A 47,472-nucleotide genomic window follows, 5' to 3' on the forward strand; every position below is an offset into this window, starting at 1 on the left:
ATGATCGGGTGCGTAAAATAATGAAACTATTTGCCCACAACGAAAATGCCATTTTAAATATTGTAGAACAAGCAAAAGCTAATAATGCGGTGCAATCATTACAAAAGCGTTATCAAGCGGTGATTGAAGCGTTTGATGAATACATTGAACCGATGCTTGAAATGGTTGATATTCGTGGCGATTTTCATGCTTGTTTTAATACCATCGAAACACAAATCAGTACGCAAATTGAATATATTGAACGCAGCGGTAAAGCTTATCAAGATAAACGCATGCTTGAACGATTACGTACCCGAATTTTAGAAATGCATTTAGTTGGTCGCGAAAGCCTGCGTAAAAGTGCCGATATGCTAATGCCACTGCGTGAAGAGTTGCGCCGTAATAATATGATCACTCGTCAAGCAGCTAAAGTACTTGGTTTAGTACGTAAAAATGGCGTTGATAATATGCTCAGCGCCGTACAACCACATTTTGTCTCTGACACGCAGCGATTCTCATTGGGGCAACAGCGCCATATGGTCGCTTATATGGCTGCACTTGTTGAGTTTGAACACAGTGAATACGAACTTCCTGATCAACAAGATGTGCCTGCTTTTGTTACGCCAAATATTCCAGATTACAATAATGTTAAAGCAAACTTTAAAAAACGCTTCAATGCTAAACGTAAAAAGCCACAACCATTATTGACCTTTTTAGAGCAAAGCTACCCAGACCTTGAAGCCGACGAAATGCTGTTTTTATATCAAAAGCTGGTAAGTGACACCGATATTGAAATCAATCAAAGTGATGAAAAAATGCGCGTAAAAATTGCCGGGCAACATTTTTCTCTTTTCCCTTTTAATTCTAAGCCTGTTGACCCTCAGCAAACACCAACAGTGGATGAGTAACCGTTATGACACAGATAAATTTAGATGAACTTAGTCATCTACAAGCAATTAATAAAAAATTAGTCACCGGCTATCACATTAGCGAACAAGACACCGTAATGTGGCAAGAGCTTGATCAACAAATTGATCATTACCGCGCATTATTCAGCGCCCTTGGCCACGATTTACAACATGACAGCCGTGGTTTTTATTACTTTGCCAGTGATGAAAGTACACCCAATATGGGGAAAATTTCCCGCGCGATTGCCTTAACCATTTATATCTTAATTGAGCACTATGCAAACTCAGGTAAAGACCCAATGCGTGCCTTATTTGATGAAGTGAATGATTTAGAACTGATGCAAACTTTAGTGCAAATGAACAAGCACTTATTTGATCAACTCGAAATTTTTTCAGGATCAGACCTACGTAAAGACGTGTACTTACGCATGATACGACTTGGCCTTGCCCGTGAAGTAGAAGGCGGCTTTATGCTGCAAGCACCTATCTACCGTTATATTGATGCCTTAATGGAAGTAAACGAAGAAACCTATATTGGAGAGGACGAATAATGAAAAACCTATACGGCCTCAGTAAGCTGGCATTATTAAACACCGCCGGTTATGCCAAATGTGTGATCCCGCTTGATAAAAGCAGCTCAATTTGTGCACCAAATAACACCGGTAAAAGCTCGGTGATCAATGCTCTGCAATTTCCGCTTATTAATGATTTACGCCTAACAGAATGGGACGGTCATGATTTAGACGAAACCCGTAAATTTTATTTTTCGTCAGATCAATCCTATATTTTACTCGAAGCCGACCTACCCCATGGCCCGGTGGTGATTGGTGTAGCTGGGCTTGGTAAAATTGCCGGTTACGCGCATCAGTTTTTTTGTTACCAAGGCAAGCTTGATCTTGAGCAGTATACTCAAGGTAAAACCATCATTAAGTTCACTAAACTGTTTAATCATTTAAAAGAGCAAGGCTTTAACCCTATCGAGCTTAAAGCGCAAGAGCTCAACGCACTATTAACGGGTGGTGCCACGCCATTTGATGGCGACATTAACTTAAAGATGATCCCGCTTAACAACGTGCAAGATTCGGCAATTTATAAAGAAATTTTCCGCCGTATTTTGAACCTGCATAAATTAGGCGCTGCCGACGTAAAGCGCTTTATGTTACGCGTATTTGAACGCCACATGTCAAACTCAAAGGTCGATTTTTATGAAGTATGGCGTCGCTCCTTTGATAAAGTAAACCGCGCAAAACGTGAGCTAAAAGCACTCGAGTCGATGCAAGAACCTATCAGCGCCCTTGAATCTATGCTTGAAAACCAAACCGTACTCAAAGGTAAATTAGCCGCATACGCCCCCAAAATTGACCAAGCATTAATCGATTTTGATAGCTACCAAGAGGCGCAATTGAGCGAGCTTAATGTTGCCCTTGAAGACATTGAACACGAAAAGCACGAGTTTGAACAAAAACAACAACTTTATGTACAACAATCGCGCGATATTGAACGCAGGCAAACACAAATAGAGCAATGGTTTTTAGACTTTGGTGCTCTAAAATCTGAATTTGAATTGGTTAACATGGCAACCTTAAAAGTAAGCCTTGGTCAATTAAAGCAAGATTACGAGTCACTATCGCATTCTATCAACAGTGCGCAAGGGCAAAGCCTGCATACTCTTGATTACCGTATTAGTGAAACACAAAAGCAGATCAAAAGCTTAAAGCTGCAACTTAAAAATCTTGAGTTTAATTTATTTACCCGTATGCGCGAGGATTTATCACTTAAAGAAGTTGAAGAGATCTCGCGTATTCTAAACCCTGACATTCTGTCATTTGCCACCACCAGTAATGGTGATATAGATATCACTGACGAAGATGCCTTTGGTGCATTTTTAGAGCAATTATCAGATAACGTGAAAGGCGGCGTGCTCACCCTGCCAGGCGCGACCATCAAGCTGAAAAAACTCTCACCGGTGCAGATGCAAAGCGGTGAAAATAAAGAGCAACTTACTGCGCAACTCAACGCCCTTGAACAGTCACTCAATGAATTTAAGCAACAGCGTGATGTGGCCGCAAATGTGGCCGACAAACAAAAAGAAAAAGATGCCTTATACGATGAACTCATGGCAGCAGAAAGCGCACTTAAACGCTTTGAACAATTCCAGGTTATGCTGCAATCTATTGATGCACAAACACTCTTAAAAGAGCAATTATTGGCTGAACGCGAGCAAGTTGATAGCTACTTACAAGATATTCAAAATAACAGCGGTTCAATTAGTGATCGACGCTCGATTATTAAATCGAAAAAAGATTTAATTTCACGCCAAGCCGAGCGCCTACGCCAAGTGAAATCTGAACGAATTGACCACACGCTGGATTTATATAGCGGTAAAGTCACCCCGTATATGATTGATGTGCAAATTGATTTCGATAATCTCAGTGACTTAGTTCATCACTTTAATAAAGATTGCCAAGAGCTGCGTAATTTTGATATCAACGTTCGTAATACCTATTTGCATATTTACAATGCTGGTATTACCAAATTTGATAACGAAAACGACGAGTTTAGTAAATACCAGAAATTGATTGGCGCGTTCCATAATATTGATAACGAACGTGATGCGGTTGAACGCCAAGCCCGGGTTGCACTCACAGAAGTAGCCGCGACGATTAAGGGACTGCGTGAAGATTTAGACAGACTGCGCCGTGAAATGAACAGCTTCAATAAAGGCATTAGTCAGCATCGTATTTCAAACTTGCAAGCATTTAAAATTAACGTGATACCACGCAAAATGTTGGTTGATAGTATTGATACCATCATCAGTACCTCAAATCAGTTTGAACAAGGTGATACGCTGGATTTACTCAGCCAAGAACCCTACAGTGAAAGTGCTGTCAACGAAGCAAAAGATCACTTAATTAAACTTGCCTCTGATAAAGCCGGTTTAACCCTTACTGACTTATTTGATATTCGCTTTGAAGTAGTAAACCGTGCAGGCGAAACCGAGCATTTTGAAAAAATTGATTCGGCTGGCTCAAACGGTACGCGTATCACCATAAAATTATTATGCGGCATGTTGTTTATCCGCTACTTATTAAGCGACCAAGAGCAAAACTTATACCGCATCCCGATTTATATTGATGAAGCGGCCGATATCGATCCGCAAAATCAAAAAGCAATTATAGAAACCGCCCTGAGTTTTGGCTTTGTGCCAATATTTGCCTCGGTGAAACCACAAATTAGCTGTGATTATATTGTGCCAATTCGCTCCGTTAAAGACGGCGCCCAGAACTGGGTAGATGAAAAGGATTGGATAGAAGTAGAGCATGAATAAGACAATAGCCACGTTTGTGTAAATTAATGCATCATTCAGTCAAGGACGACTAGACTGATCAACATCTACTTTGTACACAAATTACAGGTAAAAAATAACATTTCCTTGAATTAATTCTATGTTATGTTATCAAACGAATAGTAATTAAATTTGCCAAGGAGCAAACTCCATGAAAAATATACTAATTGCAGCTGCTGTATTACTACTAGCAGCGTGTGCAAAAACGCCTGATATTGACTACGACAAATCTGTGGACTTTGGTAACTACAAAACATTTGCTTGGTTTCCACAAGCGACCTTGGCTGACGCTGGTAACTATCAAATCAGTCCATTGATGGAAAAACGTGTGCGTGAAGCGGTAAATGCACAATTACAAGCAAACGGTATGACACCTGCGGATGAAGCATCAGCAGATGTATTAATTAACTATCATGCCTCTGTTGATACTAAAGTTGACGTTGATACATTTAATGTAGGTTACGGTGCACGTTGGAACTACTGGGGCATGGGTTATAACACGCAAACAACAACCCATGAATATGATGTGGGCACTTTAGTGATTGATGTTGTTGACCGTGCCTCTAACCAGCTTGTTTGGCGTGGTGCTCGTGAAGGTCGCCTTCAGAAGAAACAAACACCTGAAGAGCGTAACAAAGCAGTACAAGAAGCCGTTGCAACAATTTTAAGTGGTTTTCCACCAGAAAAACTAAAATAGAGCTAAATTATTAAGGGCGTATAGAACTTTCAGAATTAAAATTTGTTCAATCTAGGGGCTATTTAATCGCGGCGCGAGATTTGTAATCGAGCGGGATCGATAACTGCTCCTAGGTTATTCAACTAGCTTACATCCATGTAAGAATAAGTAAAAATCGAGCAAGGTTACGGCGTCTTGCTCACGCCCTTTACTTACATCAATGTAAGTGACAAAGAGTCAATTCCCCCTTGTCAAAATCTTTCATGCAGAGCGTATTTGGCCTTTATGCTGCGTAATCGCCTATTCATTGGAACAACCACACTACATAGCCTTTGCCTTGCCTAAATACCAAACATACTGCAGCAAAATCAACCACGAAAGGTCTACACGCCCTAGTCTTTTTTATATTTATGCAGTAAATCTAGCGGTATATGGCAGTAATCATCTGGATGATTAGTTAGTCGGTCTTGGTGCTCAGCATCACTGGGGACATAATTTGTTAGCGGTTTAACCTGTACAGCTATTTTGTCGGCATCATCTCGTTGGCTGATATAATCGCTTGCTAACGTTAAGTGACTTTGCTCTTCACTATAAATAGCCGTGCGGTATTTTTCACCCACATCATCACCTTGCTTATTAATACTGTATGGGTCAATAATTTCAAAGAAATAATCAATTAGTTTATTAACCGTGACAGCATCAGTATCAAAAATGACTTTGACACACTCTGCATAACCATCGTACTCACTTTGTGTATTATCACTTGTACCATTAGCCCGCCCTGCTTCTGTAATAACTACTCCGGGTAAGTGCTTCATAAACTCTTGCACGCCCCACAAACACCCTCCCGCAAAATAAATAGTTTGCTGGCGAGCATAAAAGTTAGCTGGTTGTTTTTCATTCATAGAGGGACCTAATATATTTAACAAGCAAAGACAGTGTAATGCTTTCATTTTAAGAATGATTATCAAATGCAGTTTTTTCGAATTAATGTACAATAGCGCCAAAAATCGTGACTGTTTAATTTTGCTATTTTATCACGCTATAAAAAAGTGTTACGACTTTAATTTATAGCGCAATCGCACATAAAGAATATGAGAAAAACAACATGAACCGTACCTCGCACCTTATCATACCCTTAGTACTTGCCAGCATATCAAATGTTGCTTATGCGGCAGATGACTCTGAAGAATCGACAACCATTGAGCAAATAACAATCGAGGCATCCCCTACAGCAAATACGTTACCAGTAGGTACCTTTGACTCACCTATATCAAATTTAGAGTATGACCCTCGTGTTGATTTGCAATCGCGTAACATGGCAGAAGCACAAGCTGATGTTACTATTCGTGGCGGTATCTTTGAAAACACCGGTTTTAGAGTCGGCAGTGCTACTTTACTCGATCCGCAATCAGGCCATTATTTTGCAGAAATTCCTATTGCACCACAAATGCTCACTGGCGCAAGTGTATTGACCGGTGCTGATAATGCACTTTACGGTGTAAATAGCTCAGTAGGTACTGTGTCGTTTGGTTGGAAGCCAATTACCACTGGTGGCAGTGTATCTGTAGGTGTCGGCACTAACGACTTTAATTTACAGAGTGTTCATGCTGGTAAAAGTATCCCTTTAGATACAATCGCCGATTGGCGCCTAGGTTTTGAAGGGGAATATTCTCATTCACAAAGCGATGGCTCAATTGATTTTGGCGATCATGATTTTAATCGCGCTACAGCTCGTGTGCAATTAACGAGTGCAGATTCACAAACTGATTTATTTTTTGGCTCACAAGAGAAATTTTTTGGCTGGCCGAACCTCTATACCCCATTTGGCGTGAATGAAACAGAAGACTTAGAAACGCAACTGTTAATGCTTAACCATAAACAAAGTTATGCAACAAACAGTGAGTTTGAAGTATCAGCTTATTATCGAAAAAATAACGACCATTATATTTACTCTCGTGAAAACCCAAGCGCGTTTCAAGCTTTTCACGAAACAGAAGTTAAATCATTCGCCATCTCTGGGCGACATGCTCAAAACGATGTGTTCTCACTAAACTACTCAGCACAATTTATTGAAGATTCCATTGAATCAACCACGCTTGAGAATAACTTTACTTCGCGTAACTATTATAAAATCAGTGTATTGCCAGAATACACTATGGCTCTTGAGAACAATCAGCAGCTAACAGTGCGTTTAGGCGCAGCCTTCGATGATACCAACCGCGATGACTCACAATTGTCGCTGATAGGTGATATCACATTCAATACAATTAATAGTAACGCCACTGAGCGGACATTTTATTTATCCTACGCTGAGGCCAGTCAAGTTGCAGGTTATACTGCTATTGGTGGCAATGACTCTGGTGGATTGTTTAGAAGTAATTATAGCCTTGAGCATGAAACCACCAAAAACTTAGAACTGGGTTTATTACTAGAACAACAAAGTTGGCAGCTTAATTCGGCTATTTTTTACCGCCAAGATAATAACTTAACTGACTGGACATTTAGCTTTGATTCAACCTCAGCGCGTTTTGCAGAACCGGTTGATATTGATACCGCTGGCCTTGAATTTTTAGCCACTAAGCAATTTGAAAATACTGAAATTATAGCCAGTTACACCTACCTCCATAAATCAGAAACCTATGGCTCGCCAGACGTCGATGCAAGCTTTTATGCCTTAAACTTCCCTGATCACCGTTTAACTCTTGGTGCTGTATGGAGCCCGACGGATATATTAGAGTTTCGGATTGATAATGAATGGCGTAAACAGCATAAAAATGCGCTGCGACGCTCTGATGATGAAGCCTTGTTTACTCAGCTGACGTTAAAAGTAACGCCACCGATACTGCAAAACTTCTTTATTACTTTAGCAGCAGATAACCTTTGGGATGAATCGTTTGAGGAAATTCCAGGCACACCTGGGCGCGGTGAGCAATACACACTAACTGCAACTTATAGCTGGTAAATAAAAAATATGTATAAAAACCGCATTTTTAAGATGCGGTTTTTTTATGTCATTTGTTCAAGCTCGGTAATTAATTGCAGCGCTTGCGCATTCGTTGTTCCACACACATCAATCGTCGCACTAAAATCACTGCATACTTTTGGCCGCCTTTCATCACCAAATAACTTACATAAATTGTTGTTATCTAACTGAATGCAGCGCTCTCCTGCTTTTTTGCCATTAGGCATCCCCGGAATCGGTGAGCTAATACTTGGTGCGATACAACAAGCCCCACACCCGAGTCGACACGCCATTGGTGATGTATTCATCTTTGCCCCTTTTGTAATCTATTTCGCTAATTTGTTAACTGTGTAATGACTTGTTACATCTTAATACGCCTTGTAAACACTTTATTCATTATAATTGCTGTGTCACCTAATTATGAGGAAAGCCCTGTGGCTACTAAAAAACAAATAATTCTACCTATTGCCGTATTAGTCGCCGGTGTAGGTCTTGCGGTTGCGTTTTCAGCAATGAAACAACCGCCAGAAGAAAAGCCAGCACAAGATACACGCCCTCTGGTATCAGTTAGCGCAGTTCACCTTGATGCAATTACGCTAGACGTAAAATCGTATGGTGTAGTAAAAGCAAAAGATCACACCCCACTGGTTGCGCAAGTAAGCGGTCAAGTGGTATTTGTCTCTGAGCAATTTGTGCAAGGTGGATTTGTCAAACAAGGCGATATTCTAGCACGAATAGATCCAAATGATTATGAAGCTGCGTTAATTGAAGCCCAAGCAGGCATGGCGCAAGCCAGCTCTGATCTAGAAATTGAGCGAGCGCAAGCTCATGTAGCACAGGCAGAGTGGGATCGAATAAAAGACGATTCAAATCAAATGATCCCATCTCAATTATATTTACGCAAACCACAATTAGCCGAAAAACTAGCGCGTTACCGTGCAGCACAGGCATCTGAAAAACGCGCAAAACGTAATTTAGAGCGCACATACATAAAAGCGCCTTATGATGCGATTATTTCTGAACGTGCAATTAGTTTAGGCAGCGTAGTTAATCCTGGAAGCCAATTTGGCGCTCTCAGTTCAACCTTAGTGGCTGAAATTCGCCTTCCTGTGGCAGATAAAGAATTACAATACCTAATCGATAGCGGTATCGGCGCGAATGTAACACTCAGTGCAGACTATGCTGGTAAGCCAACTACTTGGCAGGCAAAAATTGTCCGCAGCGAAGGTGTTATTGATCAAAAAAGTCGTATGAGCTATTTAGTGGCGCAAGTAAATACACCTTATGCCAGTGAGCAACCGCTGCGCTTTGGCTCTTATATCAATGCGACCATTTCTGGCCGCGAGCTTGATAATGCGATTATCGTTCCTCATCACTTAGTGAAAAACGGTAAAATAGTGGTAATGAATGATGATTTAACTCTTTCGTTCAAACCTCTTAATATTATTAGAGAGCAAAATGGCATGGTCATCGCTTCACAAGGCTTAAATGATGGTGAGCAATTGATCACCTCGGCTTTAGATTTCCCAACCGAAGGCATGCAAGTAAAGCTAAATGACTCTGATAAACCTGCAGCTGCAACTCAACTTGCACTGAAAGAGGAATAGAGCATGACCATCCATAGCGAAAAAGGCTTAATTGCCTGGTTTGCTCGCAACCCTGTTGCAGCAAACCTATTAATGATTTTTATTTTAGTGGGTGGTATTTTAACCGCGTTTTCTATTCGCAAACAAATGTTCCCACAATTTGAAAATAACTGGATCAGCGTCCAAGCTGTCTACCCAGGTGCTGCCCCACAAGAAGTAGAAGAAGGCATCACCATCAAGGTAGAAGAAGCTCTCGAAGGCCTAGAGGGTATTAAACGGAAGATTACTTATTCAAACCGCGGTTATTCTCAAGCGTGGATCGAAATTGAAGAAAAATATGATACTAAAGAAGTGCTCGATGAAGTAAAAATGCAGGTTGATGCAATCAACACCTTCCCTGCAGACATGGAGCGTCCTATTGTGCGCCATGATAAGTTTGAGCAAGAAGTAATGATCCTCGCCTTATACGGTGACATGAGCAATTATCAGCTCAAAGAACTTGGCAACAATATCAAAGACGAACTGCAAGCACTGCCACAAATTAACTTAGTTGAATTTAATGGTGGCCTTGATTATGAAATTGGTATTGAAGTTAGCCCTGATAAACTTCGTGAGTATGGTTTAACTTTTAGAGACATTGCGAATGCAGTGCGTGCTTTTTCAGCCAATATGTCTGCAGGTCAGATTCGCTCTGAAAACGGCTATATTTCGATGCGGGTTGAAAAACAAGCTTACCGAGGTGATGAATTTGCCAAACTGCCATTGATATTACTGCCTGATGGTGCACAAGTGTATTTAGGCGATGTAGCAACCATTAACGATGGCTTTGCAGAAGGCTTACAATACTCTAAATACAATGGTAAAAATTCCTTGTCGTTTGAAGTAAATGCCTCAAAAGATCAAGATATTACCAAAGTTGCAAAAGTTCTTAAGCAGTACCTTAATGATAAAGCAGGTCAACTTCCAGCGGGTGTTAAACTCACGCCGATTGTCGATTTAACCTACTACCTAGAGGGTCGATTAGACATGATGATCGACAATATGGTGTGGGGTGGTCTATTGGTTATGGTAGTACTTGCGCTATTTTTACCCCTACGCTTAGCATTTTGGGTGATGATGGGTTTACCTGTGTCATTCCTTGGCGCATTTTTAATGATGCCGATGGGCTTTTTAGATGTCACCATCAACTTAGCATCACTATTTGCCTTTATATTAGTGCTAGGTATTGTGGTTGATGACGCCATCGTCGTAGGTGAATCAGCCAGTGCTGAAATTGAAAAGCATGGCCACTCTCTTGATAACGTAGTACGTGGTGTTAAACGCGTCGCAATGCCTGCCACCTTCGGTGTATTAACTACCATCGCCGCTTTTTTACCGCAAACTTTAGCAAGTGGCCCTGGTGCTGCGTTTTCAAAAGCCATTGGCGGGGTTATTATTCTGTGTTTGATTTTCTCTCTGATTGAATCAAAACTTATTTTACCAGCCCACATAGCAGCAATGAAACACCGAGAACCAAATCCGAAAAACCCATTACATCGCCTCCGTAAAGTGATGGATGGCGGTTTAAAACGGTTTGTTGATAACTATTACACGCCATTTATTGGCCATTGTATTCATTATCGTTATACCGTAATTATTGGTTTTATTTGTGTATTAATTGTCAGTGCTGGGATGTTTGCCGGTGGTTTAGTGAAGTTTGTAGCGAACCCTAAAATTCCTCATGACTTTCCACGTATTTCAGTTGAAATGAACTTAGCATCGTCTGAACAAGCAACCCTAGAAACTGCGCAAAAAATAGAGCAAGTTATTATCAATGTTGATAAACAACTTAAAGAGCAATATGGCACAGCTATGGTACGCGATCTTTCAGTTAGCTTACGCGGACGTACCAATGCCAGTATCATGGCAGTATTAATTGATCCTGAGTTACGCCCTATCGATACCTTTGCATTGAGCGCACTATGGCGTGAACAAATGCCTCCTTTACCGGGCGTGAAAACACTAACCATTCAAGACAGTATTATGAATGGTGGTCGAGACGACGGTGATGTGAGCTTCCGCCTAGAAGGAAAGGATGCCAAACAACTAAAAGAAGTAGCAGCAAAACTTAAAGAAAAACTCAACACCATGGAAGGTGTGGGTGATGTAAATGACTCAATGCAAAGCGCTACAGATGAAGTACAGCTTGACTTAAAACCACTGGCGTACAGCATGGGTTTAACCCTTGCCGATGTTGCCTCACAAGTCAGCTTTAGTTACTACGGCCTTGAAGCACAGCGTATTCTACGTGACGGCGAAGAAGTGAAAGTAATGATCCGCTACCCTGAAGAAGCTCGTAACTCGATCAGCGATATCGCCAGTGCTCGTATCATTACACCTAGTGGCGCAGAAGTACCTTTGGCTGAAATTGCCGATGTAAAACTGGTTGATGGTGTAAACCGTATTCGCCGCGAAAACTCAAAGCGTACTGTTAACGTATGGGCTGCGGTTGATACCGACCAAGTTGAACCTTTTGCCATTGCTGAAGAAATACGTGATGAGTACTTACCGGCACTACTGAAGAACTACCCAGGTGTACAAAGTAGTGTTGCTGGACGTATTCAAGAAGAAATGGATAGCGTTGCTGAGCAAGTGCGTGATTTTGCACTTTCAATGATGATTATCTTCGCGTTATTGGCAATCCCACTACGCTCATACTCACAACCATTGATTATTATGTCAGTGATCCCATTTGGGGTTATTGGTGCCATGTTTGGCCATATGATTTTAGGCATGACAATGAGTGGCTTATCAATTTTCGGGATCATTGCTGTAGCCGGTGTTGTTGTGAACGATTCATTAGTAATGGTGGACTTTGTTAATAAAGCACGTGCTGATGGCGTAGCAATAAAAGACGCAGTAATGCAAGCTGGTGCACGTCGTTTTAGAGCGATTATGCTCACCTCAATCACTACCTTTATTGGCGTGTTACCGATTATTATGGAAACCAGCTTACAAGCTAAAATTGTCATCCCAATGGCAGTATCATTGGCCTTTGGTGTGTTATTTGCCACGGTGATCACGCTGATCCTGATCCCATGTCAATATGTCGCACTAGAAGATGCTAAACGATTAATTCGTAAATGGCGTGGAAAAGAAGCGCTGGTAGATGGTGAATCAATTCATAGCAAAGTGAATACTATAATAAACCGCTCACCTTTATAAAATTTGATATCCCAACCAACTAGCCCGAGCTGTATACAGTTCGGGCTTTTTTATGCTTATAATAACAATGAAATATAATTTATTCACATAAAATCAACACGATAATAATTTACTTTGTATTTTATCCACGGTAAAAGTAGTACATAAAACAAACTAAAAAACCAAGGAAGCTCATGAAACTCACCTCGAATATGTTTTATCACACTATTTTTATCACAGCTCTACTACTGCTCTCACACACTGCAATTGCAGGCGAACACGCGAAAGAAATGGATGCATTTATTGAACAATTTCATGGTTTCAAACAATTCAATGGCAACGTACTGGTCGCCAAGCAAGGTAAGGTTATTTTTGAAAAAAGTTATGGCTACGCCAATTTTGAATGGGACATCAAAAATACTGCCGAGACTAAATTTCGAATAGGCTCAATTACCAAGCAATTCACTGCGTTGCTTATTTTACAGTTAGCGCAGCAGAATAAAATACAGCTTGATGCTCCCCTTGCTACTTACCTACCCGACTATCGCCAAGATATAGGTAATAAAATCACCATTAGGCAGATACTTAATCATACATCAGGACTTAGTAATTATACTCAAACGAAGACCTTCAGAAGTGAATACAGTCGCAACCCTTACAGTGTAGATGAATTTATAAAATTACTGTGTACTGATGATTTATTGTTTGAGCCTGGCACGCAATTTCGCTATAGCAATTCAGGCTACTTTATTTTGGGCGCCGTGATTGAAAAAGTCACTCAACAACGTTACCAAGATGTACTGCAAGAAAATATTTTTAAACCACTCAATATGCATAACACCGGTTACGATTCGCATGCAAAAATAATCAACCAACGTGCATCTGGTTATAGCAATAACTTAGACGGTTACACTAATGCTGATTACCTAGATATGTCGATCCCTTATGCTGCGGGGTCAATATACTCAACCGCACGCGATCTCGTTAAGTGGGACCAAGCGCTGTACACAAATAAGCTAATAAATAAAGAACTAAAAAAACAAATGTACACCGTATCTGAACAGCGTAATTACGCACTTGGCTGGGAAGTTAATCAGCTAGATGCTGATAAATATGGTAAACCATTGACACAAGTACAACATGGCGGTGGTATCGAAGGGTTTAATGCATTTATTAGCCGTATTATTGAAGATCAGCTACTGGTGATAATTTTAAATAACACTGGCGGTGCACCAATGACACCTATGACTAAAGGATTAACCAATATTTTTTATGGTAAGCCCTATGACGGTGCAACTGAAAATGTGGATAGCCAACTTTATCATGCCTTGCAAAATGGCGGTATTGCACAGCTTAAAAGCAAATATAATCAATTGGATGAGCAAAAAGTTCCGCTGCGAGAAAGAAGCATAAATTACTTTGGTTATGAATTAATAGCAATGAAAAAACTCGATGCCGCAATCGCAGTATTTGAACTAAATGCTGCTAAATACCCCGATTCTGCTAATACTCACGATAGTCTGGGTGAAGCGTATTTAACTGCTAATAAACCCGTACTTGCATTAAAAAGTTACCAGCGCGCCCTTGAATTAAACCCCGACAGTGAAAGCGCAAAGCAAGCAATTATAAAACTACAATACTAAATCAAAGAAGCCACCTTTGTTAGAATAAAAGATCGCTTGCTTTTTACTGTCGCTCGCTTTGAGTAATAGCTCATACTTGACCTGACAATTATCCGACTTTAATCAGTGCCTGACAGTTTGGCTGTGATAATTAATTTATTTAAGGTAGCAATTAATTTCAAAGGCACAATAGGCTTACTTAAATAAACAAGCCCACTACTATTAATTAATGAAATACGATCTGCACTTGTATCACCAGTTAAAATAACGGCTGGCACTATATTTCCTAAAATAGTTCTTATGTTTTTAACTGCTCGTATTCCATTCATATCATCCTCAAGATTGTAATCAGACAGTATAATGTCAGGTATAAATTGTAACCTATGTAACTCACCTATTGCCTCAGCCTCACTATGCACTGAAACAAATTCACATCCCCATTTTTCAAGCCAAAATGAAATGCCTGTTAAAATTTCTTTACTATCATCAATAATGAGCAGTTTTAGACCTTTAATAAGCGAGAAAGGTTTAGATATATCTGTTTCTCTGGTAAGTTTAGCGTTGCCTAATGGTAATTTAATCGAAAATACACTGCCCTCACCAAGAGTTGACTCAACCTGTAATGGCCAACTTTGAAGCTTACACAATTTCTTTACAATTGATAATCCTAACCCAATACCTTTTTTTCTATCTCCACAGGGATTAGCTACCTGATAAAATTCTTGAAAAATAATCTCTTTTTTGTCACTTTCAATACCGATCCCTGTGTCACTTACACTAATTTTTATAGTATCTACCTCTTGAGTAGCAGAAAGTATTATTTCTCCTTTATAAGTATAACGAAACGCGTTATTTAAAAAATTACTCAGAACTTGCTTTAATAAGGTTCGGTCTATATAACTAATAAGAGAGTTAGCATCAAATCTAAAGTGAATTTTTTGTTTTTCAGCTAAAGGCAAAAACTCTTTTGCTAACTGCTCAAAAATAGGAGTTAAATAGGTATGTTGTGGATTAGGTATAACTTGTTTTGCATCTAGCTTAGATATATCTAATAAACTATTAAGTAAATCAGACATACTTAACGCACTACTTTCCATATGTGTAAGCATGGAAATTAACTCAACCTGTTTGTTTTTATGTTTTAATGCATCAATAAAGAAAAACAAGGCCTGCAACGGTTGACGAATATCATGACTAGCAGCAGCAATGAACTGAGATTTCTGCTTATCAGCAGCTTCTGCTTGAGCCCGAGCAGCATTTTGCTCTTGTTTAAACATAAGTGCCGAAATTAATTGTTTGTTAATAACAAAAGAGAATAAAAATGAAGATATCCATAAAAAAATTATAACGAAAAGTGAAAGTGCTAAATCTTCAGGTGCAAGTAATATGATTTTAACTGCCAATGAAATCATTGGTAGACTCAAAAAAATAGTGTGCCTCATATGATAATAACAAAGTGCGTATGCAGTAGTACCTGTTAATGAAATCAATACCACAGTCATCATGTATATGGGGAGTTTAGAATTTTCATCTAGGAATATCCAAGGGGCAATAACTAAGGAAAATATAAACACTAACAAGGGAATTAGACTGAAAAGCGATCGTATCTTTAGATTTACATTCACAAACCTTAACTTAAAAAGGTACAAAAAAAACACACATACTAACAATAATACATTTAAGCTAAACCATAAGTAGGTTTCACCTTTTGAAGCGCTAGCCCTAAACAAATAAAAAATAAAGGGGAGCGCGGTAAAAATCCCTCCAACATAATGGGGCCACATTGCATGCTCATACGCATTGAATAGTATGTTATCAAATCTTGAGTTATTTATATGTGTTTTAATAATTATCCACCTAATCAATTTTCTTAGTGTTTAGAACCTAAGTTGCTAATAATAAATATTATATAAAACGTATTAAAATTGAGATTAGCTTAAAGGATAATGAAAAAAGCGGAAAGGGTAAACTTTCCGCTAATAGTTTTACTTATTGAGCTGATACTGGGCCTGTTTGGTCTGTTTGATTAAAAATCAACACATACCCCGAATAATTATCAGCGGATCTTGCTGAGAATGCATAAAAGCCTGAAGAGCCAGCGGTTAAAAAGTAGCTTTTAAAAGAGTCACTAGTAATTCCACTGGCTAGAACCTTTTGAAGTGCACCTGTATTTCCATTATACAGCCTCGCTTCGCCAGCGTTCGCAATTCCGTTTATTTCTGCAAATTTTGATACAACTAAAAAACTACCGTTATCTAATGCATTAATGTCTGTTGCAAATAAACCATTCTCTAAACCAGTCGTAATAGTAGTCCCTACTTGTGAACCATCACTCCCGTTAAACAAAATAGCGCTGCCAGCGTCAGCTACGCCATCAACATCATCATTTTGACTAGCAACAACATAGTTACCATTACTTAATCCAATAATTCCCGAAGAACCTATTTGGTCTCCTTCGTTATCACCTTTGAAACGATTTAACTCACTACCAGATTGACCATCTACCAAAACAACTAAACCAGCATTATGTACATCGTTAACTTGTGAACTAGCAATGGACCTTTCCATTTGATCCTCAACGGTTGATATTACAAAGTTATTATTGTTCAAAGTAGTTACACCATAACTACCAAAACGTTGAAAGTCCTTATCGCCTTCTAATGGTGACCCAATCAATTCACCAGTATCACCATTACGCAACTCCACTCGGCCGTTCCATCTTAGGTTATTGCTACTATAACTTGGTGATACAATGATATAATTACCGTTTGCTTGCACTTGAACTTCACTACCAAAACCATCGCCAGCTGTTATTCCGTAAACACTAGAAACTAATGAGCCGTTTGTACCATTGAACAAGCTTACATTACCAACATTATCCGCAGAACCGTTGATGGCACTCACATAAAGAGAACTTGCAACAAAATTATTTAAACCTACTGGTGTAATAACTTCGCCAAAACGGTCACTCGAAGCAGCACCTGTATAATGTTCACCTATTTGATTACCAGTTGTACCACTTATTAAAGTTATACGACCACTGTCAACACCGTTGCTTGAATCGAACTCAGGACTATTTACTACTATGTTGTCATTTGATAATACAGTTATACCTCCTGATATTGTAGATACTGTCCCTACAAGAATCCCATCGGTGCCACTATATACACCTAACTCACCAACATTAGTTAAAAGTGAGCCATCGGTATCACGCTTATCAACATTCGGGCTGCTTACTGCAAAATTGCCATTCGATAAAGGGTAAACCCCTCCAGAACTAAATAAGTCATTCACCTGCGTTCCAAAAACAGAGCTCCCAATTTGGGCTCCGGTATCACCATTTATTACTCTAAATTCACCAGCATTTTTTAGTTCTTTAGCACCTCCTGAACCTACTGCGCGAATATCTGAGAAAGATACTCGCGGAGAACTAATAACAAAGTTACTGGTATCGGATTCCAGTAGATAAATACCACCTGAACCGATATTATCTGTTGCACGGCTACCGGTAATACCGGTTCCAACCTGCATGCCTGTATCGCCATTTATAATTTTTACACTACCATACCCCGAAGGAGAGCTTATAATAAAGTTTCCATTGGGTAATTCGGTAATACCGTTACTACCAATCATTTCATCAACAACATTTCCAGAAATACTTGCAATTACTTCACGAGTAGTGCCATTAAATAAATGTACTGAACCACCACTCAAAGCACCAATATCATCGGAAGGCGAGGTAACCACAACATTGCCATTTTGTAGTATAACCACATGGTTTCCAAAAATATTATATTGATCTTTGAACGGGTCGATTAACTCACCTGAGGTCGTATTTGACCCAATCACGTAACTATCAGAATCAGTTGCTGTTTGTTCTCCTGCACTATTTCCTGTTGATGTAGTAACACTAACCTCAATGGTTAAGTCTGAATCATTTTGCAAATCAGAAATAGGAACACTAAAAGTAAACGCTCCGTTATCTACGTTTTCTTGCAAGTTGGAACTATTCACGGTTAAGGTGACTACATCACCATCTGCAACATCCCCGCCAACCGTTCCTTTTATTATTACAGGCATTCCTTCAGAAATCTCATCAGGGCTTAAAATGTCGTCATCGGTGACGTTGCCATCCAGAAAAATGGAAGCAGTAATAGTTGGCTCTACAGTATATGTTTCAATATCTGTTGCTGTCGCCTCGCCACTGAGATATCCAGTTGATGTTGTCACTGTCGCTTCTATAGTGCTATCTGTATCTAGCTCTAAATCTGAAACAGGCACATTTATCGAGAAAGACTTCTCGGTTACATTACCACTAAACGTTGTGTCGTTAACTTTAAGCGTTACAGTATCCCCATCTGCAACATCACCACCAACGGTACCAGTAATAGAAATTGGTGTTCCGGCATTTATTTCAGCTCTTGAAACTTCATCATCATTAGTTATATCTGCATCGAGTTTTAATGTTGCCGTTGCAGTCTGTGTTGCGGCTGGAGGAACGTTTTTATTGCTGTCGCCACATGCAGAAAGCAACGTCAGTGTGAGAATACTCAAAGTGGAAACTTTGGTTTTAAAGTAGCCGATATTTTTTTTCATATTTATCCTAGTAAATTTACAATAAAGACCACACCAAATACGTATGATCAAAAAAAAAATTTTCACTAGCTTACACAAAAGATTGGCCTTCAAAGCTAAAATTACGCTAAAAGTAGCAATATGACATCGTTTAAATAACGTAACTAAGCCGAATTAAATTTCGACATGTAATTATGATTCACTCTAGTTAAATTAAGCATAGTCATTGTTTTTAAATATTTATTTAATGAAGAATCATCTTGATTATTGGATATCAACAAAAAACAAATAAGTAGAAGAATCTTTCTAACGTATTATTAGTGAGATATAATCAATTAATTCACAAAGGTTAAATATTAGTAGTTTTTCAACTTGGCAAATAAAATACAAATTCTCAATGTAGACGATCATCCAATTTTTAGTTTCGGACTAAAAGAGTCATTGCAAATAATAAATGAAAATTATTCCGTCAAGTGTATTTCAGACTCTACTGAAGCACTTAGTTACCTTAAAAGTAATACCGATATAGACCTTGTTTTACTTGATTTGAGCATGCCTAATGTAAATGGCGTTTCATTTTTAAGAGCTTTGCAGGCGAGTACTATAATAGTGCCGATTGCTATTCTTTCCGCTCAGGAAGATATCGATTTATTAACAGAAGCATTATCACTTGGTATTGTTGGTATTATTTCAAAGAACAGCGATATTAAAAAGATTTCAAATTCAATTGGTAGAGTTTTAAATGGAGAGCTTTTAATCCCTCAAAACCTACAAAATTCGCTCAATGCAATTTCTAAATACTCTAAGGAAAATACAGAGACCGTATTAAGCAAGCGACAATTTGAGATACTGAAAATGCTTCAAGCTGGGCTTTCGAATCAAGGGATAGGAGAAGTACTTTTCATAAGTGAGCTGACTGTTAAGTCGCACTTAAGAACAATATTTAAAATATTAGGCGCAACAAACAGATTAGATTGTGTCCGAAAAGCAGAACATCTTAAAATTATCAAGCGGCTATGATTATCATGAAATATTTTATGCAGCTCATAAAAAAATCAATAGGGCCATACTTAGATTTAAACTTTTTTAAATCGTTAATCAGCTAAAGCAAGTTGAGTTTTAAAAAGAGTCTTTACATTTATTTTGTTTGCTTACAACCCGAAATACACCAGAGAAGATTATGCAAAAGTGATTGACACTGATATCGCCAATGGCCGTACGCCAGCAGAAAATCGTGAGCAAGCCTTTGGCGCATACGCATTTGTTGACTTAAATACTGACGCATCTGGCAATAATGCCGCATGGACCAAAACACAAACCTATCTTGCACTTGGTAATACTATGCATGCTGTTGCGCGCTTAGGTATTGATTCAACACCAATGGAAGGCGTAGATAGCGAGCTAATTAGTGAACTTTTTGCGGATGAGTTAGATGGTTATATTTGTGAAGTCGCACTTGTCATTGGTTATCACGAAACACAAACCGACTATAATGCTAAGCTTCCAAAATCACGTTTGAGTCAAGATCAAATTATTCAAGTGGTTTAAGTTTTACATTACCGGTTAAGAAGAGCCTGTTACAGGCTCACTTAAACAAGCTTTTGGCATTATAGCCCCTGCTATGTGCTCTCTTTAGCAGCTCCACAAACAATTTTTTCTTCGCCAAGATGATATATATTATTTATTGCTACATAGGCGCCAGATACAACGCCTGTAATAGGGACTAATAATATCCCACTAATTGAATAGTAGGTATTGGTATCCTCAAAGCCATTAATTATTTTCAATGTCTTACGGTCAGAAGATATTTCACATTTATTGACTGCTGACATGTCCTTAGTTGGTACAACGATACAGCCTGATAACATCGTCAAAGTAAAACATATAGTCGTAACTAATTTCATCTTATAACATCCTCGTTTTTAATTGTCATATAGAAACCATAAAAATTAATATTTATAGATTGTTGGGTAACTATCTTATAAATACTTTACTAAACAAAGTATGCGCTCCCCGCAAACCTTGCACATATAAATCAAGCTTATAGGTTCAATTTTCACTAATAAACATGCACATCAGACACCACACTATGCAACCGTTTTATATTGAGGGAACTTCCCTAACATTCTCTTCAATAACAATATCATAGATAGGCAACTTACTTTAGCAGTGATTCTGTTAAAGAAGTCAAGTTGCACCCAAATAAAGAGATCAGCTTGAGTAGATAGCTACAGCGGTTAATGAACCTACAGCAGCCATTGAAGAAGCTGCGCATAGTGCAAACTCTACAAGTGATAATACTGAGGTTGCGGATAAAAGCACAATTAGGGCAGACTAAAATAAACAAAATCATCAAAACAATAGGTTCATTGGTTTCAGAGATCCAACACTAAGCAGCTGGTATTACGACCTTAGCCGCAAATATAAAAAATATAGAGTCAGTACTTGATGTGTATATAGCGATAGCAGAGCAACTCAATAACCTTGTATTTCGATTTACTCTTTAACTAATCCAAATTAAAAAATCATATAGTTACACGCTATTACGCAACTATAGGGTCAATGCAGCAAGTGACGCTCTCACGTGAAGTAGGTACGGGCATCGCAGCAGGCTTCGACTTTATTAACTTATAGCAATATTGTGACCTCTTTTTAACTATTTTGTATTTAGTTATAAAAAGAGGCTGCTCGAAGCAGCAGCCTATAATTCTAACTACACTATCTAAGGTGCCCGCTTTCAACAATAGGCGTAACCCAATATTTTAATGGGGTGTATTGGCACACAGGGCTTAACGCCGTTTTAATTGTTTGCAGCTGCGCTAATAATATATGCACCTCAAACTGATAAAAGCTGCGATGACCTTCTACTTGCTCGGCAATATCAAATTCACTGTGCTCTTTACTGTAGCCTTCAATGTTTTTTAAGTTAAAGCCGGTAATGCAGTCTATGCCAATTAATATATCAACCACTTCATCTTTTATGTTTGTGGGTACATTTAGGGTAAAAAGTAACTGTTCAGCCATGTTTTTTCTCCAACCAACCATAAAAGATAGGTAATAAATAAAGTGTTGTAATTGTTGAGGTAATTAACCCGCCAATAACCACAATCGCCAATGGCTTTTGAATCTCAGCGCCAGGGCCGGTGGCAAATACCAGTGGCAGTAAACCAAACATTGCGGTTGTGGCTGTCATTAACACTGGGCGAAGGCGTCTGCTTGCGCCATCTAAAATGCGCTGCGTTACATTGGCAGAAAACATTTTCATTTGCTCAAAGTAGCTGATCATCACAATACCATTGAGTACCGCTACGCCAAGTAAAGCAACAAAACCAACCGATGCAGGCACCGACAGGTATTCATTACTAATAAACAGAGCAATCACTCCCCCCATTAACGCAAACGGAATATTAGCAATTATCAGCGTTGATTTAGATAACGATTTAAACGTGGTAAATAAAATAATGAAAATCAGTATTAATGCCACCGGAATAAGCACCAGCAAGTTTTGTGTTGCACGTTGCTGGCTTTCAAATTCGCCACCAAACGACAAGGTAAAACCACTGGGTAATTTTATGCTGCTATTAATTTTAGCTTCCAGTTCATTTACATAACTAACCACATCGCGGTTATCCACATTTACGCTTACAGAAGCAAAGCGTTTTGCTTTTTCTCGCTCTATTAACAATGGCCCCGTTTTAAAGCTAATATTAGCCACCTCTTCAAGTGGTAGTAGGCTGTTGTCGGGCATTAAAATTAGCTTTTGTTTTAATGCGCTCATTGACGATAACTCAAAGTGTGCTGCGCTATCACCTTTTTGTGCATTAAACACAATTGGGATCACGCGGTTTCCTTCTTGCAGTGCCGATACCTGTAGGCCTTCTAATTGCGACTTTAAATAATCGCTTAATCCTTCGGTGGTTAAACCAAACTGACTGGCAACCTCAGGAATAAGTTTAATATTTACGTATTTACCCCCTTCAATAAGCGCCATTTGCACATCACTTGCGCCGTCAATATTAGTGGCAAGTGCAGTGATTTTTTCAGCTAATGAGGCAAGTGTCGCAATGTCATTACCGAATACTTTAATCGAAATATCACCGGTGCCACCGGTGAGCATTTCTGATACCCGCATTTGTATTGGCTGAGTAAAGCCAATATTTACCCCTGGAAATTGCGCAAGAGTTTGTCGAATATCCTCGATTAGCAGCGCTTTGGAGTCAAAACGCCACGTATCTTTTGGCGCTAATTCCATAAACACATCGGTTTCGTTTAACCCCATAGGATCAAGCCCGAGTTCATCGGAGCCGGTACGGGCAACAATTTGTACGATTTCTGGGGTGTTTTTTAGCAGTGTGGCTTCAATTTGTTTATCGATATCCAGCGAGGCTTGCAAGGAAATACTCGGCGATTTTTCCAGTTGCACAATAATGTCGCCTTCATCTAAAACGGGCATAAAGCTTTTACCAAGCCCCTGAAATAACACCCCACTGAGCACTAAAACAGCAACTGATATAACACTAATAGCCACCGGCTTTTTAATTGCTTGGGCAAGTGTTTTAGTATAAAAACCTTGTAATAGCGTGACCATTTTAGGCTGGGTTACGGGTTCATTTTTTAATAACAATGAGGCTAAAATTGGAATAACCGTTAACGACAACAACAGCGCACTTAGCATTGCAAACACGATAGTTAACGCCACTGGGGTAAATAACTTGCCTTCTAACCCTGTTAACATTAATAGCGGTGAAAACACGATAATTATAATAATTGTGCCTGAGAACACTGGCGCCGCGACTTCTTTACATGCGCGATAAATAACATGCAGCCGAGGGAGGTGCTGATTGTTAGCCAACCGATTAACTATGTTTTCAACAATAACTACCGATGAGTCCACCAGCATACCAATGGCAATCACTAAGCCGCCTAAACTCATTAAATTAGCCGATAAATCAAACTGCTTCATCATTATAAATGTCAGCAATGCCGACATAGGTAAAGACAAAGACACCACCAATGAAGAGCGAATATCACCTAAAAACAAGGCAAGTAGCACTATCACTAAAATAATCGCTTGGCCTAATGCGCTGGTAATGGTGCTAATTGCGGTATTTATTAAGTTAGAGCGGTCGTAAAACACATTAATTTTTGTGCCTTGCGGTAATGAAGCTTCAATGGTGCGAAGTTTATCTTTTACATCTGCAACAACTTGCGCTGTATTACTATTTTTAAGCGCAATTATAAGCCCTTGTACCGCCTCTTCACTGTTTTTAGTGACTGCGCCATAACGGGTTAAACTGCCAACGTGTACCGTGGCAATATCACTTAACCGAATAACCTTATTTTGAGTGGACTTAATCACGGTATTTTCAATGGCGGTTATATCGTTGTATTTGCCCTCAGTGCGCAAAATTAAGGTGTCGTTGCCTTTTTCTAAGCGCCCTATGCCACCGTTTTGATTCGTTTGCGTGATTGCTAACTTCATTTCATCAAAGCTGACTTGATGCTGTTGCATCAATAAAGTATTGGGAAGTATTTCATAGGTTTTTGAAAAGCCGCCAAGGCTATTTACGTCAGCAACGCCGGTTACAGTGCGCAATAATGGACGAATTTGCCAATCTAAAAGCTCTCTTTTTTCAATCAGCGATAAGTGAGTACTTTCTATGGTAAACATGAACACCTCGCTCAAAGGCGTGCTCATTGGCGCCATGCCGCCACTAATATTACTGGGCAAGGTGGGCAAAATATTTAATAAACGCTCATTAACTTGCTGACGCGCCCAATAAATGTCGGTGCCCTCTTCAAAGTCAATGGTAATATCGGTAATAGAATACTTAGTGGTAGAGCGCAGCATTTGCTGTGACGGAATACCCAGTAATTCGGTTTCAATCACCCGTGTTACTTGCGATTCTATTTCAAGGGCGTTCATGCCAGGTAATTTGTAAACTATTTTAACTTGGGTAGGCGATATTTCTGGAAAAGCATCTACTGGAATACTTAACCAAGATTTAGCACCAATGGCCATAGCAACAATAACAAAAATACTAACAAACAAACGCTGAGTAAGTGAAAACTTAATAAGCTTGTTTAACATTTACTCTCTCCCTAAGTGAAGCAACATACCTTGTAGCGCACTTACCGAGCTTATTAGTACCTGCTGATCATCTAGGTTTTTATTAGCAGTAAATACATAGTCTTTGCCTTGTGTACCTTTGAGCTCAATCGGCAGTAACTCAAGATTATCGCCAGACTTCAAAGCAATGTAATTAACATCTTCAAATTCAAACACCGCTGACTTTGCTATTTTAAAGCCCGTTAATTTATTTACCGGTGTGACTTTGATAGTTTGCCCCAGTGTCAGCTGGCATTCATTCGAGCTTGGTGACGCCCACACAATTTGATGGTATTTATCTGCAATACTGTCATAGCTCTCAATATTTAAGCTGCAATGTTGTGACAGCTTAAAATGCGCTAACGTGTTGGTAAAACTAAGAGGGACTTTAATCTTAACGCGAATACTACTTGCATCGATAATATCAAACGCGGTGTCACCCATCATACGGTTTCCCGACTCATTGGTGAGTTTTAAAATGCCCGTTTTTGGACTCACTAAGGTCACGTTTTCATTATCATCAATGTTTAAAAATGCCATTTGATGTTGCATATGTTCAAAGTTTAGCATGGCTTCAAAATAGCTTTTTGTGATTTCAACCCATTCAGAGCTTCTTATTATTTTGTTTTTTAAGTGCTGTTGGTTTATGTCGTAATGGCTTTTAGCAATAGCGAGCATATCTTTTGCTGATTGATAGGCATCTAAAAAATGGTGTACATCACTGCCCTCAACGCTTGCGATAGTGGCGCCTTTTTCCACCATACTGCCGTTAGGGTATAAGTAACGAACCTGCTGTACATCAAACGCAAACAGCACCGTATAATTGACACCTGGTTTGAAATTGACTTCACCAATTAAACTTTGCCCGTTAATAAACTCTGTTTTTTGAATCGGCGCAAATTCAACATCAAAACCACTGAGTGACGAAAGCCCTACAGGTGCTAAATTTTGCGAAGCAAACACAGGATTAAATGTTAATAAAGCCACCGTAGAGAAGAAAAATAACGTATATTGAATACGCAAAAAATGACGCATTTTTTTTGTAGAATTTAACAGCATTTCGTTTGTTCACATTTGATTAATTTTATAGAATCAACCATGACTTTTTTATGCTGTTAAATCATCAGGCATACGCCGTAATGTTCCTAAAAACAGCTTAATTTACAGCATGGTACATTTGTCCATTGTAATTATAATGCATTGATAGTAGAGGTTTTAATGAGAGATAAGCTAATAGCGGCTACATTGTTGGTAATAATGGTGTTGAATTTTTTTGATGTTCTAACAGATATACGTTTAGGGGTGCCGCAGTGGCATATTTTTTCCGAAGGCTTGATCGTAGTTATCTCTGCAGCCTGTGCTATTTACTTAATTAGCGATATTCGTGCGCGTACTGCAAATATTAATGCGCTGAAACAAGAATTAGTACATTCAAAAAAAGAACTTAAAAACATATCACAAGCAATGATGGATGCGCGCCATGAATACAGCGGCGTTATTCAAACCCAATTTTCACAGTGGACATTGACCCGCAGTGAGCAAGAAGTCGCGATGTTGTTACTTAAAGGCTTAAGCTTTAAAGAAATAAGCGCACTAAGAAGCACAAAAGAAAAAACCGTTCGTCAACAAGCGTCCGATATTTACAGCAAAGCCGATGTAGAAGGCCGACATGAGTTTGCTGCATGGTTTTTAGAAGACTTTATGCAACAAGGACAATACCAACCAACAAGTTCAAGCCTCAATTAATTGACAAGCTACAAAGGTGAGGCCTCTGGTTATTTCTATAGCTTTGCATCCGCTGCGCATTAAATCTTAAGGAATAATTAAAAACCTTAATGATTATCTCTGTGTAAAACTAGATGAGTTCATTTTTACTATGACAACCATTGCTCAACTTAGCAAAAACATAACCCCCTACAGCCCCTGCAAGCAGCTGCATATAAAAACCCCAGCCTCTTGCGCCCGCTATAATAGTAATATTCATAATTGACTCAATAGCAATTAAAGCCGTAGCAAACGCCACAATACCCGCAATTACAAATAATTGCGCACCTTGTTTTTTAACTTTTTTAGCAATAAGCCAGGTAACCAAAAACGCGATGGCAAGTGCAATAGCAATAATAGCGCCATAGGTCGGTAGCAAGCCGAGCCAATCTTCAAGGGTTAAGTTAACACGGTCATTAAAGCCCACCACAACACCCACATTAACTAATTGATTGACAACGTATTGACTATGAAACAAGCTAGCGAGTGTAAATGTAAGTAACCAAGAAACTAAAAATGAAGGGAGTATACGTGTTAAAAACGACATGGTTATCTCAACTTAAAATGAAACTTTTTTCTTACAGTAGCAAAGGCTTGCAGGGTAAACAATCTCTACATTGTATTACTCTACTCTCGCTTTTAGCATTTTCTTGTAACGCCAGTGCCGAGCTACCAAAACAGCAATACACTGCTGATACCTTAGCAACAGGACTCAATTCACCGTGGAGCATGGTTAAACTCCCAAACAATACCTGGTTAGTCACAGAACGTGATGGCCATATTGTTATCATTAAAAACAACCAACAAACCCGAGTTAAACTAGATTTCGAGGGCTTATACGTTGCAGGCCAAGGCGGCCTACTCGATATAGTGCTTTCGCCAAATTACAGTGAATCAAAAGAAATTATATTCACTTACGCTCAAGGTGAGCTTGATGCAAACAGGCTCGTTATTGCCAAAGCTACGTTTGATGGTGCGCAATTTTCAACGCCAAAAATTATTTATAAAGTTGCCACTGATAAAGACACACCACAACATTACTCAGGCCGCGCCCTTGTCCTACCCGATAATACCTTATTATTTTCAAGTGGCGATGGCTTTGACTACCGTGAGCAAGCACAGGTTATGACCAGTCAACTTGGCAAAACATTACGCATAAACTTAAACGGCACGATACCAAACGATAACCCATTTATTAATCACAAAAATCCTGCAGCTCATGCTGTGTACTCACTCGGGCACCGTAACTTGCAAGGCTTGGTTTATGATTACGATACACAGCAAATTGTTAGCCACGAACACGGCCCCGCAGGCGGCGACGAACTAAACTATTTAACCCCAAGCACCAATTACGGCTGGCCGGTGATCACCAACGGAGATGATTACTCCCAAGCGCGTATTTCACCGTTTAGAGAATACCCTGGAATGGCTAAACCAACGGTTGATTGGACGCCCTCAATCGCCCCTTCTGGCATGGCTTATTATGGCTCAAAGCATTTAGCTTTTCCCTCACTACAACAGCATGTGCTAATCACTACGCTGGTCGATAAAAAGCTCTACAGCGTTAATTTAGCGAATGGTGAACTTACCCAGACTCATGTTTTACCAGAGGTAACTGGGCGTTTGCGGGATGTATTTGTTACAACCGAGGGTAATATCGCGGTGTTAACCGATGGAAAAGATGCAAAATTGCTGCTGATAACGCCAAAGTGATTAGCTTGACTAGATCGTTCAACACAACTGTATCTAAATACTCGACGAGCTTTTTATATGATTATCAGGTCTTATTTTTTGCTGTTTGAGCGAAAGTCAAAAAGAAAGACCTGACTTTATTGGTTTTTGCGATGCATATTTCTGATTAAATACAATCAAGGTGAGTTAGTTAAATTGGCTTTCGTCTATTTCAATGGTTATGCTATTTAATAAATCGTTAGTGAACTTTTCACTTTCTTCTTTACTGACATAACTTCCTTTGCCTTGAATATTTGCAAGTAACTGGTTTGCAATCTCCTCATAGGCAACATCTAATTGAGTCTGTAATGTTTTAATATCGTCGTGAGTCATCGAGTTGCCTAAAATAAAAGGCTTACTTGGATTAATTGGCCCATAGTTGCCTTCCCAAATTACTTTACCTGTTTTAGACTTAAGGACGGCTTTGAGCTGAGGTAAAAACCTTGTGCTTTTTTCGTCGGTAAAAATGACGCACCATGGCTCAAGTGTTATAACTTGTTTATGAAGATTTTCATTTAAGTGAATAGACTTTACTGATTCTTTTAAAATTTGAATGCTATTTAGCGAATTCAACAAAGTGCTCGCTAAATCAAAGTTCTCTTTTAAGTCGAGCTCTAAACTGCCTTTCATGTGCTTTTCATTAGACAAATCAGATGCTATAACGCCAAGAACCCCATAACGCAGCCCTACATCATCCGACGTATTAACCCAATTAGTAATAACAAAACCTGAACCTTCAATTCTTCGATCCCCTATAGCTAAACTCCAATCATTCCAATCGATATTTAATACATCTAGTTTAATTTTTTCATTTGAACCTAAAGGAACAGCACCTCCCCTTTGAACCGATTGGCACGCTGAAACTAAAAAAATAAAAGTGAATATAAATAGGTGCTTATACATTATAAAACAATCCTTGTTAAAAACTCGATTAATCAAAAGTAAACTATAACACCCTTATTTAACTCTGCGCACTAGTTAAAGTTTTCCGTGCTGAATGATGAACACTAACGCAATCAAATAAATGGCATTGTTAATCCACTTGATTGATTTGTTGTGTGCCTATTTCCACATAGCCAACCTACATTGTATAAATTTATCTAAGGTTTGCTGGTGTAACTTGTGATAAGTTACCCCCATGCTATATCTATTTCAAACTTCCTACAACTTGTTGAATAAGCAAACTTTTTACTTATTTCATCAAAAAGAGTCATCTGCAACCTCAGTGGCTACAATAATAAAAAAGTTAAGCCTATCTTTGCAGTTGCTATTTACTCCTCGTTCATATGGTTGACGAGGTAATTTTTGAACCAATTCTGATAATATTTTTACCTCTTGTTGTTCAAGCTTTGTATTACAAGGCATAGCGTTCATATAAAACGAAGAAGCCCAGTAAATATCACCTTTACTATTTACCCATACTCGTTCCGTAGCTCTCATCGTCTCGATTTCAGCTCGAACTATCTAATCTCGCTCCTTTCCAACTACAAACATCGATAATACAAAAATCACTAAACCTATTAGTGATTTCATGAAACTTCCTTATGTACTTAACAACTTACCATGTGCCAAGTAAGCGGTTTATAAAACCCCAAAACAGCATTTAATAATGTTATTCGAAAAGCTAATTTATGGGGTTTAAACTATGATGGCTAAAGCCGATTCCTACGCGGTGAGTTTCACACCGAGTTAATCCACAGCTCGCTAACTTTACTCTCGCTAACTTGCTAACTGAACCCTGATTAACAAAAAAGCCGCTGTTCATTACAAACAGCGGCTTCTCTCTTAAAGCTTAAAACTTACAGCTCTAAAGCTTTAACGGGCTTATTTAATTACTTCAAGGCCGTTCATATATGAACGAAGTACTTCAGGCACGACTACTGAACCATCCGCTTGTTGGTAGTTTTCTAAGATAGCCACTAAAGTACGTCCTACTGCTAGGCCTGAGCCATTGAGTGTATGCAGTAACTCTGGCTTCTTCTCACCCGCGCGACGAAAACGTGCTTGCATACGGCGCGCTTGGAAATCAACCATGTTTGAACATGATGAGATTTCACGGTAGGTATCTTGCGCTGGTAACCATACTTCTAAATCGTAGGTTTTTGCTGAGCCAAAGCCCATGTCACCCATACATAAAATTACTTTACGGTATGGTAGCTCTAGCGCTTGTAATATTTGCTCTGCGTGACCTGTTAGCTCTTCCAATGCTTGCATTGAATCTTCTGGTTTTACCAGCTGTACTAGCTCAACTTTATCGAACTGGTGCTGACGAATAAGGCCACGAGTATCACGGCCATAACTGCCAGCTTCACTTCTAAAACACGGAGTGTGGGCAGTTAAACGAATTGGTAAATCTTTTTCGTCGTAAATTTCGTCACGCGCGCTGTTTGTCAGTGGTACTTCAGCAGTAGGAATTAAGCTAAAACCTTCTTGCTCTTCACCGTCATCATTTACAAGACCTTTAGTGTGGAATAAGTCTTCTGCAAACTTAGGTAATTGGCCTGTACCGTATAAACTGTCGCGGTTTACTAAATACGGTACGTACATTTCTGTATAACCGTTTTTATCTGTATGCGTGTCTAGCATAAATTGCACTAGTGCACGGTGCATGCGGGCCATTGCGCCGCGCATTACAGTAAAGCGTGAACCGGTAATTTTAACGCCCATTTCAAAATCAAGGCCGTTTAAATCTTGTCCTAAGTCTACATGATCTTTTACTGCAAAATCATACTTTTTAGGCTCGCCCCAGGTTGAAATCTCAACGTTGTCAGATTCATCAGCGCCCGCTGGTACTGATTCATCAGGTAAATTTGGGATAGCTAAAGAAATTTGCTTAAGCTCTTCTAAAATAGCGTCTTGCTCAGCTTTAACACTATCAAGTTGCGCGCCTAAGTTGCTTACTGCATCTAACAATGGTTGTGCATCTTCGCCTTTAGCTTTAGCTTGGCCAATCGCTTTGGAGCTGCTGTTACGCTCACTTTGTAATTCTTGTGTTTTTACTTGTAATGTTTTGCGTTTTTCTTCAAGTGCGCTGACAGTCGCAGTATCTAGCTCGTAACCACGTGCTGCTAGACGCGCAGCTGTTTGCTCGAGATCTTGACGTAATAATTTAGAATCTAACATGTTAGTTTTTAACCTTTTTGCATTACCAGCTGAAGGCCCAGCCAAGCCATAAAAATACACACCACCACATTTAAGGTGATATTGAGGGCCATTTTAAAAAAGTGACCTTGTTGTAATAACAACAACGAATCCATTGAAAATGTCGAGAAGGTGGTCAAAGCACCTAGAAAGCCAATCCCTATAAGGGTTTTAGCGGGGCTAACGGTGATAATTTCGCGCTCTATCAAACCGTATAATACGCCCATCAACAATGAACCAAGAATATTAACCGTCAACGTGCCAAAAGGGAATCCCCTACCAAGTAGTTTTAGCATGGTTTCACTAATAAAAAACCGTAAACAGGCGCCTGAGGCTCCTCCTGCGGCAATCATGAGATATATCTTAAGGCTTGTCATAGCGTTTTATGTCACTGTGATGATCGCGCTCTTTTAAATAGTCGAGCTTTTGCTTTATTTTTTGTTCTAAGCCACGATCCGTTGGAAAGTAATATTGCTTATCGGCTATCTGCTCTGGAAAGTACTTTTCTCCTGCAGCATAGGCGCCTTCTTCATTATGCGCATAGCGATATTCAGCACCATAGCCTAAGTCTTTCATTAAGTTGGTTGGTGCATTACGTAAATGCTCTGGCACCGGGTAACTTGGCTCGTTCTGCGCATCCGCTTTGGCTTGATTAAACGCCGCGTACACCGCATTACTCTTCGGTGCGCTAGCTAGGTAAATCGTAGCTTGTGCAATTGCACGCTCGCCTTCACTTGGTCCAACTCGCTGAAATATATCCCATGCATTGAGGGCCACTTCCATGGCACGCGGATCAGCATTACCAATATCTTCAGTGGCGATGGCGAGTAACCGCCTTGCAACATACAGCGGATCGCCGCCACCGGCTAAAATACGACAATACCAATACAAAGCACCATCTGGGGAGCTACCTCGAACTGACTTATGAAAGGCTGAGATCAAATCGTAAAATTCATCCCCCCCTTTGTCATACTTGGCTAAATGCGTTGGCAATACTTGACTGAGTACGTGCTCATCAACTAAGTATTGGCCGTTTTGCTCTACGGTTAAATCAATCGCCTGCTCAAGTAAATTAAGCACTTTACGAGCATCGCCATCACTGGCTTGGCACAACGCTTGTTTAGCATTTTGTGCAAGTACCACCGTTTTATTTTTCAGTTCATCATCGCTTGCAAGCGCTCGCTCAATAACAAGATGCAAATCAGTGTCTTGCAGCGATTTAAGGACATATACTCGTGCTCGCGATAAAATCGCATTGTTTAGTGCAAACGAGGGATTCTCGGTGGTGGCACCAACAAAAATAAAGGTACCATCCTCTATATGTGGTAAAAACGCATCTTGCTGAGATTTATTAAAACGATGTACTTCGTCAACAAACAGTAAGGTACGTTGGCCACGACCTTCAAGGTTAGTACGCGCTTCACTCACCGCATCACGAATATCTTTAATGCCTGCCGTTACCGCCGACATTTGAATCAGCGCCGCATCGGCATGGTTGGCAATAATTTGCGCTAAGGTAGTTTTACCAACGCCCGGCGGCCCCCACAAAATAAGACTGTGGCAACGCCCTGCTAAAATAGCTTGATAGAGAGGCTTATCTTGGCTTAATAGATGTTGCTGGCCAATATACTGATCTAAACTGGTTGGTCGCATGCGCGCCGCAAGTGGGCGCACATCCGGGCCAAAATTAAAGCCTAAATTACTCACCTTGACTTTGATCGTCTATTTCAACGCCTTCAGGAATACTAAACTCAAAGGTTGAAGTAGCAAGGCTTTGATTTACTTTAGTGTCGCTAAAAGTAAATGTAGATGATTGCCCTGAGCTGTCTTTAACCAATAATGACGCTAAGCCTACTTTATCTGCTGCAAACACAATATCCAGCTGTTCAACTTGGCTTTCAACGCCTTTATTAGGTGTAACACTGAACCCAGTATCCGTGGCGTGTACTTGGTACTTTTGCCATTGCGCCGGATCTTTGGAGGTAAGTAATACAAACGGTGTTGAATCAATCAAACTGTGAGTATTCATAATCGTTACTTGCTCAGCGAAGCTGTCGAAGTAATAGGTTTTATCGCCATTTGATACAAATAACGTGTCATCAGGGCTCGCTTGTTGCCAACGGATCATCATTGGCTGTTGTAAGGCGATAGTACCTTCACCTTGCATAATTGATTGGCCTTGGTCGTCATTAACTTGCTGCGCAAATTGCGCTTGAAAACTCTTTAAACCGGCCAGTTTATCTTGTAATGCTTGGCTGTCATCTGTTGCACTGTCACTTGCAAATACTGATGCTGATAAAAAACAGCTAATTGCTAAGGCTAAATATTTAATTTGTTTCATTTAATTTGCTCCACCATTGGGCACTAATACATCTCGGGCACCGTTATGACCTGGTGCGCTTACAATACCCGATGTTTCCATTTGTTCAACCAAACGTGCGGCACGGTTGTAACCAACACGTAATTTTCGCTGCACACTTGAAACTGACACTTTGCCTGTTTCAACAACAAATGACACGGCTTCATCATAAAGCGGGTCTGATTCTTCATCCGCGTTTTCACTGGCTTCGCCTGGCAATAAAATATCCTCAGTGGCGTCACCATTTAAAATTTCGTCTATATAATTTGGTTTTGCACGTGCTTTCCAGTCATTCACCACCGCATGTACTTCATGGTCATCAACAAACGCGCCATGTACACGTATCGGTACGCTGGTGCCCGGCGGTAAATAGAGCATATCACCCATACCTAGCAGGTTTTCTGCGCCTTGTTGATCTAAGATGGTACGCGAGTCAATTTTACTTGATACCTGAAACGCCATTCGCGTTGGGATATTCGCTTTAATTAAACCAGTAATTACATCAACCGATGGGCGCTGTGTTGCTAGTATTAAATGAATACCTGCCGCTCGGGCTTTTTGCGCAATACGGGCAATTAGCTCTTCAACTTTTTTACCAACAATCATCATCATGTCAGCAAATTCGTCAATCACCACCACGATACTCGGTAACTTACCTAACTCGTCTGGTCCTTCTTTCATACCATCAGTATCTTTAAATAATGGATCGAGAATCGGGTAACCCGCCTCTTTCGCATCCAATACCTTTTGGTTGTAACCTTTTAAGTTACGAACACCTAACGCCGACATTAACTTATAACGACGTTCCATCTCACCTACACACCAACGCAGCGCATTGGCAGCTTCTTTCATATCGGTGACCACTTCACACAGTAAATGTGGGATACCTTCGTAAACAGAAAGTTCCAACATTTTCGGGTCAATCATTATCATACGCACATCATCAGGGCCTGATTTGTACAGTAAGCTTAATATCATTACATTAACGCCCACTGACTTACCTGAACCTGTGGTACCTGCCACCAGTAAATGCGGCATTTTACCCAAATCAGCACAGATTGGTTCACCGGCAATATCTTTACCTAAGACCATAGTCAGTGGCGATGGATTTTGCTCAAATTTTGGTGCGTCGATTACTTCTGATAACCGCACTATTTCACGGTGTTTATTCGGTAATTCAATCCCTACATAGGTTTTACCCGGAATAACTTCAACCACTCGGACACTAACCGCTGATAGCGAGCGGGCTAAATCTTTAGCAAGACCAGTAATTTTAGAAACTTTAATACCCGGCGCTAAATCAAGCTCAAAACGGGTTACAACAGGTCCAGGGTATACGGCAACAACCGTAGCTTGAACGTTAAAATCAAGGAGTTTAGTTTCAACTAACCTCGATACAGCTTCAAGCTCTTCTGGTGAAATTGGGTTTTTGGCTTTATCAGGTCTATCTAACAAATCAAGCGTAGGCAATGGCGTACTTGGCGGCTTTTCTTCGAGTAGCTGCTCAAACTTTTCTTTTGCGGTAGGTGGAGGCTGATAGGTACTCTTTGGTTTTGGCATTGGTCTTGCTGGCGAAACCACAGTAGTAACTGGTTTTTCAGGCTCAGTAACATGGCTTTGATCAAGCGCATTTAAGGCAGCCGCAGTGTCCATTGGTTCATCATCAATGGCGCTAAAATTAATTTCTTGATCCAGAATATCATCCAAATCATCAAATGCAGGATGAGAGTCTTGATTTGACACCGCACTATCACTATCCACTTTTGGTTCTGAAAAGCGAATGGCGGGTGTTTCTTTACGTGTCTGTTGCTCATTAACCGGGTCTTGTTCAATTACAACTTCAGTATTTGCAGTGCGTTCGCGTTTTAACCATGCTTTTAAGTGATGGGCAATAAAACGATAACCTCGCATGATCAAATCGCCAATAAAATCGACACATTGCACCCACGACACACCTGTTAATAATGTTAATCCAGCAAAAAAGAAACATAATAATAAAATCGAGGTACCGGTAAAGTTAAATGCAGGCATCATCGCTGAAGCTATCACATCACCGACTACCCCACCGGATGAAAAATTATAAATATCATCAAAATTAATACTACTGATAGCCGTTGCTGAAGTGATAAATAATGCAAAACCAATCACTCTAAGCGATAACGTTGTATAGTCGAGTTGAAATATTCTATGAGGTTGCTTAAATAATAAGTAGCCGAATATTTGTAGTGCAGCTGGCACAAAATAAGCTAACCAGCCAAATGTCAGCAATAAAATATCGGCGATCCACGCACCTGCAGCTCCAGTTATGTTTCTTACATTGTCATAACCTGTTTGCGACCAACTCGGATCAGCAGGATCAAAGCTTACCAGCGCACACAATATAAATATTGCGGCAAAGGTGCTAATTATTAAACCGGTTTCTAATAGTCTTTGTACACCGTTTAGGCGCATAACTCGCTATTCCTCATTTTTCTTTGTACTTCTTTGTACTCATTCTTAGCAATGGAATACCTTAGCAGGAAATACTTTTTGTTGCACTTTATCTTAACCATGATGGCCTGATTATGAACAGGTTTTTATTAATCGCGCATGTATCAATAATACAACTTAAGTAGTTACTAAAAAATGGCGCATAATTCAGCCGATATATGGGCGAATAATCACCCCTTGCTCGCCTTTTACTTCTTCCATAACAACATAGGTACGGCTTTCACTAACGTTCGGTAGCTTGAGCAGAATATCCCCTAATACACCACGATATTCAGACATATCATTTACGCGGGTTTTTAGTAAAAAGTCAAAGTTACCCGAGACTAAATGGCATTCGATAATTTCATCATGCTTTTTAACTGCAGCACTAAATTCATCAAACACATCAGGTGATGTTTTAGTGATTGTCACTTCGACGTACACCGACAAACCTTGCCCAAGTTTAGCAGGGTCAACCACGGCTTTATAACCGACGATGTAACCTTCGCGTTCGAGCTTTTTTACACGCTCTAAACAGGGCGTTGCACTGAGCCCCACACGTCGAGCTAATTCAACATTAGACACTCGGCCATCGTGCTGTAGCTCTATTAAAATCTTACGGTCAATACGGTCTAATAACTCATGCATAATAACGACTAGTTTTTTGTACTGTTTAAACGGTGTTTTCAGATTATATCACTAGAATACCGATTAAAAAAGGTGGGACACACTGCCAGTACATGAATATAATAGTGAAAAATTTTATCCCGTTCTATTAAGGCAATATTATGATTATCGGTGTACCTAAAGAAATAAAAAACCATGAATACCGTGTAGGTATGGTCCCTGCTAGTGTTCGTGAGTTAGTAAACCACGGCCACCAAGTTTTTGTTGAATCTGATGCAGGTATGGGCATTGGCTTCACTAACGAAGATTACACACTGGCAGGTGCAGAAATTCTAGCAACTGCTGCTGAGGTTTTCGCAACAGCAGAGATGATTATAAAAGTAAAAGAGCCACAAGCCGTTGAACGTGCAATGCTACGTGAAGACCAAATTCTTTTCACTTACTTACACCTTGCACCAGATCTTCCACAAACTGAAGACCTAATCAAAAGCAAAGCAATTTGTATCGCATACGAAACAGTAACTGATTCACGCGGTGGTTTGCCACTACTTGCACCTATGAGTGAAGTTGCTGGCCGTATGTCTATTCAAGCTGGTGCACAAGCGCTTGAAAAATCAAACCATGGTCGTGGCATGCTACTTGGCGGCGTACCGGGTGTTGAGCCAGCTAAAGTTGTTGTTATTGGCGGCGGCATGGTTGGTCGTAGCGCAGCACAAATGGCTGTTGGCCTTGGTGCTGAAGTTGTCGTACTTGATCGTAACATTGACGTACTACGCGCACTTGACGCTCAGTTTGGTAATAAAGTTAAAGCGATTTACTCAACAGCTGATGCACTTGAAAAGCATGTACTTGAAGCTGACCTAGTAATTGGTGGCGTACTTATCCCAGGTGCTGCTGCACCTAAACTAGTTACTGCTGAACACATTAAAGCAATGAAGCCTGGCTCTGCAATTGTTGATGTTGCAATTGACCAAGGTGGTTGTATCGCAACGTCTAAAGCAACAACTCACGCTGATCCGACCTTCATCGTTGATGACGTTGTTCACTACTGTGTTGCTAACATGCCAGGTGCTGTACCACGTACATCTACTTTCGCACTTAACAATGCAACATTGCCTTTCATCATTAACCTTGCAAACAAAGGTTATAAGAAAGCATTACTAGATGACGCTAATTTCCTTAAAGGTCTTAACGTGATCAAAGGCCAAGTAACTTACAAAGAAGTTGCTGAAGCCTTCAACATGCCATACGTAGATCCACGTACTGCTGTTGAAAACGCATAACTAGCGTTTAGAATAATAAAAGCCTGTGAACATCAGTTCACAGGCTTTTTTTATATCACCAAAAAAGTTTATTACAGCTTACATTGTGGGTTTTTACCCGCCGCTTTTGCTGCTTTTTGCTCATTTAATGCTTGTGGCAATTTTGCTTGTAGCTCTTTAATGCGGTTAGCAGGTGCTGGGTGAGTAGACATAAATTCAGGTGTATTACCACTGCCTGCTTTACTCATATTCTGCCAAAGTGTTACGGATTCTTTTGGATTAAATCCGGCTTTTGCCATTAAATCTAAACCCACTTGGTCGGCCTCAGATTCATGAGAGCGACTAAATGGTAAAATAACGCCGTACTGCGCACCTAAACCAAGACCTTGCATAATTTCGTTACGATATTGTACATTGCCCATTTCAAGTGCGGCACTGCCCGCTTGCATACCTGTTTGTAGCAAGGAACTTTGTGATACGCGTTCATTAGAGTGCTCAGCAATTACATGCCCTACTTCGTGCCCGATAACGGTTGCTAGCTGATCTTGATTTTCAGCCACTTTCAACAACCCTGTATGCACACCAATGTAGCCACCGGGTAATGCAAACGCGTTAGCTGAATCGTCTTCAAATACCACCACTTCCCACGCCTGAGTTGCATACTGTTGCGGTAATACTGCAATCACATCGTCAGCAATACACTTTACATACGCATTTACTTGAGGATTATTATTAATTTTTTGATTCTTTTTCATATCAGCAAAGCTTTGCTGACCCATCTGACTCATTTGTTGATCAGAATAAAGCGCAATTTGCGTACGCCCTGTTGGTGATGTTTTACAACCCGCTAATACAGCGGTGGCAAGCACAGCCAAAACTAATTTTTTCATTGTATTCTCTTAACTAACAATTTAATTGTTCTTAGAATAGCAAACCAGCCTGCAATTGAATATATCGACTGCCAGTAAAAACATCTGTTGCGTTATATTTCAGTTAAAGGCGATAGTTAGCATGCAAACTAAGTACCCAAGACTAATTGTCGCTGTTACAATAGCAGCCTCTTTTTGTTTAATGGGTTAGTCATGCAGGACTCGGTTTCTTTAAATAAACGCATTCTATTACCTTTACTCGCCAGTATTGTTGCAATTACGCCACTGGCAATCGATATGTATCTTCCGGCAATGTTAGTCATTGCTAACGACCTTAATACCACAATGCCCAATGTACAAATATCGTTAAGCATATATTTAGCTGGCTATGCGCTGGGAATGCTATTTTTTGGCCCAATCGCAGATCAAATTGGTCGTCGCGTGTTAACGAAGGTCGGCTTAGCATTGTTTGGCTTAAGCTCTGTCGCATTGGCCTTTTGTAATGACATTCATCTATTTTGGGCTTTGCGGGGCGTACAAGCATTCACAGGTGCTGCAGCAACCGTTGTGGTGCCAGGGATAATTCGTCATATTTATAAACAAGATACTGCTAAAGGAATGTCGTATGTATCGATGATCATGATGGTAGCGCCCTTAGTCGCACCAACGGTTGGATCAATGATCATGGGCTTATCTCACTGGCAAACAATCTTTTTAGTACTGGCTAGTTACAGCTTTGTTATTTTAGCCTTGGTACAAATATACTTAATCGATATCCCTATTTTCAAAAGCCCGATGAAAGGCTTTGCACTATTTTTCGATAGCTATAAAACCGTATTTAAAAATAAAGATACCCGAGCAGATATAGCCAGCTCAATGTTTGTCTCATTCGGCTTTTTTTGCTTTTTAACCGCAGTGCCCTTTGTATACCTTGATTACTTTAAAGTATCAGAACAATTATTTGGTGTTTTATTTGCTTTCAATGTCATGGCGCTAATGTTTGGTAACTTTTTAAATACCCGCCTAGTACCACGTATTGGTTCACGAAAAATGCTGTATTATGGATTAGCGGTCGGCTTTGTAGCTGGCAGTGCCCTACTCACATTTAGCATATTACACCTATCGCTGTATTTTATTGTTGCAGCTATTGCTCCTCTGATGATGAGTTTAGGGGTTACCGCTAGTAATGCTGATGCATTGATCTTAATGCAGTTTGAAGAGCGTTCTGGCACCGCTACGGCGGTTATTGGTACATTGCGCTTTGGCAGCGGTGCATTAGTCGGTCCAATTTTAGCCTTAATGCATGCACAAAGTGCGGTACCATTTTCAAGCTTAATGTTCAGCGCATTAGTATTAACACTAATAGCCCAGCTTTGGCACCGAGCTAGAAACAAAAAAAATGCCCGTAGTTAACGGGCATTTTTTTACTAAGCGACTTATTTATTCAGCTGCTTTAGATACCATCACCATTGCAGGGCGTAATAAACGACCATTTAATGTATACCCTTTTTGCATCACTGCTAATACAGTGTTAGGTGTTACATCATTGCTTGGTTGAATCGACATTGCTTGGTGGAATTCAGGATTAAACTGCTCACCTTGTGGGTTAACAATTTCAACACCAAATTTTGCAACCGCATCGTTGAAGCTTTTAACTGTCATATCAATCCCTTCAAGCAATGGCTTTAAGGTTTCGTTTTCTTTGTCTGAGAACTCAATAGCACGTTCTAGATTATCAATAACAGGTAATAATTCGTTAGCGAACTTTTCAAGTGCAAATTTATGCGCTTTTTCTACATCTTGTGCAGCACGGCGACGAATATTATCAACGTCTGCAGCGGCACGTACTACGCTATCTTTTTGGTTTGCGATAGTTTGTTTCGCATCTTCAAGCTCAGCATAAAGCATAGCAATTTCAGCTTCAGGGCTAACTTCTTCGCCTTCGTGCGCGTCAGCAGCTTCTACAGCCGCTTCAACGTCTGCTTGCATTTGCTCTAATTCTTCGTTTAATTCAACTTCTTGCTCTGGTGATTTTGTCTGCTCAGACATAATTTAAGTGCTCCAATACTTTTCAATTGCGGTAATTATGGGGATTGAATCAAAAGATTCAAGAGCCAGATGACTCGATTAATTTAAATTCTTGAATGATTGCTTCAATTTGCGCCGATTTAGGACAAATTACACAAAAACGACTTTGATATTCTTGATTTTGAAAATACGGCACGCTGATCACCATCAGTTCGTCACAATCAGTAAATGGCAATTGTGACGTATTTAAAACCGACACACCATTTTTAAAAGCTAACTTATCTTCTACAAAGTTCAAAAATGAGACACCAATATTTAAGCTTTGTTCACAATCAATTTGCCGATATAAATAATTTTCGCCGACCACGATACTGTTATCTGAGCCTAATTTATGGCTCAGCTCACGGGTCCATTGATTTAACGAATCATGACAATTTCGTGGTGCTGTATTTGCCATTGCTTGCATACGGTACAAGCCTTCCATTAAAGTTTGCTGACTGAATACAGTATTAAGCCAAGTAGCGAATTGATAACGTACGGTGTCAGACGCATCATCCGGCTTATGAATACAAATGTTATGGCTTTGCCCTGCTCTATCTAACAGTAAAATAAGCCAATCATTGCTGTCAAAATCTAATACTTCAACTCTAAAAACGTGTTGAGAACTTACTTGCGGCAGACCAACGCAGCAACATACCTGATAACGCTGGCTTATACCATGCGCCATCTCGACTAATTGCGCTTGTGCAGGCTGCCAATATTGCGCAATCTGCGACAGAGGGAAAAATTCACTTAGCCAATAATCAAATCCGGCATTAGTAGGTACCCGTCCAGCAGAAGTATGCGGTGAATACAGCAGGCCTATTTTTTCTAGGCGCGACATCGCATTTCTAACTGTTGCAGAACACACAGCCATACCTTTTTGCTTGGCAATACGGCTTGACGCGACAGGTTGACCTTCACCATTACAGTACAGGCTCATCACGGCGGAAAATATTTGCTGATCTCGAGGGTTTAAATTCATAGTATCTACATCTTGCTGCATACTGGGGATATCGGGGCGTAGTGAGTTTATTTCAAGGTTATTTTCAAACTTGTCACTTTTGAGTTACTCTACTGATATTAATACTATTGATGCGTTTATCATGGAATCACCGTTTAAAACCATAGGTTTAATTGGCAAACCAAATCACAGTGGTGCAGCTGCAACTTTACAGCGCTTATACACTTTTTTAAATGCGTTAGGATTTGACGTGTTATTAGAGCAGAGAACCGGTCATCAATTAACCAATGTCCCCAAGGAAAAGTTAGTCAAACTGGTTGAGCTTGGCGAACGTGCCGATCTCGCTATTGTGGTCGGAGGTGATGGTAATATGCTTGGCGCAGCAAGGGTATTAGCCCGATTTGATGTTGCTGTTATAGGCGTAAATAGAGGCAATTTAGGCTTTCTAACAGATTTAAACCCTGAAGGCTTTGAAGCTAGTTTAGAACAAGTATTAAGTGGTCAATATCTTGAAGAAAAACGCTTTTTATTAGAGGTAGCAGTTTATCGCCATGGCGAATTAAAAAGTGCTAACTCAGCAGTGAATGAAGCCGTTTTACATGCCGATAAAGTCGCTCACATGATTGAATTTGAAGCCTTCATTAATAACGATTTTGTTTTTTCTCAGCGCTCTGATGGTTTAATTGTCTCAACCCCTACGGGCTCAACAGCCTATTCGCTGTCGGGTGGCGGGCCCATTTTGACCCCAGAACTAAATGCAATCTCATTAGTACCGATGTTTCCGCATACATTATCAAGCCGACCATTAGTGGTTGATGCCGATAACGAAGTACGCTTAAAGCTCAGCTTAGAGAATACCGACAGCTTACAAGTCAGCTGCGATAGTCATGTGGTGCTTGCTGTATTGCCTGGCGATGAAGTGATAATTAAAAAAGCAGATAAAAAACTGCGCCTGATCCACCCCAAAGACTACTCTTACTATCATGTACTTCGCACTAAGCTCAACTGGGGTAGTCGTTTATATTAATTTTATTGCGCTCATTCAGACTTTAGAGCAAAATAAGCTGAATTCATTTATTACCTTTTCAAGGGAAATCAAACCGAAATGACGTATGTTGTTTTCTTTGCTTTATTATTATTGATAACGCTGCTTGGCAGCTATTTGGTGATTGAAAATAATCGCCGAAAAGCGCTTGAAGCGCAAAAAAAGCTATTCAATAATCGCGTTAAAGAAGTAACTCAACAGTTAAAAATAAAATTAAATGAGTACTGCGACGCAAAAATAATTCGTCCTAAATACATCCCAAGAATACAAGTTATTGCCAGTAATTTCTTTGTCGTACAACCTCATACTGACGAAAACTTATTGTATCTTGAACGCATAAACGAGTCATTGATCAGCACGATTAGTAGTGAGTTGGCAAAAACTTATGTAACAGGTGAGCGAGATGCACTAGCTGAACGCTTAGATTTTTTTGTGGCTGAGTTACCCATAGCCGGCGTTGCTTACAATAAAACGTTTTACCATGAACTTTTACCATCCATGATTAAAGTTTTACGCACTGATGATTTATCTGCGAATCCTGAAGATTATGTCAAACCTGTTGATCCTGAAACTAATTTTGAGAAATCAACCAGTGAGTAAGTAATAAACTAGATAGCGACATTAAAAATTAATTTGCAAAAACCCAAAACACTGTATAAATTAACAGTTAATTGACTGGATGGATGAACAGTATGTTAACTGGGTTAGAGATTAAAAATTTTGCAATTGTAAGCAATTTAAGCACCGAGTGGCAAAGCGGTATGACAGCCATTACGGGTGAAACAGGTGCCGGTAAATCTATTGCTATTGACGCCTTATCTTTATGTTTGGGTGAACGTGCCGAAGCCTCAGCTGTTCGCCCAGGCACTGAGCGCGCTGAAATATGCGCTACCTTCGATTTAACCAACCTCCCCTTGGCTAAGCAGTTTTTAGAACAGCATTTGCTATCGAATGATGAGCAAGAGTGCTTACTTCGTCGTGTGGTGTGTAAAAATGGCCGCAGCAAAAGTTATATTAATGGCACCCCAGTCACTGCAGCCCAACTAAAAGAAATCGGTCAGTACTTGATCTCTATTCATGGTCAACATGCTCACCAATATTTGCTTAAAAGCGAACATCAACTCCAGCTATTAGACGCTTATGCAGGTCATCAACCTCTGGTTGAAGCAGTGCGCCAGCATTATCGTAATTGCCAAAACTTACAAAAAGAATTTACCGCGCTCGAACAAGCCCAGTTGCAACAAGCAGCGCAAAAGCAGTTATTAGAGTACCAAGTAGCTGAGCTTGATGAGTTTGCTTTACAACCAGATGAATTTTCGCAAATTGAAGCCGAGCATTATAAGCTCAGCCACAGCCAAACTATTATTGAAGCATGCCAACGAGAGTTACAAAGCTTATACGAAAATGACGAGCAAAATGCCTGTTCCCTATTACAACATAGCGCGCAGCAGTTTGCTGAGCTTGCGGGGTTTGATGAAAGCCTAGCTAGTGTGGCTGCTTTACTCGAAGAAGCGGCTGTGCAAGTTGAGGAAGCGAGTCGTGAAATTCGTAATTATGCAGAGCAAGCTGAACTTGATCCGAGCCGACTAATTGACGTTGAAACACGATTAAGTGGTGCGATGGATTTATCACGTAAACACCATATTAAACCAGAGGACTTAGTTGAGTTTCACCAAAGTATCACACAAGAGCTTGAGTCGATTAGTAATAACTCTACCCGTTTAACGCAACTTGAAGGTGAAATTAACCAAGCATTAGCAGCTTATCAGCAAGCTGCGCAAACCCTAAGCGAAAGCCGTCATGAGGCCGCGCAGACATTAAATACATTGATCAGTGCAAGCATGGCGCATTTATCAATGGAAAATGGTATGTTTGAAATCGCCCTTACACCACAACCTGAAAAAGCACCAAACAGCCTAGGTTTTGATAATGTAGCGTTTTTAGTATCAACCAACCCCGGGCAGCCATTACAACCACTGTCTAAAGTCGCCTCTGGCGGTGAGCTGTCGCGTATAAGTTTAGCGATACAAGTTATTATTGCGCAAAAAGTCACTACGCCAACGCTTATTTTTGATGAAGTGGATGTAGGTATTTCTGGACCAACTGCAGCAGCTGTAGGCAAGCTTTTACGTCAATTAGGCAAATCGACCCAAGTTATCTGCGTAACCCATTTACCGCAAGTTGCCAGCTCGGGGCATCAGCAGTTTTTTGTGGCCAAAGAAATTGCCAATGGCGAAACCTTTACACAAATGTTGCCACTCAGTAAGCATGGCCGTATTGATGAAATTGCCCGTTTACTTGGTGGTGATAACATCAGTAAAACAGCCAAAGCTAACGCAAAAGAGTTAATTATGGCGCATGCTTAATTAAGCTAAAACAACACCTACGTTTAGACTATTTTTAAATACAACCATCCATTAAGCCTTACTTATATAAAGCAAGGCTTAATAACTAACAATAGAACACATATAAATCATGACGATAACAACATTGCCAATAAAATTAATTAGCCTACTTTTTTGTTTTACACTTTTAACGGGTTGTAACGATTACTTTATAAATACCACGCAACTGACGAATAGCACATGGCAACCACTTTTAGTCATTGCATTTATTAGCCTATTTTTGATCCCGTTAATTAGCTTAGCGCTGCTTATATTTAGTCAATGGAAGCACCTTCAGTTTAAAATAACTCTGCAACGTTATTTACATGGCTCACTTGTTTTAATGCTCGCCATAGCATGGTTTATCGAATTAAGCTTAGTGCAACGCGCTGATAACCGTATGGATTTGATGTTAACGCTGTGCGCGCTAGCCACTCAAATGGTATTAGTCGTGGCTGCTTTTGTACTTGTTAATAAACAACAAAAAATGCACCACCGCGCTAAAAACTTTCTGTAAAGCACTGTTTAAAATAACAATTAAAAACATTTATTTTACATAATTGACACATTTAATTTAGCAACATACACTCAATAAAATAAAAAAATCGATGGAATGAATAATGAGCGCTACACAATCTAAAATCACCCAGCTAAAACGTTGTTATGCAACATTACAACTGGGTGTTGCTAAAGCTGATGGCCGCCTTACTCTTACTGATAACCTGCTGCATTTTGAAGCCCTCAATAAACAACTTAACTTGGGTTGTTATGCCATCAAACTTAATAACATTTCCCATGTCGAAAAATGCGCAGCTAAAGCCGGCGGTTTAATCCCTATTACCACCGCTGGAATCAAAATAACCACCAAAGAAAATTATCATCTAGAGTTTATTTTAGCTGAACCCGATGAGTGGCTTAATTGCCTGCAAGCTAGTCATTAAGCATTAAAGGAAAGGTACTAGGCTGGAGGTTCTAGGCGCTAGGAAAAGCCAAAACAGTTCGGCGTTAAATTTATCACCTTAGGTTGTGGTTGAGAGCAACGAAACCAAACGATGAATGATTAAAACTGAATGACGGCTTAGAGCGAGAAGCGGTCATTGAAATTGGCTAAATATCGGTAGTTAATTGATTTGTTAAACTGCTCTTTGCGCATATATTCATGAAAATGAGCGCTGCGCGCATATTGGTTAATTTAACTTTACCTAAAATAGTTAGAAAACTTAGTGATAGTAATACCTTAGGTAATTTGTTAAAACTATATAATGTAGAAAAATGAGCGTAGCGTCGGCAGAAATATGCGCGATGAGCGCACTATTAAATTGTTATGTTGCTAGGGAAAATTATGAGTATCAGTGACAAATGGGAGCTAATATCAGCAGAGTTACTCGCAGCATATAAATTGCTTCCGACTGAAATCAAAGAATCTGACTTTGGCTACAGTGAAGAAGACTTTCTTGAGTACTTATCCGTAAATGAGCTTCGTCTAGCTATGGAAGAATTGGATGGTGTTATAGAGGACAATAAAAGCCCTGGTCATTTATTTTGGGAGCATTTAATAAAAGCTGCCACTCTAATGAATCGTCCTGAGCATGCTAAAAAATACGAGCAATATAAAGTCGCAACATAACAAGGCAAATCAAAAAGTGCGGACAAAAAACAGTTGGCATTGTTCGTACCTCACAAATTTTAGCCAACTATTTTTAGCCGTTTATTTGCGGCGTTATGCACAAGAATGAAAAACACTTATGAAATACATCATTGCCACGATTTTATTGACTCTATTCACATCATATTCCTATAGCGATGATCTGGGGTATGACGGGTTTAATGCAGAAGGAAAA

38 protein-coding genes and 1 pseudogene (1 of these 39 cut by a window edge) are annotated in these 47,472 nt (G+C 39.8%); 20 read left to right on the top strand and 19 right to left on the bottom strand.

Annotated elements, in window-relative coordinates:
• From H5163_RS03440 to H5163_RS03455, 4 genes are all read left to right on the top strand, one after another.
• Positions 1 to 887: the 3' portion of a hypothetical protein gene (locus H5163_RS03440; RefSeq protein WP_182734337.1), read on the top strand. Its footprint begins 394 nt before the window's first position; only the last 887 of its 1,281 coding nucleotides appear in the window; its start codon lies beyond the left edge, outside the window; the stop codon is at positions 885 to 887.
• Positions 888 to 892: 5 nt separating this feature from the next.
• A complete protein-coding gene (locus H5163_RS03445) occupies positions 893 to 1,438 on the top strand; it encodes a condensin complex protein MksE (RefSeq protein WP_149982697.1) in 546 nt (181 codons plus the stop codon).
• Entirely contained in the window at positions 1,438 to 4,215 is a 2,778-nt protein-coding gene (locus H5163_RS03450; RefSeq protein ID WP_182734338.1) for an ATPase, read from the top strand. Before H5163_RS03445 ends, H5163_RS03450 begins: the two co-directional genes overlap by 1 nt.
• 169 nt (positions 4,216 to 4,384) lie before the next feature.
• On the top strand, positions 4,385 to 4,930 hold the full coding sequence (locus H5163_RS03455) for a DUF4136 domain-containing protein (RefSeq protein ID WP_145242267.1): 546 nt from the start codon (positions 4,385 to 4,387) through the stop codon (positions 4,928 to 4,930).
• A gap of 371 nt (positions 4,931 to 5,301) precedes the next feature.
• Here H5163_RS03455 and H5163_RS03460 read toward each other — a convergent pair whose 3' ends face one another.
• Positions 5,302 to 5,814 carry a peptide-methionine (S)-S-oxide reductase gene (locus H5163_RS03460; RefSeq protein ID WP_182734339.1) on the bottom strand — a complete coding sequence of 171 codons (513 nt, stop codon included), beginning with the start codon at positions 5,812 to 5,814 and terminating at the stop codon, positions 5,302 to 5,304.
• A 203-nt stretch (positions 5,815 to 6,017) separates the two neighbouring features.
• On the opposite strand from H5163_RS03460, the gene H5163_RS03465 reads away from it, so the two are divergent.
• Positions 6,018 to 7,874 (top strand): TonB-dependent receptor, encoded by a 1,857-nt coding sequence (locus tag H5163_RS03465; RefSeq protein ID WP_182734340.1) that lies wholly within the window; start codon positions 6,018 to 6,020, stop codon positions 7,872 to 7,874.
• 44 nt (positions 7,875 to 7,918) lie between these two features.
• On the opposite strand, the gene H5163_RS03470 is transcribed toward H5163_RS03465, so the two are convergent.
• A complete protein-coding gene (locus tag H5163_RS03470) occupies positions 7,919 to 8,182 on the bottom strand; it encodes a YkgJ family cysteine cluster protein (protein WP_145242261.1) in 264 nt (87 codons plus the stop codon).
• 126 nt (positions 8,183 to 8,308) lie between these two features.
• Between H5163_RS03470 and H5163_RS03475 the strand changes: the two genes are divergently transcribed.
• The 3 genes from H5163_RS03475 (at position 8,309) to H5163_RS03485 (ending at position 14,286) form a co-directional block, all read left to right on the top strand.
• Positions 8,309 to 9,481, top strand: coding sequence for an efflux RND transporter periplasmic adaptor subunit (locus H5163_RS03475; protein ID WP_145242259.1), 1,173 nt, complete (start codon positions 8,309 to 8,311; stop codon positions 9,479 to 9,481).
• A gap of 3 nt (positions 9,482 to 9,484) precedes the next feature.
• The gene (locus tag H5163_RS03480) at positions 9,485 to 12,664 is read left to right on the top strand and encodes an efflux RND transporter permease subunit (RefSeq protein ID WP_145242257.1); all 3,180 of its coding nucleotides are present in this window, start codon (positions 9,485 to 9,487) and stop codon (positions 12,662 to 12,664) included.
• A gap of 173 nt (positions 12,665 to 12,837) precedes the next feature.
• Positions 12,838 to 14,286 (top strand): serine hydrolase, encoded by a 1,449-nt coding sequence (locus H5163_RS03485; RefSeq protein WP_182734341.1) that lies wholly within the window; start codon positions 12,838 to 12,840, stop codon positions 14,284 to 14,286.
• Between the two features lie 98 nt (positions 14,287 to 14,384).
• Here H5163_RS03485 and H5163_RS03490 read toward each other — a convergent pair whose 3' ends face one another.
• The gene (locus H5163_RS03490; RefSeq protein WP_182734343.1) at positions 14,385 to 15,668 is read right to left on the bottom strand and encodes a hybrid sensor histidine kinase/response regulator; all 1,284 of its coding nucleotides are present in this window, start codon (positions 15,666 to 15,668) and stop codon (positions 14,385 to 14,387) included.
• 586 nt (positions 15,669 to 16,254) lie between these two features.
• Positions 16,255 to 18,861, bottom strand: a complete 2,607-nt coding sequence (locus H5163_RS03495) for an Ig-like domain-containing protein (protein WP_182734344.1) — start codon at positions 18,859 to 18,861, stop codon at positions 16,255 to 16,257.
• 351 nt (positions 18,862 to 19,212) lie between these two features.
• Here H5163_RS03495 and H5163_RS03500 point away from each other — a divergent pair, with 351 nt between their 5' ends.
• A complete protein-coding gene (locus H5163_RS03500; protein WP_182734346.1) occupies positions 19,213 to 19,860 on the top strand; it encodes a response regulator transcription factor in 648 nt (215 codons plus the stop codon).
• Between the two features lie 117 nt (positions 19,861 to 19,977).
• Positions 19,978 to 20,388 (top strand): annotated as a pseudogene (locus H5163_RS03505) (NAD(P)H-dependent oxidoreductase); the annotation flags it as partial.
• Positions 20,389 to 20,459: 71 nt separating this feature from the next.
• On the opposite strand, the gene H5163_RS03510 reads toward H5163_RS03505, so the two are convergent.
• The 4 genes from H5163_RS03510 to H5163_RS03525 form a co-directional block, all read right to left on the bottom strand.
• The gene (locus H5163_RS03510) at positions 20,460 to 20,744 is read right to left on the bottom strand and encodes a hypothetical protein (protein WP_145242251.1); all 285 of its coding nucleotides are present in this window, start codon (positions 20,742 to 20,744) and stop codon (positions 20,460 to 20,462) included.
• Between the two features lie 814 nt (positions 20,745 to 21,558).
• Positions 21,559 to 21,864 (bottom strand): DUF3240 family protein, encoded by a 306-nt coding sequence (locus tag H5163_RS03515; protein ID WP_145242247.1) that lies wholly within the window; start codon positions 21,862 to 21,864, stop codon positions 21,559 to 21,561.
• The gene (locus H5163_RS03520; protein WP_182734347.1) at positions 21,857 to 24,931 is read right to left on the bottom strand and encodes an efflux RND transporter permease subunit; all 3,075 of its coding nucleotides are present in this window, start codon (positions 24,929 to 24,931) and stop codon (positions 21,857 to 21,859) included. The genes H5163_RS03515 and H5163_RS03520 overlap by 8 nt, the downstream gene beginning before the upstream one ends.
• Positions 24,932 to 26,008 (bottom strand): hypothetical protein, encoded by a 1,077-nt coding sequence (locus tag H5163_RS03525; protein WP_182734348.1) that lies wholly within the window; start codon positions 26,006 to 26,008, stop codon positions 24,932 to 24,934. It lies immediately after the preceding gene.
• 159 nt (positions 26,009 to 26,167) lie between these two features.
• Here H5163_RS03525 and H5163_RS03530 point away from each other — a divergent pair, with 159 nt between their 5' ends.
• Positions 26,168 to 26,695 carry a LuxR C-terminal-related transcriptional regulator gene (locus H5163_RS03530; RefSeq protein WP_182734350.1) on the top strand — a complete coding sequence of 176 codons (528 nt, stop codon included), beginning with the start codon at positions 26,168 to 26,170 and terminating at the stop codon, positions 26,693 to 26,695.
• A 109-nt stretch (positions 26,696 to 26,804) separates the two neighbouring features.
• Here the strand turns inward: H5163_RS03530 and H5163_RS03535 are convergent, their stop codons facing one another.
• Positions 26,805 to 27,260 carry a hypothetical protein gene (locus H5163_RS03535; protein WP_182719381.1) on the bottom strand — a complete coding sequence of 152 codons (456 nt, stop codon included), beginning with the start codon at positions 27,258 to 27,260 and terminating at the stop codon, positions 26,805 to 26,807.
• On the opposite strand from H5163_RS03535, the gene H5163_RS03540 reads away from it, so the two are divergent.
• On the top strand, positions 27,245 to 28,426 hold the full coding sequence (locus H5163_RS03540; protein ID WP_145242237.1) for a PQQ-dependent sugar dehydrogenase: 1,182 nt from the start codon (positions 27,245 to 27,247) through the stop codon (positions 28,424 to 28,426). The genes H5163_RS03535 and H5163_RS03540 overlap by 16 nt on opposite strands.
• A gap of 165 nt (positions 28,427 to 28,591) precedes the next feature.
• Here H5163_RS03540 and H5163_RS03545 read toward each other — a convergent pair whose 3' ends face one another.
• The 7 genes from H5163_RS03545 to lrp all read right to left on the bottom strand — a co-directional run bounded on the left by H5163_RS03545 (position 28,592) and on the right by lrp (position 37,061).
• Positions 28,592 to 29,347 (bottom strand): hypothetical protein, encoded by a 756-nt coding sequence (locus H5163_RS03545; protein ID WP_182734352.1) that lies wholly within the window; start codon positions 29,345 to 29,347, stop codon positions 28,592 to 28,594.
• A 921-nt stretch (positions 29,348 to 30,268) separates the two neighbouring features.
• The gene (serS, locus tag H5163_RS03550; RefSeq protein ID WP_145242225.1) at positions 30,269 to 31,567 is read right to left on the bottom strand and encodes a serine--tRNA ligase; all 1,299 of its coding nucleotides are present in this window, start codon (positions 31,565 to 31,567) and stop codon (positions 30,269 to 30,271) included.
• Between the two features lie 8 nt (positions 31,568 to 31,575).
• Positions 31,576 to 31,938, bottom strand: a complete 363-nt coding sequence (gene crcB / locus H5163_RS03555; RefSeq protein ID WP_392352509.1) for a fluoride efflux transporter CrcB — start codon at positions 31,936 to 31,938, stop codon at positions 31,576 to 31,578.
• 10 nt (positions 31,939 to 31,948) lie between these two features.
• Positions 31,949 to 33,292 (bottom strand): replication-associated recombination protein A, encoded by a 1,344-nt coding sequence (locus tag H5163_RS03560; RefSeq protein WP_145242220.1) that lies wholly within the window; start codon positions 33,290 to 33,292, stop codon positions 31,949 to 31,951.
• Positions 33,285 to 33,926 carry an outer membrane lipoprotein chaperone LolA gene (gene lolA, locus H5163_RS03565; RefSeq protein WP_149982719.1) on the bottom strand — a complete coding sequence of 214 codons (642 nt, stop codon included), beginning with the start codon at positions 33,924 to 33,926 and terminating at the stop codon, positions 33,285 to 33,287. The genes H5163_RS03560 and lolA overlap by 8 nt, the downstream gene beginning before the upstream one ends.
• Positions 33,927 to 36,395, bottom strand: a complete 2,469-nt coding sequence (locus H5163_RS03570; RefSeq protein WP_182734354.1) for a DNA translocase FtsK — start codon at positions 36,393 to 36,395, stop codon at positions 33,927 to 33,929.
• Positions 36,396 to 36,581: 186 nt separating this feature from the next.
• Positions 36,582 to 37,061, bottom strand: a complete 480-nt coding sequence (gene lrp / locus H5163_RS03575; RefSeq protein WP_145242214.1) for a leucine-responsive transcriptional regulator Lrp — start codon at positions 37,059 to 37,061, stop codon at positions 36,582 to 36,584.
• Positions 37,062 to 37,201: 140 nt separating this feature from the next.
• Between lrp and ald the strand changes: the two genes are divergently transcribed.
• Positions 37,202 to 38,323 (top strand): alanine dehydrogenase, encoded by a 1,122-nt coding sequence (gene ald, locus H5163_RS03580; RefSeq protein ID WP_149982720.1) that lies wholly within the window; start codon positions 37,202 to 37,204, stop codon positions 38,321 to 38,323.
• A gap of 71 nt (positions 38,324 to 38,394) precedes the next feature.
• Here the strand turns inward: ald and H5163_RS03585 are convergent, their stop codons facing one another.
• A complete protein-coding gene (locus H5163_RS03585) occupies positions 38,395 to 39,192 on the bottom strand; it encodes a M48 family metallopeptidase (protein ID WP_145242210.1) in 798 nt (265 codons plus the stop codon).
• A gap of 192 nt (positions 39,193 to 39,384) precedes the next feature.
• Between H5163_RS03585 and H5163_RS03590 the strand changes: the two genes are divergently transcribed.
• A complete protein-coding gene (locus tag H5163_RS03590; protein ID WP_145242208.1) occupies positions 39,385 to 40,584 on the top strand; it encodes a Bcr/CflA family efflux MFS transporter in 1,200 nt (399 codons plus the stop codon).
• A 27-nt stretch (positions 40,585 to 40,611) separates the two neighbouring features.
• On the opposite strand, the gene grpE is transcribed toward H5163_RS03590, so the two are convergent.
• Entirely contained in the window at positions 40,612 to 41,220 is a 609-nt protein-coding gene (gene grpE, locus H5163_RS03595) for a nucleotide exchange factor GrpE (protein ID WP_145242206.1), read from the bottom strand.
• Between the two features lie 58 nt (positions 41,221 to 41,278).
• On the bottom strand, positions 41,279 to 42,244 hold the full coding sequence (locus H5163_RS03600; protein ID WP_145242204.1) for an HrcA family transcriptional regulator: 966 nt from the start codon (positions 42,242 to 42,244) through the stop codon (positions 41,279 to 41,281).
• 100 nt (positions 42,245 to 42,344) lie between these two features.
• Here H5163_RS03600 and nadK point away from each other — a divergent pair, with 100 nt between their 5' ends.
• The 6 genes from nadK to H5163_RS03630 all read left to right on the top strand — a co-directional run bounded on the left by nadK (position 42,345) and on the right by H5163_RS03630 (position 47,258).
• Complete coding sequence (gene nadK, locus H5163_RS03605) at positions 42,345 to 43,229, top strand: NAD(+) kinase (protein ID WP_145242288.1); 885 nt, start codon at positions 42,345 to 42,347, stop codon at positions 43,227 to 43,229.
• Positions 43,230 to 43,307: 78 nt separating this feature from the next.
• Complete coding sequence (locus H5163_RS03610) at positions 43,308 to 43,847, top strand: hypothetical protein (RefSeq protein WP_145242202.1); 540 nt, start codon at positions 43,308 to 43,310, stop codon at positions 43,845 to 43,847.
• Positions 43,848 to 43,939: 92 nt separating this feature from the next.
• Positions 43,940 to 45,613 carry a DNA repair protein RecN gene (recN, locus tag H5163_RS03615; RefSeq protein WP_182734355.1) on the top strand — a complete coding sequence of 558 codons (1,674 nt, stop codon included), beginning with the start codon at positions 43,940 to 43,942 and terminating at the stop codon, positions 45,611 to 45,613.
• A 109-nt stretch (positions 45,614 to 45,722) separates the two neighbouring features.
• Positions 45,723 to 46,148, top strand: coding sequence for a hypothetical protein (locus H5163_RS03620; protein WP_145242198.1), 426 nt, complete (start codon positions 45,723 to 45,725; stop codon positions 46,146 to 46,148).
• Between the two features lie 103 nt (positions 46,149 to 46,251).
• Positions 46,252 to 46,572, top strand: coding sequence for a hypothetical protein (locus tag H5163_RS03625; RefSeq protein WP_145242196.1), 321 nt, complete (start codon positions 46,252 to 46,254; stop codon positions 46,570 to 46,572).
• 401 nt (positions 46,573 to 46,973) lie between these two features.
• Positions 46,974 to 47,258, top strand: coding sequence for a hypothetical protein (locus H5163_RS03630; RefSeq protein WP_182734357.1), 285 nt, complete (start codon positions 46,974 to 46,976; stop codon positions 47,256 to 47,258).
• Positions 47,259 to 47,472: the final 214 nt, after the last annotated feature.

This window comes from Pseudoalteromonas sp. SG44-8 (genome assembly GCF_014164125.1).
GTDB classification, from domain to species: Bacteria; Pseudomonadota; Gammaproteobacteria; order Enterobacterales; family Alteromonadaceae; genus Pseudoalteromonas; species Pseudoalteromonas rhizosphaerae.

Excerpts from the sequence above, each read along its gene's own strand:
- H5163_RS03445 (WP_149982697.1), top strand. The coding sequence starts at position 893 with ATGACACAGATAAATTTAGATGAACTTAGTCATCTACAAGCAATTAAT.
- H5163_RS03450 (WP_182734338.1), top strand. The coding sequence starts at position 1,438 with ATGAAAAACCTATACGGCCTCAGTAAGCTGGCATTATTAAACACCGCC.
- H5163_RS03455 (WP_145242267.1), top strand. The coding sequence starts at position 4,385 with ATGAAAAATATACTAATTGCAGCTGCTGTATTACTACTAGCAGCGTGT.
- H5163_RS03460 (WP_182734339.1), bottom strand. The coding sequence starts at position 5,814 with ATGAATGAAAAACAACCAGCTAACTTTTATGCTCGCCAGCAAACTATT.
- H5163_RS03465 (WP_182734340.1), top strand. The coding sequence starts at position 6,018 with ATGAACCGTACCTCGCACCTTATCATACCCTTAGTACTTGCCAGCATA.
- H5163_RS03470 (WP_145242261.1), bottom strand. The coding sequence starts at position 8,182 with ATGAATACATCACCAATGGCGTGTCGACTCGGGTGTGGGGCTTGTTGT.
- H5163_RS03480 (WP_145242257.1), top strand. The coding sequence starts at position 9,485 with ATGACCATCCATAGCGAAAAAGGCTTAATTGCCTGGTTTGCTCGCAAC.
- H5163_RS03485 (WP_182734341.1), top strand. The coding sequence starts at position 12,838 with ATGAAACTCACCTCGAATATGTTTTATCACACTATTTTTATCACAGCT.
- H5163_RS03495 (WP_182734344.1), bottom strand. The coding sequence starts at position 18,861 with ATGAAAAAAAATATCGGCTACTTTAAAACCAAAGTTTCCACTTTGAGT.
- H5163_RS03510 (WP_145242251.1), bottom strand. The coding sequence starts at position 20,744 with ATGAAATTAGTTACGACTATATGTTTTACTTTGACGATGTTATCAGGC.
- H5163_RS03515 (WP_145242247.1), bottom strand. The coding sequence starts at position 21,864 with ATGGCTGAACAGTTACTTTTTACCCTAAATGTACCCACAAACATAAAA.
- H5163_RS03520 (WP_182734347.1), bottom strand. The coding sequence starts at position 24,931 with ATGTTAAACAAGCTTATTAAGTTTTCACTTACTCAGCGTTTGTTTGTT.
- H5163_RS03525 (WP_182734348.1), bottom strand. The coding sequence starts at position 26,008 with ATGCTGTTAAATTCTACAAAAAAAATGCGTCATTTTTTGCGTATTCAA.
- H5163_RS03530 (WP_182734350.1), top strand. The coding sequence starts at position 26,168 with ATGAGAGATAAGCTAATAGCGGCTACATTGTTGGTAATAATGGTGTTG.
- H5163_RS03535 (WP_182719381.1), bottom strand. The coding sequence starts at position 27,260 with ATGTCGTTTTTAACACGTATACTCCCTTCATTTTTAGTTTCTTGGTTA.
- H5163_RS03545 (WP_182734352.1), bottom strand. The coding sequence starts at position 29,347 with ATGTATAAGCACCTATTTATATTCACTTTTATTTTTTTAGTTTCAGCG.
- serS (WP_145242225.1), bottom strand. The coding sequence starts at position 31,567 with ATGTTAGATTCTAAATTATTACGTCAAGATCTCGAGCAAACAGCTGCG.
- crcB (WP_392352509.1), bottom strand. The coding sequence starts at position 31,938 with ATGATTGCCGCAGGAGGAGCCTCAGGCGCCTGTTTACGGTTTTTTATT.
- lolA (WP_149982719.1), bottom strand. The coding sequence starts at position 33,926 with ATGAAACAAATTAAATATTTAGCCTTAGCAATTAGCTGTTTTTTATCA.
- H5163_RS03570 (WP_182734354.1), bottom strand. The coding sequence starts at position 36,395 with ATGCGCCTAAACGGTGTACAAAGACTATTAGAAACCGGTTTAATAATT.
- lrp (WP_145242214.1), bottom strand. The coding sequence starts at position 37,061 with ATGCATGAGTTATTAGACCGTATTGACCGTAAGATTTTAATAGAGCTA.
- ald (WP_149982720.1), top strand. The coding sequence starts at position 37,202 with ATGATTATCGGTGTACCTAAAGAAATAAAAAACCATGAATACCGTGTA.
- H5163_RS03585 (WP_145242210.1), bottom strand. The coding sequence starts at position 39,192 with ATGAAAAAATTAGTTTTGGCTGTGCTTGCCACCGCTGTATTAGCGGGT.
- H5163_RS03590 (WP_145242208.1), top strand. The coding sequence starts at position 39,385 with ATGCAGGACTCGGTTTCTTTAAATAAACGCATTCTATTACCTTTACTC.
- grpE (WP_145242206.1), bottom strand. The coding sequence starts at position 41,220 with ATGTCTGAGCAGACAAAATCACCAGAGCAAGAAGTTGAATTAAACGAA.
- H5163_RS03600 (WP_145242204.1), bottom strand. The coding sequence starts at position 42,244 with ATGCAGCAAGATGTAGATACTATGAATTTAAACCCTCGAGATCAGCAA.
- nadK (WP_145242288.1), top strand. The coding sequence starts at position 42,345 with ATGGAATCACCGTTTAAAACCATAGGTTTAATTGGCAAACCAAATCAC.
- H5163_RS03610 (WP_145242202.1), top strand. The coding sequence starts at position 43,308 with ATGACGTATGTTGTTTTCTTTGCTTTATTATTATTGATAACGCTGCTT.
- recN (WP_182734355.1), top strand. The coding sequence starts at position 43,940 with ATGTTAACTGGGTTAGAGATTAAAAATTTTGCAATTGTAAGCAATTTA.
- H5163_RS03620 (WP_145242198.1), top strand. The coding sequence starts at position 45,723 with ATGACGATAACAACATTGCCAATAAAATTAATTAGCCTACTTTTTTGT.
- H5163_RS03625 (WP_145242196.1), top strand. The coding sequence starts at position 46,252 with ATGAGCGCTACACAATCTAAAATCACCCAGCTAAAACGTTGTTATGCA.
- H5163_RS03630 (WP_182734357.1), top strand. The coding sequence starts at position 46,974 with ATGAGTATCAGTGACAAATGGGAGCTAATATCAGCAGAGTTACTCGCA.